Raw genomic sequence first — 57671 nt, forward strand, 5'->3', positions numbered from 1 at the left:
CAATCGCGCGCGGGCAGCAGCATTCGACACAGCATCACGCCCAGCGCACCTGAGCCACACCAGAAAACGGCGCTGGTCATAAACGCCAGTTCCTGCATCAGCACGCTGCTGCTGAAAAAATGCAGGCGGATCAGCAGCAGACAAAGCGGCGTGGCCAGCAGTGCCCCCAGTAACGCTACGCCGAGCGGCCAGCGCCTGACGTTCAGCGCCGCTATCGCACCAGGTAACGTAAACATCAGCAGCCCCAGACGTGACTGGGTATGCGAAACATTTTCCATCTCCATTTCATATCTGACCGCCAGAAAGACGATACAGTAAAGCGTAAAGCAGGTTACCACGCCCGCCCAGGAGATATCTCTAAACACGTTAAGCCCCTCTTTCGCCAATTTATGTCGTAATCTCACCGGAAATACACCGGCTGTTTTTTCTGTCATGAAGAGTCCACGAACCGTTAAATATTCACGGCTTTTATCTGGCTGAAAAAGATCGAAGCGTTTAAAATGGCGACCGTTTTGTCAGGTGCTGGACGACAGTACCTGAATAATCTGAACAGGGCCGCTGCTCTGCTGGCAGTAAGGCAAAGTTAGCGCATAACCCCATTTATTTCAATACGTTAGTGGTAAACAAGAAGTTAAACCGTGAATATAAACGTCGCAAATTTGTTAAGTGGAAATGACATCCTGTTATTATTTGTTGTGCTGGCGCTGGGACTCTGTCTGGGGAAATTACGCTTAGGCTCTGTCCAACTGGGTAATTCCATTGGCGTTTTAGTCGTTTCACTTCTGCTCGGCCAGCAGCACTTTGGCATTAATACTGATGCGCTAAATTTAGGTTTTATGTTATTTATTTTTTGCGTTGGCGTGGAGGCCGGGCCCAACTTTTTTTCCATCTTCTTCCGCGACGGTAAAAATTATCTGATGCTGGCGACCGTTATGGTCAGCAGCGCAGTTATCATTGCGCTTGGCCTGGGGAAATTGTTCAAGTGGGATATCGGCCTGACGGCAGGCATGCTGGCGGGCTCTATGACTTCCACCCCGGTTCTGGTCGGCGCCGGGGATACGCTCCGGCAAACGCTGCAACCCGGCGAGGCGCTCAATCAGGCGCAGAACAATCTCAGCCTCGGCTATGCGCTTACCTACCTGGTGGGGCTGGTCAGCCTGATTTTCGGGGCCCGCTATCTGCCTAAGCTACAGCATCAGGATCTGCCTACCAGCGCTCAGCAAATCGCCCGTGAACGCGGACTCGATCCGGACAGCCAGCGCAAAGTCTATCTGCCGGTGATCCGCGCCTATCGCGTGGGTCCCGAGCTGGTGGCCTGGACAGACGGTAAGAACCTGCGCGAACTGGGGATTTATCGCCAGACCGGCTGCTACATTGAACGTATCCGCCGCAACGGTATTCTGGCAAATCCGGACGGCGATGCGGTGCTCCAGCAGGGCGACGAGATATCGCTGGTGGGCTATCCGGATGCGCATTCGCGTCTCGATCCCAGCTTTCGTAACGGCAAAGAGGTTTTTGACCGTGACCTGCTGGATATGCGCATTATTAATGAAGAGATCGTGGTCAAAAATAATAACGCAGTAAATAAACGCCTCAGTCAGTTAAAGCTGACCGATCACGGCTGTTTCCTGAACAGGGTTATCCGCAGCCAGATTGAAATGCCGATTGATGACAGTATTATTTTGAATAAAGGCGACGTTCTGCAAATAAGTGGCGAAGCCCGTCGCGTTAAATCGGTCGCCGATAAGATCGGATTTATCTCAATTCATAGTCAGGTTACCGATCTCCTCGCTTTCTGCGCCTTTTTTATTATCGGGTTAATGATAGGCATGGTCACCTTCCAGTTCAGCACCTTTAGTTTTGGCATTGGAAATGCGGCAGGTTTATTATTTTCCGGCATTCTTCTCGGTTTTCTCCGCGCTAATCATCCCACTTTTGGTTATATCCCCCAGGGCGCGCTGACGATGGTAAAAGAGTTTGGCCTGATGGTTTTTATGGCAGGCGTAGGTCTTAGTGCAGGTAGCGGCTTGTCACATGGTCTGGGCGACACGGGCTTAATGATGCTGATAGCCGGCCTGATGGTAAGTCTGCTGCCGGTGGTGATCAGCTTTCTGTTTGGTGCCTGGGTATTAAAAATGAACCGTGCGCTGCTGTTCGGCGCCATCATGGGTGCGCGCACCTGCGCCCCGGCGATGGAGATCATCAGCGATACCGCACGCAGTAATATTCCTGCGCTGGGTTACGCTGGCACCTACGCCATCGCTAACGTTTTGCTGACCCTTGCCGGGACGCTTATCGTTATAATCTGGCCGATGATCCCGCTTTAAGAAAATATTTAGGGGTCCGTAAGAACTTTTAATTCTGCGCGCAGTCATAATTAATGCCACTGCTTTTCTTTGAAATTCCCAAATTGCGGAGCCCGTTAATCTGATGATTAGCGGGTTTTTTTCATTCTGGGCCTTTTTCACCCCCGTTTTCGCTTTTTTCTCCTTGTTTTTCACTCTTTCTCCGGTCCGGTTCCCGGCTATTTTTTATCGAACCTTAACAGAAGTACAACCAGCAGCCCGATCAGGAATATGCCTGTTTACCTTCCTGACGCCCACTTTTATCTTATGCCGCTGACGTTGTTACTGGCTGGTGGGCTGTTTTCTCACCGCGTCCGGCGTCAGCCAGAAAGCGGGCGGCGCAAAAGCTTGCCGCGTCACTGGCCCCATTTTACTTTTGGATGCTTTTTGCATCTGCTTAACAAGGCGAGGAAATAAAGATGATTGAAGCGTTAAACCGGACACTTTTTCTCTGGATCAACGCCACGCCAACATCGCCAGACTGGTTAATCGCGCTGGCAACCTTTATCGCCCGGGATCTGATTCTTATCGGCCCACTGGCTATCCTTGCTTTATGGCTTTGGGGGGCGGACCATCAGCTCAAGGCGCAGCGGCGGCTGGCGCTGAAAACCGCCATTGCGCTGGCCTACGCCCTGACGATTTCCTGGTGTCTGGGTAATCTGTTTCCCCACGAGCGCCCCTTTGTCGCCGGTATCGGGCATCAGTTTCTGCCGCACGCCCCCAGTGAATCCTATCCAAGCAACCACGGCACCATCATCTTTACTTTTGCCATTGCCTTCCTGTGCTGGCACCGCGTCTGGTCAGGGGTCTTACTGATGCTGATTGCCACGACGATTGCCTGGTCGCGTATTTATCTGGGCGTGCACTGGCCGATTGATATGCTTGGCGGACTGCTGGTCAGCATGCTCTCCTGTCTCTTTGCCCAGATCGCGTGGCATTACTGCGGCAGACGCCTGATGGATAACTGTTCCGCGCTTTACCGCTTACTGTTCGCCTTTCCTATTCGCAAAGGTTGGGTACGTCACTAACCGCATCAAAATAGAGTTCAGGGTGGTTAATTCCACCCTTTATTTATTTCCTGCCTTCACCTCCTTCGTTGCGCAATAAAGATAAAAAACGCATAAAATTTAATAGTGGCTTGCGCAAGCGGTGATTAAATAACCAGCTGCGCCAGCCTTTATTTTATAAATTATTGATTTAAATCAATTAAAACCTTACGCCTGATTAAAATACCACCACTTTTGCTGCATATTAATAGTGATAAAAAGCCATTATTTCAGTGAAAAAAACCACACAAACGCGCAATCTATGGAACAAAAATCCATCTGGTATTTTTTATGCAGAGCATATATCTAAAAATAATCTGATAATTGTGACTAAGATCGCCAGAATCCCCGCATTATCCGCTTTCATCTTTGCTTTCTTTTGATAAAGTGTCGGCCTTCCCGATCAGAGCCGTTAATTAAATTACGCCGGTAAAGCCGCGCCTGTTTATTTCTCTGCGCAATTTACTTCACTGTTTTCATATCGGAGAGCATCATGGAATCATCCAAAACGGCAACGTTTGAACTGGCTGCTGCCACGGACGCAGAAACATGGCGTAAAAGCGACACTATGTGGATGCTGGGGCTTTATGGCACCGCCATCGGCGCGGGCGTCCTTTTTCTGCCAATAAACGCCGGCATTGGCGGGCTGATCCCGCTACTTGTTATGGCGCTGCTCGCGTTTCCCATGACCTACTTTTCCCATCGCGGACTGTGTCGCTTTGTGCTTTCCGGCAAAAAGCGGGGAGAAGATATTACCGGCGTTGTAGAGGAGCACTTTGGCGCCGGCGCCGGGAAGCTGCTCACCCTGCTCTACTTCTTTGCCATCTACCCCATCCTGCTGGTTTATAGCGTGGCGATCACCAACACGGTCGAAAGCTTTATGACCCACCAGCTGCATCTTAACGCGCCGCCGAGAGCGCTGCTGTCGCTGATTCTGATTGTCGGCCTGATGGCTATCGTGCGCTTTGGCAAGGAGATGATCGTCAAAACCATGAGCGTGCTGGTCTATCCGTTTGTTCTGGTACTGATGGCGCTGGCCCTGTTCCTGATCCCCCACTGGAACAGCACCATTTTTCAGAATGTCAGCCTGGCTGGGAGTGGCAAAGGGTTATGGATGACGCTGTGGCTGGCGATCCCGGTGATGGTTTTTTCTTTCAACCACTCGCCGGTTATCTCCGCCTTTGCGGTGGCGAAGCGTGAAGAGTATGGGGAAGCGGCGGAGAAAAAATGCTCGCGCATTCTGGCCCGCAGTCATCTGATGATGGTCTGCACGGTGATGTTTTTTGTTTTCAGCTGCGTGCTGAGCCTGTCGCCGGAAAATCTCGCCGAGGCCAAGGCGCAGAACATCTCAATCCTTTCCTATCTGGCTAATCACTTTAATACGCCGCTGATGGCCTGGCTCGCCCCGGTTATTGCGATGGTGGCGATTACCAAATCTTTTCTGGGTCACTACCTTGGCGCGCGTGAAGGCTTTAACGGTCTGATGGTGAAGTCACTCGGCAAGCGCGGCAAGTCGCTGTCTGAGCAGAAATTAAACCGCATTACAGCGCTGTTTATGCTGGTCACAACCTGGCTGGTCGCCACCCTCAACCCGAGCATTCTGGGTATGATTGAGACGCTTGGTGGTCCGGTCATCGCCATTCTGCTGTTCCTGATGCCGATGTACGCCATTAACAAAGTGCCGGCGATGCGTCAGTACAGCGGCAGTCTCAGTAATCTGTTCGTGGTATTAACGGGCCTGGTAGCCATTTCGGCCATCGTCTGGGATCTGATTTAAAGACCACAAGGGGCAGTCTGCGCTGCCCCTTGTTCGCTCACGCCGTCAGGCGAACCACTTGCCGAACCAGCCCGTCATTTTCATCATCACGAAATCCCAGACCCTGCTGAAAATGCCGCCTTCGCTGACCTCCTCCATCACCACCAGCGGATGCTGCTCAATGGTTTTGCCATCAAGCTGAAAATCAATCACGCCGACCTGCTGATTTTTCTTCAGCGGCGCCTTCAACTGCGGCTGAGATAAGGTAAAGCTGGCCTTAATATTTTTAATCTGGCCTTTAGGAACCGTAATCGCCACGTCGCTTGCCACGCCTAATTTGACCTCTTTTTTATCACCGTACCAGACGCGCTGGGTGACAAAAGGGGCATCCGCTTTAACCGGCGTAAAGGTTTCGAAGAAGCGGAAGCCCCACGTCAGCAGCTTTTCACTCTCGCGAAAGCGGATACCGTCAGTGGCCGCGCCCAGTACCACGGAAATCAGACGCTGATCGCCATCCACGGCGGAGGCGACAAGATTATTGCCCGCCCCCGCCGTATGCCCGGTTTTGATGCCGTCAACCTTGAGGTTGGTACTCCATAACAGGCGGTTACGGTTGTACTGATGAATGCGGTTAAACGTGAACTCTTTCTCTTTGTGCAGCGCGTACTCTTCCGGCACATCGCGGATCAGCGCCTGGCCAATCAGCGCCATATCCCGTGCGGTACTGTACTGCCCTTCAGAATCCAGACCGTGAACGGTTTTAAAATGCGTGTTTTTCAGCCCCAGCGCCTGTACATAGTTGTTCATCAGATCGACAAAGGCATCCTGGCTTCCGGCAACGTAATCAGCAAGCGCAATACTGGCGTCATTGCCGGACTGGATAATAATGCCCTTATTCAGCTCCGATACAGGAATGCGATCGCCCGGTTTAAGAAACATCAGAGAGGAGCCTTGCAGCACAGGGTTTCCGGTTGCCCAGGCGTCATTACCGATGGTGACCAGGTCATCAACGGAAATTTTCCCCGATTTGATTGCCTGGCCGATAACGTAGCTGGACATCATTTTGGTCAGGCTCGCGGGATCGAGACGCTGATCCGCCTGGGATTCAGCCAGCACTTTGCCACTGTTGTAGTCGATCAGGATCCAGGCCTTCGCTTCAATTTGCGGCGGGGAAGGCGCGTCTACCGCTCTGGCGGGCGTGAGGGTGACCAGCAGAAGCGTAGCGGAGAATGAGAGCGCCCAGGCGCTGAGTGAGTGGCGTATTTTCTTCATGGCAAGACCCAGGTATCCATCTGAAAGATAATAATTTTGCAGCGCAAGAGGCACAATTCCGCTTACGCTATCGCTTCTGTGTCCGGAATTAAACTGCTGCTCCGTAAAGTTTTCTAGAGTTTATTAGAAAAACCCTGGCGAGAACGTGCGGCACTCCTTAACACGCCGATAAAGCCAGGTGAAATTCCGATTTTTCGCACCGGGATCCGCAGCGTCATATATTTCGATTAGGCTGTTAAAAACCCGCTTCAGGAGTAACGATGATGGATTTAGCGCTGTTCGATCTTGATGAAACGCTGATTTGTGAAGACAGCACCGCTTTGTGGTTACGCTGGCTCGCCTCTCAGGGTTATGCGCCGGCAACGCTCATTGCCACAGGGCAGACGCTGATGGCGCAGTATCGCCAGGGTACGCTGACGATGGAGGAGTATATGACCGCCACGCTTTCCCCCATCGCCGGCAGAGGCACGCTGACCGTGTCAGGCTGGGTCAGACGGTTTATCCAGCGGGATATCCTGCCGCGTGTCTATCCTTCAGCAAGGGAGAGGATGATGTGGCACCAGCAGCGCGGCGATCGGGTGATGGTGGTCTCCACCAGCGGTGAGCATCTTGTGATACCGATTGCGGAACAACTCGGCGCACACGGCGCGCTGGCTATTGGCGTGGAGATCGTCGGCGACCGTTACAGCGGTCACTCTTACGGCACGATAAGCTGTCATGAAGGAAAAATTACCCCGCTGAATGACTGGCTGACGGTACAGAACGATGATGCCTATGAGCGGACATGGGCCTACAGTGACTCTATCCACGATTTGCCGATGCTGGAGCAGGCCGATCATGCCTATGTCATTAACCCTGCCGGACCGCTGCACGCGCTGGCGCAGCAGCGCGGCTGGGAAGTTTGTCGCTGGGTCAAATAAGCCTGGGTTGGGCCGGTTACTCCGCCAGGCCCACCTTAAGCAATTTGCCGTCGCTTTCGTCAGTCAGCACATAGAGGTAACCATCAGGCCCCATCCTGACGTCGCGAATACGCTCACCGCGATCCTTGAGCAGGCGCGATTTTTCCGTGACCCGATCGCCATTGACGGTCAGATGAATAAGGCTTTTATCTTTCAGCGCGCCGATAAAAAGCGAGTTTTTCCATTGCGGAAAACGCGCGCTGTTATAGAACGCCATGCCGCTGAGCGCCGGAGAGACCTTCCACCAGAATACCGGCTGCTCTGTACCTGGCGCCTTGCTCCCTTGCGACCCGACGACTTTACCGCCGCCATAGGCCTCACCCCAGGTCGCCAGCGGCCAGCCATAGTTTTTACCTTTGCGCAGAATATTGACCTCATCGCCGCCGCGCGGGCCATGTTCATTTTCCCACATCTCCTGCGTCCAGGGGTTGAGCGCTATTCCCTGCGGATTCCGTACGCCTGAGGCCCAGATCTCCCCCCTTGCATCCGGCTTGTCGGTATAAGGATTATCAGCAGGAATGCTGCCGTCAGCGTTAAGACGGATCACTTTGCCCGCCAGCGAGGAGAGATCCTGCGCTGTTTCCGCCTGAAAGTTATCGCCGAAAGTAATGTAGAGCATGCCGTCGCGATCGAAGGCCATCCGTGAACCCAGGTTAGCGCCACCGGACAATTTAGGCATCTGACGAAGCACCGGTTTAAAGCCGCTAAGCTGCGTATTATCCTCACTCAGCGTTCCCACGCCGACCACTGCGCCTGCCCGTCCGCGCTCATCTGCTTCGGTATAGCTCAGCCAGACGCGGCGACTTTTGGGGAAATCGGGCGCAAGCACCACGTCCAGCAGCCCTCCCTGCCGCTGCGCCCAGACGTCAGGGACGCCGCTGATGGGCTTTGACAGCCCCTTGCCGGGTTGCCAGAGCCGGAGCTGACCAGGCCGTTCAGTAATCAACATTCCCTGATTATCGGGCAGGAAGGCAACGGCCCAGGGGTGATCCAGGCCTTTTTGTAATTCGGTCACGGTCAGTTTTTCGGCGGCGGCGACGCCCGCAGTAAAAAGCGAAATGCTAAGCAGACACGTTTGCAGAAGTCGGGACATGCTGTTTCTCCGGATAAAAAGAGGGCTGAAGTAACCTTAGCGAAGATGTTTTCTGCACGCGCCACCTTTACAAAAAATCAAAATGTGTAAGGGATTCAGCTAACTCGATCGTTTAAAAAAAGTACTGGATATTTAACCAGTCAACTGTATAATATTTCTACTGCCCGCTCGGGTGTCTTTTGAAAAGCTTGGGGGTAAACCTATGATGATTTCGACAGAAAACCTCAGCTCGCTGAATCAATCGGTCACGATGAGCAGCCGGGAAATCGCCAAATTAGCCGGTATTCCGCACGGCGAAGTCAAACGGCTGATCAAAACGCTGGAAACCACGCAGCGTCTTTCTCAACCGCTGACCATCGGCGTATATGAGCGCGAGGGCGAAGCGCGTCAGGAATATTGCCTGAACAAGCGCGATTCGCTGCTGGCGATGGCGCGCCTTGCGCCCGCGTTTATCGCTCAGGCGCTGGATAACTGGCAGGAGCGCGAAAGAGATACCCGCCTGCCCGACTTCACCAACCCGGCGGCGGCGGCGCGCGCCTGGGCAGAGCAGTTTGAACAGCGTCAGGCGGCCGAGCAGCAGCTTGCCCTTTTCGCCCCGAAGGCCGCCTTCTTTGACCGTTTTGTGCAGGTGGAGGAGTCGCTGGGCTTTCGCCAACTCTGCAAAATGCTGAAGGTAAAAGAGTCTGATTTCCGGCAGTTCCTGCTTGAGCGTAATATTATGTATCGCGCCAACCGGGCGCTGATGCCGCAGCAGCATCACATCGAGGCGGGCTATTTCACGGTACGTACCAGCGTGGGCGAAAACCTGCACGCCTTCTCACAGGCGCGCTTTACCGCTAAAGGCGTGAAGTGGATAACGAATCTGTGGGCGACGCACCTCGCCGCGCAAACCAAAGGCGCAGCGGCATAAACGCATTTCTCCGGCCATGGAACGGCCTGAAGCAACCTGTTTTTAATCTGTTGTCCCTGGCGGTACGCAGCTAGCGCGATTGTCTGCTGGTAGCGACGGTCAGCCCCTGAATGGAGGCGCAGAAAGCGCAGAGGTAGCCTGACGATGCGACGCCTATGAAAGCCCTGTGCTCAAACCGCTTATACGCGGGCTTTCCGGCGTCTGCTGCGCTGTTCAGCCATATTCAGCCTGATGCTTTTTCTTCCTGGCCAGATAGTCCTTGTCCTCCCGGATTTTGTCCCACTCCGCCTTGAAGATAGCCGCCGCTGCCGCCTTTTCCTCATTGAGTATCCGGGGCAGCTCCTCCCGGTTTTCATCATATTTCCGGCCGCCTTTATGGTTAGCGTAGCGCCTGGCGCGGGTGTAGCCCATCTGGATAAACTTGCGCGCCATATCCATGCCGACAAAATCGTCACTATCGCGATAGGCTTCAAACAGTTTCATGATTTCGGCTGCCGAAACTTTCGCTATCTCCTCCGTCTTAAACCGCCAGTGGGGAAGAATTTCACTCTTATAGGGCTCGACCATCAGAACGCCCTGCTCGCCCCGTCCGACCTGATAACGTTCAGGCTGTTTGCGAAAATCGATCTGTTTGAAATCCTGCTGATAATCGAATTCCTTCACCGGTTATCCTCCCGAGAAAATAATCAGTCTGGCACAGAATGAGAGAGGCTGCGCCTGCGGTCAGCAGGCGCAAAGGGCGGGAGGCAAATAATCAGCTTTTCAGTTTCGGATCGAGTGCGTCGCGCAGGCCGTCGCCCAGCAGATTAAATGCGAGCACGGTGAGGAAGATGGCCAGGCTCGGGAAAATCGCCACGTGCGGGGCCATCACCATATCTGCACGCGCCTCGTTCAGCATCGCGCCCCATTCCGGCGTTGGCGGCTGCGCCCCCAGACCGAGAAACGACAAACTGGCGGCGGTGATGATTGAGGTGCCGATGCGCATCGTAAAATAGACCACGATGGAGGAGAGCGTTCCCGGCAAAATGTGGCGCAGAATGATGGTCAAATCGGGTACGCCAATGCTGCGTGCCGATTCTATGTAGGTCATCTGCTTCAGCACCAGCGTATTTCCGCGCACCAGGCGGGCAAACGCAGGAATGCTGAAAATGGCTACCGCAATGATCACATTGGACATGCCGCTGCCCATAATCGCCACCACCGCAATCGCCAGCAGGATGCCCGGAAAAGCAAAAAGTACATCGCTGATGCGCATAATGATCCGATCCCACCATCCCTGATAATAGCCGGCCAGCAGGCCCAGCAGCGTGCCAATTGCCGCCCCAATTGCGACCGAAATAAAACCTGAAATCAGCGACAGACGCGTACCCAGCAGGACACGGCTGAAGATATCCCGGCCCAGCGAATCGACGCCAAACCAGTGCATGGCCGACGGCCCTTCGGTCAGCCTGTCGTAGTCAAAATAGTTTTCAGCATCGAACGGCGCCAGCCAGGGCGCAAGCACCGCCACGATAATCAGCAGCAGCACAAAAAGCCCCGAGATCATCGCCACTGGCTGACGGCGAAAACGCCGCCAGAACTCATGCCAGGGCGTGCGCACGCGATGGGGATTTACCGTTGGCATGGCGGCAAGCGCCGCGTTACGTCGCCAGTTTTTCATCGCGGGTCCTTATTTGTAGCGTATCGCCGGGTTGATTGCGGCATACAGCAGATCGACAATCAGATTAATGAGGATGAACTCCAGCGAAAAAAGCAGCACTTCCGCCTGCACGACCGGATAGTCACGCATCGCTACCGAATCCACCAGCAGACGCCCCAGCCCCGGCCAGTTGAACACCACCTCCACCACAATAGAGCCGCCCAGCAGAAAGCCGAATTGCAACCCCATCATGGTCACTACTGGGATCATTGCGTTGCGCAGCCCGTGCTTAACCACGACCAGCGATTCACGCACGCCCTTGGCTCTGGCGGTCCGCATATAATCTTCCTGCATCACCTCCACAAACGAGGCGCGGGTAAAGCGGGCCATGATTGCCGCGACCGCCGCGCCAAGCGTAACAGAGGGCAGAATATAGTGCTGCCAGCTGTCTGCCCCCACCGTCGGCAGCCAGCCCAGCTCAACGGAGAAGACCTGCATCAGCAGCATTCCAAGCGCGAATGAGGGAAATGAGATGCCCGATACCGCAAGCGTCATGCCCAGGCGATCGGGCCAGCGATTGCGCCAGACGGCTGAGACAATGCCAATAGCCATCCCGAAGATCACCGACCAGACCATGCTGCTCAGCGTCAGCCAGAGCGTGGGTAAAAACCGGGCAGCGATCTCTTCAGAAACCGGGCGTCGGGAGACCATCGAATAGCCGAAATCGCCCTGAAGCGCGTTGATGATATAGTGCCAGAACTGCTGAATCATCGGCTGGTCGAGGCCAAGCTGTTCACGCACCAGCGCCACCACAGTGGCATCCGCTTCCGGGCCGGCAATCAGACGCGCCGGATCGCCCGGCAGCATATGCACAAACAGAAACACCAGCACCGCGACAATCAGCAGCGTGGGGATCAGCCCCAGTAAACGTCGGATAAAGTAATTAAGCATGCGTTTTCCTGCGCTTCACACAGCCGCGCCTCCCGGGATGAGAGGCGCGAACCCTGGTGCGGCGTTACTTCAGGTCAGCTTCATCAAAGCTGAACGAGGTGTCCGGCATGACGTAGAAGCCCGTCAGGTTTTTGGTATTCGCCGAGACCAGTTTTTCCACCACCAGCGGCACCCAGGGACGATCCTGCCAGATGCGGTCCTGAGCATCTTTATACAGGGTGGCTTTTTTCTCGCCGTCGGTCGTGTTCAGCGCGTCGGCCAGATCTTTATCCACCTGCGGGTTGCTGTAGAAGGCGGTGTTAAAAATCGTTGGCGGCCAGGACTGCGTGGCAAACAGCGGCGTCAGCGCCCAGTTAGCTTCTCCCGTGGAGGCTGACCAGCCGGTATAGAACATGCGCACGCCGCTCTCTTTCTGGCCTTTTTCCTCCACTTCTGCCGCCCGCTGGCCCGCATCCATCGCGGTGACCTTCACCTTGATACCCACCTGAGCGAGCTGCTGCTGGGTGAACTGCAACACCTTCTGCGCGGTACTGTGATTATGGGATGACCAGAGCGTGGTCGTAAAGCCATCCGGATAACCGGCCTCCTTCAGCAGCTCACGCGCCTTCGCCGGGTTATATTCCGGAAGCGGGTAACTTTGCGAGTACTGAATTGCCGGCGGCACAATGCCGGTGGCCGGGGTGGCATAACCGGCGAAGGCCACTTTTACCAGCGCCTGCCGGTTAATTGCGTAGCTGAGGGCCTCACGCACCTTCACGTTATCAAAAGGCTTCTGCGTAACGTTAAGGCTGATGTAGCGCTGCATGATGGACGGCGAAGTCACCAGATCCAGCTTCGGATTTTTCTCCAGCAGCCTGGCCTGCTCGTAAGGAACCGGGAAAGCAAAATTAGCTTCACCCGTTTGCAGCATGGCGGCACGGGTATTGTTATCCACTACCGGGCGCCAGGTAATGGTATCGAGTTTGGGATAGCCCTTTTTCCAGTAGCCGGCAAATTTCTTCACCTTCACAAAATCCGTCTGGTTCCAGGTGTCCAGCTCATAGGGTCCGGTGCCGACCGGATGGAAGCCGATCTCTTTACCATACTTCTTCAGCGCGGTGGGCGAGATCATCGCCGCTGCGGGGCTGGCCAGCGTGTTAATAAACGCGGAAAACGGCTGCTTCAGGGTGATTTTTACCGTGGTGGGATCGAGGACTTCCGTAGTGGCAATCGACTTAAACAAATTATACCGCTTGAGATGATTGTCCGGATTGCTGGCGCGATCGAGATTGACCTTGACCGCCTCCGCATTGAAATCAGTGCCGTCCTGGAAGGCGATCCCGCTACGCAGCTTGATGGTGTAGGTCAGCCCGTCCGCACTCGCCTGATAGCTTTCCGCCAGCACGTTGGTAAGCTTCATCTCTTTATCAAAGCCGAACAGCCCCTGATAGAACGATTTCGCTACCGCCTGAGACAGCGTATCGTTGGCGTCATAGGGATCGAGCGTGGTGAAATTGGACCCGACAGCAATCACCGCATCTTTTGCTGCCCAGGCGGGAACGGCGACGAAGCTGCCCAGCAGCCCGGCGGTCAACAGTAACTTACGTTTGCCATGCATTCTCATTATGCCTTCCTCTCCTGTAAACCCTGTTTAGTGTTATGTAATGGTTCAGACGCCGCCGATAGCATGGCGGGCAACATAGTGTCCGGCGCCCACTTCTACCAGCTGAGCCACTTCGGGTTCTTCCCCCAGCGCCCGGATCGGGCTGGGTATTTCATCGACCAGCAGCGCCCTTTCCCGCCGGCGATGGCGGGGATCGGCGATGGGGACGGCTGACATCAGCTTGCGCGTATAGGCGTGCTGAGGATTTTCGAAAACCGCCTGCCGTGGGCCAATTTCAACAATCTGTCCAAGATACATCACTGCGACCCGGTGGCTGATCCGCTCCACCACCGCCATATCATGCGAAATAAACAGAAAGGCGATGCCAAACTCGCGCTGTAAATCCAGCATCAGATTAATGATTTGCGCCTGGATTGAGACATCCAGCGCCGAGACCGACTCGTCGGCAATGACCACTTTCGGATTCAGGGCGAGGGCGCGGGCAATACAGATACGCTGGCGCTGACCGCCGGAGAACTCATGCGGATAGCGACGGGCATGTTCGGGCAGCAGCCCAACCCGCTCCAGCAGCCAGTCAACGCGCGCCTGCGCCTCCCGACCCTTAGCAATGCCGTGCACCAGCAGCGGTTCCATAATGGAAAAGCCCACCGTCAGCCGGGGATCGAGCGAGGCGTAGGGATCCTGAAAAATAAACTGGATGTCGCGTCGTAAATGAGAGAGCGCGGCGCCCGAAAGGTTATCTATCCGCTGGCCGTTGAAGGTGATCGTGCCTCCCTGGCTCTCAACCAGCCGGAGCAGCGAACGACCGGTAGTGGATTTACCGCAGCCGGACTCCCCCACCAGCGCCAGCGTTTCGCCCGGCCGCAGATCGAAGCTGACTTTCTCCACGGCGTGAACCCGCCGGGTTACCCTGTTAAAAATGCCGCTGCGGATATCGAAGCGGGTCACCAGATCGCGGACCTGGAGAACCGGCGCGGCATCGGCCACCACGGTATTCTGTGGCTGCGCCGCTTCGTCGGTTTCCTGCTGTCCCGGCAGCGGGAAATGCGCCGGGAAGGGCTTGCCGGTCATCGCCCCCAGTTTTGGCACGGCGGCGAGCAGCGCCCGGGTATAGGCCTGCTGCGGCGCCTGAAAGATTTTTTCGACCGGGCCGGTTTCCACCACGTCGCCGCGATACATCACCTGAACGCGATCGGCCATTTCCGCCACCACGCCCATATCGTGGGTAATAAAAATCACCCCCATCTGCATCTCTTTTTGCAGTACCCGTATCAGCTGGAGGATCTGCGCCTGGATGGTTACGTCGAGCGCCGTCGTCGGCTCATCGGCAATCAGCAGAGCCGGACGGCAGGAGAGCGCCATCGCAATCATCACCCGCTGGCGCATCCCGCCGGAGAGCTGATGAGGAAAGCGCGACAGCACGTTTTTCGCTTCAGGAATGCGCACCAGATCCAGCATACGCTCCGCTTCTTTCAGCGCCTCGCGGTGGCTTTTGCCCTGATGCAGGCGGATCGATTCGGCAATCTGTTCACCGACCGGGAATACCGGATTCAGCGAGGTCATCGGCTCCTGAAATATCATTGCCATATCGGCGCCACGAATGCGCCTTAGCTGGGACGGCGCGGCGCTGGCAAGATCGACAAGCTGGTTATTCCGCCGCCTCAGCCACATTTCACCGCTGTCGATGCGCCCGCCGCCCTGCTCAACCAGCCGCATCAGCGCCAGGGAAGTGACCGACTTACCGGAGCCTGATTCCCCCACGATGGCGACCGTTTCGCCGCGCTGTACATCCAGCGACAGATTATTGACCGCCTGAACGATCTCCCCTTCCTGGCGGAAGCTGACGCTCAGGTTTCTGACCGCTAACACCTGCCCTTCAGGCAGTTCCGATTCTGTTATCGTCATCCGTCCGCCCGATCTTCGCGATAGATCCCCACGTTCGGCTCATCGCCCACGTAGCCATAGCCCCGGTACATGCCTTCACTGTTGAACGGCAGCGCCACATTGCCGTCACGGTCAACGGCAATCGCACCGCCGCTGCCGCCCAGCACGGGGATTTTTTCCATGATCACGCGATCGCTGGCCTCTTTTAACGACAGGCCGCGGTACTCCATCAGCGCGGCGATATCGTAAGCGGCCAGCGTTCGCATAAAGACTTCCCCGGTGCCGGTACAGGAGACGGCGACATTCGCGTTATTGGCATAGCAGCCCGCCCCGATAACCGGTGAGTCTCCCACCCGCCCAACCTGTTTGTTGGTCATTCCCCCGGTCGAGGTTGCCGCCGCGAGGTTTCCCGCGAGATCGAGCGCCACGGCACCCACGGTGCCAAATTTACGATCGGGATCGAGTGGATCGCCGGAAGCGTTTGCTTCACCATCATGATCGAGTACCGTCTGGTGTGTCCTGAGCGCCCGCTGAAGCTGCTCCCGGCGTTCCTCCGTCGAGAAGAAATCGGGTGAGACTTGCTCAAGGTCATGAGCGGCGGCAAAGGCTTCCGCGCCCGCACCCATAAAGAGGACGTGCGGGCTTTTTTCCAGTACTGCCAGCGCGGCCAGCACCGGATTGCGGATGCGGCTGACTCCCGCGACGGCCCCCGCCTCCAGCGTGCGGCCATCCATCACGCAGGCATCCAGTTCGTGCGTCTCCTGGTGGGTGAATACGGCACCCTTTCCCGCATTAAATAACGGGCATTCCTCAAGCAGACGCACCGCTTCAGTAACGGCAGCCAGCGCGCTCCCGCCTTCGGCGAGAATGGCCTGCCCCCGGGTGACGATCTCCGAAAGCGCCTGAATATAGTGCTGCTCTTTTTCCGGCTGCATGTTTGCGCGGGAGATTGCCCCTGCGCCACCGTGTATCGCGATGACTGCTCTGACCATAACCCTTTATCCCAAGTGGCAAATCAGCATGAAAAACACTGAGTTAGAATGAATTCAATCAGTTTAGACACGTTTTCGACTATAGGCAGGCTGTAAAGTGATGTAAAGCATAATGTTGGCAGGCTGACAGCCAGGGAAAAGTCTGAGTGGAGAGCCGCGTGGGGTTTTCGTGACCCAAAACCTGATTCGCGCCATAATAGCGCTATCTGATTTTAACGCCTGCCCCTTCATCCGGGCACGCCGGAGACTTTATGGAATCCTTCACCGCGGGACTTATTTCCCTCGACGACGCACTGGCGACAATGCTGATGCGCATTACCCCTGTTACAGAAACGGAAACGATCCCCATTACCGCCGCAGCGGGCCGGATAACGGCCTCATCCGTGATCTCTCCACTAAACGTTCCCCCTTTTGCCAATTCGGCTATGGATGGCTACGCCGTTCGCCTCGCGGATCTCCAAACCGGTCCGCTGGCGATAGCAGGCAAGGCATTTGCCGGTACGCCCTATCGCGGCGACTGGTCGCCTGGCAGCTGTATCCGCATTATGACCGGCGCGCCGGTGCCAGAAGGTACGGAAGCGGTCGTTATGCAGGAAGAAACGGAACAGGTGGGTGACAGGATCCGCATTACTGCCGCCGTAAACGCCGGGCAGAATATCCGTCTTGCCGGTGAAGATATTCAGCAGGGTGCTGGCGTGCTCGACGCGGGTATACGACTGGGCGCGGCGGAGCTGCCGCTGCTCGCCTCACTGGGCATCGCCAGTGTCGAAGTCCGGCGCAGGCTGAAAGTTGCCATCTTCTCGACCGGTGACGAGCTTCAGCCCGTCGGACAGCCGCTGGCAGAGGGGCAAATTTATGACACTAACCGCTTTGCGGTGCGGCTTATGCTGGACAAGCTGGGGTGTGAAACGATCGATCTGGGTATTATTCGCGACGATCCCACAGCGCTGCGTGCGGCTTTTGAACGGGCAGACAGCCAGGCCGATGTGGTGATCAGCAGCGGCGGGGTTTCCGTGGGCGAAGCGGATTACACTAAACAGATGCTGGAGTCGCTGGGCGAAGTTACCTTCTGGAAGCTGGCGATCAAGCCCGGTAAACCTTTTGCTTTTGGCCGGCTTAAGCAGAGCTGGTTCTGCGGTCTGCCGGGTAATCCGGTCTCCGCCGCGCTGACCTTCTATCAGCTGGTTCAGCCACTGCTGGCGAAGCTTGCCGGCGAGCCGGGCCCGGCGCTCCCTCCACGCCAGCGGGTAAAAGTCGCCGAAAAACTTAAAAAGTCGCCGGGAAGACTCGATTTTCAGCGAGGTATCCTGACGCGCAATGCGGAGGGCGAGCTTGAGGTACGCAGTACCGGCCCGCAGGGATCGCACGTTTTCAGCTCCTTCAGCCAGGGCAACTGTTTTATTGTGCTGGAGCGCGATCGCGGCAGCGTGGCACCGGGCGAATGGGTGGATGTGGAGCCCTTTAACGTGCTGCTGGAGGGGTAGTTATGCTGCCGGAACTCAGCGACGAAGAGATCCTGCGTTACAATCGCCAGATTGTGCTGCGGGGGTTTGACTTCGAAGGTCAGGAGCAGCTGAAAGCTTCCAGGGCGCTGATTGTGGGTCTTGGCGGACTGGGCTGCGCCGCCAGCCCCTATCTGGCGTCCGCCGGAACAGGCCATCTGACTCTGCTGGATTTTGACCAGGTATCCCTTTCCAATCTGCAACGCCAGACGCTGCACGGCGATGCCCAACTGGGCGTGCCAAAAGTGGAGTCTGCACGTCAGCGGCTGAGCGCCATCAATCCGCATATCACGCTTCAGGCAATCAACGCCCAGCTTGATGATGAAGCGCTCAGCGCCCTGGTCGCCGGGCATGATGTGGTGCTGGACTGTACGGATAATGTAGCCACTCGGGAACAGCTTAACCGCCTCTGTTTTGCGCATAAAACCCCGCTGGTTTCCGGGGCGGCTATCCGCATGGAGGGGCAGATTAGCGTCTTTAGCTGGCAGGAAGCGCAGCCCTGCTATCGCTGCATCAGCCGGCTTTTTGGCGATGCCACCTTAAGCTGCGTTGAGGCGGGCGTGATGGCCCCGCTGGTGGGGGTGATTGGGTCGCTACAGGCGATGGAGGCAATTCGTGTGCTGACGCACTATGGCAGCAGCGTGGCGGGCAAACTGCTGATCTATGACGCGATGACGCTCCAGTTCCGCGAAATGAAAGTGGGCAAAGATCCGGCCTGCGAGGTCTGCGGCCAGCCCGCCTGAACAGCAGCAGGCCGGGGCCCAACGCCTCTGCGTGAACGGCGCGCTTCAGCCTGAGGTAAAATAAGCGCGCCGTTCGCGTTTTTCGTCAGGCAACATCCTGGCTGTCAGGGTCATCTTCGTAAGCGAAAAATATAAAAAAGGGAGCGTTTCCGCTCCCTTTCCGTCAGGCGATACCTTTGCTGCGAAGGTAGTCTTCGTAGTTGCCGGTAAAGTCTTTAAGCTTGCCTGGCGTCATTTCGATCACGCGGGTGGCAAGTGAACTGACGAATTCGCGGTCATGCGAAACGAAAATCAGCGTACCTTCGTACATCTCCAGCGCCATATTCAGCGCTTCGATCGATTCCATATCGAGGTGGTTGGTCGGCTCATCCATAATCAGCACGTTCGGTTTTTCCATCATCAGCTTGCCGAACAGCATCCGTCCCTTTTCCCCACCGGAAAGCACTTTAGCGGGCTTTTTAATATCATCCTGGCTGAACAACAGGCGGCCAAGGATACTGCGAACCGCCTGCTCATCGTCGCCTTCCTGCTTCCACTGACTCATCCAGTCGAATACCGTCAGGTCATTAGCGAAATCATGGGCGTGATCCTGCGCGTAATAGCCGATGCGCGCGTTTTCAGACCACTTCACCGTGCCGTTATCGGGCTGCAGTTCGCCTACCAGCGTTTTCAGCAGCGTGGTTTTACCGATGCCGTTCGGGCCGAGAATAGCCAGCTTTTCGCCCACTTCCAGCAGCAGATCGAGGTTTTTAAACAGCGGACCCTGCTCGAAACCTTTGGTCACGGCTTCCAGCGCCAGCGCATTACGGAACAGTTTTTTATCCTGATCGAAGCGGATAAACGGGTTCTGACGGCTTGATGCTTTTACCTCTTCCAGCTTGATTTTATCTATCTGCTTAGCCCGCGAGGTTGCCTGGCGGGATTTTGAGGCGTTGGCGCTGAAGCGGCTGACGAAGGATTGCAGCTCGTTAATCTGCGCCTTTTTCTTGGCGTTATCGGAAAGCAGACGGTCGCGTGCCTGGGTCGCCGCCGTCATATACTCATCGTAGTTGCCCGGATAAACGCGCAGCTCGCCGTAGTCCAGATCGGCCATATGGGTGCAGACCATATTCAGGAAGTGACGGTCGTGCGAAATGATGATCATGGTGCTGTTACGTTCGTTCAGCACCTGCTCCAGCCAGCGAATAGTATCGATGTCCAGGTTGTTCGTTGGCTCATCGAGCAGCAGGATTTCCGGATTAGAGAAAAGTGCCTGCGCCAGCAGGACACGCAGCTTCCAGCCCGGCGCTACTTCGCTCATCGGGCCGTAGTGTTGCTCAAGCGGAATACCCACGCCCAGCAGCAGCTCACCGGCACGCGCTTCGGCAGTGTAGCCATCCATTTCGCCATATTTGACTTCGAGATCGGCTACTTTATAGCCATCATCTTCACTCATTTCAGGCAGTGCGTAGATGCGGTCACGCTCTTCCTTCACTTCCCACAGCTCGCCGTGGCCCATGATGACGGTATCCAGCACGGTATACTGCTCAAAGGCGAACTGATCCTGGCGCAGCTTACCGATACGTTCGTTCGGATCGAGAGAGACGTTGCCGGCGGACGGGACAAGATCGCCGCCCAGGATTTTCATAAAGGTGGACTTGCCGCTACCGTTAGCGCCGATCAGGCCGTAGCGGTTGCCGCCGCCAAATTTGACAGAGATGTTTTCGAACAGCGGCTTACTGCCAAACTGCATGGTGACGTTGCTGGAAACTAGCACAGGATTGCCTTTCGTTTGCGATGTGGGAGTGTGAATCAGCGCGCATTATGCCAAAAAAAAGGGGCGGCGAATACACCGCCACCCCTGCGTGCTTCAGAGAGTTTCCTCAGTGGCTTTTCACTTCTCGTTTCGCAGGCGGCATCTGAGGGGTTTTCACATCGCTGCTTAGCCAACCATGCAGGTAATGTTCAATCTGCTCCAGGCTGCGGTTACGGGTTTCCGGCACGCATTTGATGACAAAGAGCGCGCCAAACAGGCCGATAAACGCAAAGATAAAGAAAGCGCCAGACAGGCCGACCGAGGCCAGCAGCATCGGGAAGGCCAGCGAGATCATAAAATTGGCAATCCACATGGCGAATACCGCCCCGCCCATAAAGATCCCCCGCAGGCGGGTGGGAAATATTTCCGAGAGCAGCAGCCAGGTAACCGGCGACAGCGCGCCCTGCTGAAAGCTGAGGAACATCAGCATTCCCAGCAGCACCATATAGCCGCGCATCACGTCCGGCTGGCCGTTGATGGTTTCCGGCATCAGATAGCTGACGGCGCCGATAAACAGCAGGCAGGCGGTGCAGCCGAACTGACCGATCATGGTCATGGTCCTGCGCCCAATCCGCCCCAGTAGCCAGATGCCGACAAAGGTCATCAGAACGGAGATCGCGCCGTTGGCGATAGTGGCGAAAAGCGCCGTATCCGTACTCATGCCCACTGCCTTCAGCATGGTAGGCGCGTAATACATAATGGTGTTCACGCCGGAAAGCTGCTGGATCACCGCAATGCCGATACCGATTAAAAAGAGTTTGAACAGCCAGGGTTTTTTCAGCGCTTTCAGGCTGGGTTTCCCCTGATTTTCGTCCTCCGCCAGCGTTTCCTCAATTTCCGTCAGCTCCCATTCCACGTCTCCTTTCGCCCGGGTCCGTTCCAGCACGCGACGCGCTTCCGCCAGGCGGCCTTTCATGGCGTACCATCTTGGCGTGTCGGGCATAAACATCATGCCGAACCAGAGCGCCACGGCGGGAATAGTGGCAACCGCAAGCATCCAGCGCCAGGTATCATGTCCGCCCCACGCCGCGTTAAACCCCGCATTGGAGATATAGGCCAGCATCTGCCCGGAGACGATCATCAGCTCCTGAATGGTCACCAGCTGACCGCGCCGGTTGGCGGGAGCCATCTCAGCAATATAGACCGGCACGGTGGCCGCCGCGCCGCCGACCGCCACGCCAAGCACCAGGCGGAAGAAAATCATCCACTCCACGTCCGGCGCCATCGAGGTGCCGAGTGCGCCTATGGCAAAGATGACGGCAAGGGTGATGATGATTTTCTTACGCCCGGCCGCAGCGGCAAAATGGCCGGAGAGCAGCGCGCCAAAAGCGGCACCAAACAGCAGTGAGCTGGTGACCAGACCGGTCGTAAACGGCGTCAGATGCAGCTCATCGCCCATAAAGAGCAGCGCGCCTGAAATCACACCTGTGTCATAGCCAAACAGCAGGCCGCCCAGCGTCGCCACGGCCGCCACAACTTTTACGAAGGGCTCCGTGCGCGTCTGACTGTTCGGCCCCGAAGCCTTATTGGGGGTGAGATATTGTTCTTTTGCCATAACGTTCTGTGACCTCATTTCTTGCCTGGTGGAAGGAGATGGTCGGGGAATGAAACGTTTGCGCGACATTCACCTGCTATGGCAACCAATTTAGATCTTTTTTTTCATTTCATATAACTATGAAAATTAAATTTTGCGGCACAGATCGCACTCGCCTGTCATCTTTATGATGAGAGTCGCATTAAAACACGAGGTTGCTTGTTCATGATGGTAATTCCTGCTCTCAGCCAAAAGCGTTAACCATACCTTTTTCGGGTTAAATATTTCATTTAACCCTAATAACGTTATCACTATTCATTTCAGCTGGAGCTGCCGTTGTCGGGCTGGAGGGTGATACTGAGGTGAAAAAGGCCGTACCCGCCGGGCAAAAGGTTCTCTGCCCGGCGGGTACGGTTAACAGAAGAGATGCAGAAAGGGTTACCCCTGACGACCCGGACTTTCCGCCGGGCCAAAGACGGAAAATTCCGGCAGCGTCACGTTCTGATACGGCTCCCAGCCGCCGCCAAGCGCTTTGTAAAGCGCCACGAGATCCAGGCTGCTCTGCACCCTGGCTGTGGCGGCCTGCTGCTTCGCCTGAGCTAACTGACGCTGCGCGTCCAGCGCGTCAATGAATGAGGAGAGGCCTTTGCTATAGCTGTCATTCGCCAGATCGAACGCGTTCTGCATCGCCTCAACGGTCCGCTCAAGCTCCTCCGCCCTCTGCTGATCGGTACGGTAGCTGACCAGCGCGTTCTCAACATCCTGCAACGCAGTCAGTACGGTCTGCCGGTAGCTAAGCGCGGCGCTGGCCTGCTCCGCTCGGGCGAGCTTCACGCTGGAAACCAGCCTGCCGCCCTGAAACAGCGGGAGCGAAATAGCCGGGCCAAAGCTGTAGAAATGGCTGCTCCAGTTATCGAGATAGCTGATGTCGGTGTTACGCATGCCAAACTGCCCGGTCAACGACAGATCGGGGAAGAGCTGGGCTACAGAGACGCCTATACCCGCCGTTGCCGCATGAAGTTCGGCTTCTGCCGCCCGGATATCGGGCCGGCGACGCGCCAGGGTAGAAGGTAGCCCTACCGGCACCGCTTCCGGCAGCGGCGGCAGCGGCTTGCTGGTGATTAACTCCGCATCCAGCGCGCCGGGTGGCCTGCCGGTTAGCACCGCCAGCCCGTTCATCGCCTGACGGATCTGCGACTGATACTGCGGCAGTTGCGCCTTCAGCGAGCTGAGCTGGGCGCGGGCATTCTCCACGTCCAGCTGCGGAGAGAGCCCGTTACGCTGCCGGCTTTGGGTCAGTTCAAACGTCTGCTGGGCAACCTCGATTTGCGTGCTGAGCGTCTGAACGATTGACTGGCCACCGCGCAGTTGCAGATAGGTGCGCGCCACCTCCGCCTCCAGCGACACCAGCGCGTCATTACGATTTTCGATGGACTGCTGCTGTTGCGCGCCGGCCATTTCAACCTGACGGCGCACCTTACCCCACAAGTCCAGCTCCCATGAGGCGTCAAAGCTGCCCTGATAAAGCGTAACCGGCTGAGTTAAGCCGTTCAGCGCCGTGCGAAGTTCGGGATCGACGCTATCCGCCTGGTCATAGATGCCGTTCGCTTCCAGAGCGCCCTTCACGCCAAGCTGCTGCCGGTTCGCTGACAGATTGCCGTTCACCGATGGAAACCAGGCACCCCGCGCCTGATTAAGCTGCTGGCGCGAACCCGCAATACGCAGTACCGCCTGCTGGAGAGATAAGTTACCGGCAATCGCACGATCAATCAGGCTATTCAGCTCAGGGTCGTTGAAGGATCGCCACCAGTCAGGGTTAGTCTGCGCGGCCAGAGGGCGCGAGCCTTCCTGCGACGCCATAGCGTTAAAAGCGGCCGGCGTGGACGGCACCGGTTTCTGATAGTCCGGTCCGACCGAACAGGCCGACAGGGCGAGCGTCACAGCCAGCGCCAGGCCGGACCGCGAACCTATAAATAACGGCGAAACGTTCATGTCAGTGTGCTCCAGCACTGCCCTCGCTCTTAATAGGCGCAAGCAGTAAACAAAAAGGAATCAGAATCAGCGCAACGATGCTCAGCCCCATAAAAACGTCGATATAAGCGAGAATGCGCGCCTGAGCGATCATCTCTCTGTAGAGTTGACCGGTGGCGATAGTGACCGGATCGCCGACCATGGTGGTGAAGTCTTTCACCGACTGCGCCCAGCGCTCCACGGTCAGATTAAAGGGCTCATTCAGCGGCGACATGTTATGCACCATATGCGCGCTGTGCACCTGCTCCCGTTCGGTAATCATCGCCGTAGAAAGGGATATGCCGATCGACCCCGCCACGTTGCGACACATGGTGAACAGCGCCGAGGCGTCGGCGTTCAGCCGCTGTGGAATGGTGACAAAGGCGATGGTGGTGAGCGGCACAAACAGAAAGCCCAGTCCGATCGTTTGCGCGCTGCGCATCATTACCAGCGTGGCGAAATCGACGTCCGGCGTCAGCGTCGACGAGTAAATAAACGAGACGAACAGGCAGGTAAAGCCGAAAGCGATAATCCAGCGAGTCTGCACAACCGGCATCAGCTTGAGCACCAGCGGGATAGAGAGCACGATCAGGATCGCACCGGGCGAAAGCACCAGCCCTGACCAGGTGGCGGTATAGCCTAAATCCTGCTGTGCCAGCTGGGGAATGACGACCGAACTGCCGTAGAGAATAGCGGCCATTCCCGCCATCAGCACGCTGGCGACGGCAAAGTTGCGGTCCTTCAGGCAGTGCAGATCGACCACGGGCTTCTTCGCATACAGCAGCCAGTATACGGCGCCCACCAGGCCGATGGCGGTCAGGATCGCGAAGGTGACGATAAAGCTGGAGCTGAACCAGTCATCATCTTCACCCCGGTCGAGCATCACCTGCAGGCAGCCCAGCCCGAGCGTAATCAGGCTGATGCCAATATAGTCGATGCTCAGCTTATCCTTCGCCCACTTACGCTCCCACGGCGGATCTTCCAGCAGTTGATAAATCGCCAGCACGCTAAAAATGCCAACGGGAATATTGATGAAAAAGACCCAGCGCCAGCTGTAGTTATCGGTGATCCAGCCACCGAGCGTTGGGCCCAGCACCGGCGCGACGATAATCGCAATCGAGGAGAGGCCAAACGCCTTGCCGCGATCGGCAGGCTTAAAGTAATCAAGCAGCACGGACTGCTGTACCGGCTGAAGTCCGCCGCCGAAAAACCCCTGCAGCACCCTGAACAGGATGATTTGCCACAGCTCGGTGGCAATGCCGCAAAGAAAGGAGCAGACGGTAAACATTACGATGCAGATCAGGAAAAACTGCTTGCGGCCAAACACGCGGCTGAGAAAGGCGGAGATCGGCAGCACGATGCCGTTAGCAACCAGATAAGAGGTCAGAACCCAGGTGGATTCATCGTAGCTGGATGAGAGCGACCCCGCCACGTGCGGCAGCGCGACGTTAACAATAGTGGTGTCCAGGATCTCCATAAACACCGCCAGCGTCACCGTCATCGCGACCAGCCAGGGATTACTGGCCGGTTGCCAGCTCTGGCCTTGACTCATTTTACCGTGACCTTCGGCTCTACCGACAGCCCCAGCGGCAGCGCCTGATTGGGATCGAGCCCCTTATCAATCACGATTTTTACCGGCACACGCTGCACGATTTTCACGTAGTTACCGGTGGCATTCTCCGCCGGGAACGCCGAGAAGCGCGATCCGGATCCCATCTGGATGCTGTCAACATGCCCTTCCAGCTTCATATCCGGCCAGGCATCTACTGTGATTTCCACCTTGTCGCCAGGGTTCATATGCTCAAGCTGGGTTTCTTTGAAATTGGCGGTAATCCAGACATCGGGTGAAACCAGCGAGAAGAGTGCAGTGCCAGCCTGCACCAGCGTGCCCACCTGCACGTTACGCTTAGTCACAAAACCGTCGTAAGGCGCGAGGACCTGGGTATAGGAGAGATTCAGATTCGCCGTATTGAGCTGAGCCTGCGCCTGCTCTACCTGGCGCTGACGGGCTTCCACGTTCGTTTTCTGCTGTTGGATCTGTAGCTGGATCTGCGAAGCCACTTCCACCTGGGCTTTAGCGCTTGCCAGCCCGGCCCGGGCGCTGCGCAGCTGGGCGCTGGCGGCGTCGATGTTGCGTTGGGAAGTGGCGCGGGGATCGACGCCGCGCTGCCGTTTATAGTCCGCTTCGGCGTTAAGCAGGTTCGCTTCCGCTTTCGCCTGCTGGGCCAGCGCCTGATCTTTCTGCGCGGGATACTGCACTTTAGCCAGCTCAAGCGACGCCTGCGCCTGATGGAGCTGCGCCCGGGCCAGTCCAAGCTGCGCCTGCGCCTGGTCACGCTGGGCGAGACTGTCGCGCGGGTCGATCACCACCAGCAGATCGCCCTTCTTCACCCGCTGATTATCTTTTACCCGAAGTTCCGTCACATAGCCGGAAGCTTTAGGGGCGATCGTGACCGCATCCGCTTCCGTGAAGGCGTCATCCGTGGTTTCAATATTGCGGGTTGTGAGCCAGAACCAGAGTCCGACGATAATCATGACAACCACCACCACCGCCAGAATAATCAGCGGCTTCTTGCCGGGACGTTTACGTTCCGGCTGGTCCTCCCGATCATTCTCATTTTGCTGCGGGTCATCATGCTGATTGTCAGCCTGAGAATGCTGCTCATCCTCTGGCGAAGAAGTTGATTGATTAGCCATAGTTCTCATCAGTTTACGGCAGCCCGGGCCGGGCCGCAGAATTTACGCTGCTATAACAATAGGACGTAAACTGACAAATGCCAGCATTTCTTTACGAACCAGGATTAGCCCGATCCGGTGATTAAAAAGAGCCCCCAGCCAACCGCTGCCGCCCATAGCAGCATCGGCAGAGAGTAAAGATGGAAGTGCCACCAGATACGGCGATCTTTCGCCATCCGCAGCGCAATAATATTTGCCAGCGAACCGGGAAGCAGGCCGAAGCCGCCAATATTGACCGCCCAGGCCAGCAGCATATTCGCGGGCAGCGTGCTGAGCAGCAAAATGGTCGCAGGCACGTTGCTGATGAGCTGCGACAGGCCGACCGCCAGAAGATAATGGCTGCCTGGCGACATTTGCGTAATCTGCTGAGGTAAAGCGTGAAGTGCAGGTATCCGGGTCAGCAGAAATACATTCGTAAACATGGCGATAAACACCACCAGCAGAGACCAGTCAAGCTCAAGGAGAATACGGCGTGCCATGACAAGGAACACGGCAAAGATCGCCAACATTCCCCACAGCGCCCTGTCCATCTCCAGCGAAACCACAAAGAGCAGATAGAGCAGTACGCTGGCAATCAGTAACGGGCGTTGCCAGCCGCTGGTGTCGTGCTGGTCTGTCAGTTCAATACGGCGGCAGGAAAAACAGACACAGGTCAGCAGCAGCAGGCTGCTGACCAGCACCGCTGCCAGCGGCAACATCTGTCCGGTAAAGGCAGCAAAACCCAGATCGCCGTGCCGCCACAGCAGAATATTTTGCGGATTACCGATGGGCGTCAACAGCGAACCGGCGTTAACCGCCAGCGCTTCAAAAATAATCAGGCGTGACACCGGCAGCGCAGCATAGCGCCGAAGGGACAGGGTGAGCGGCACCAGGATAAACAGCGCCACATCATTGGTCAGAAAGGTGGAAAGCAGCGCCGCAGAGAAAGTCAGAAAGAGCGCCAGGCTCCGCTGGTGATGGAAGCGCCTTACCAGCCGGCGACCCAGCACGTTAAAATAGCCACTGGCCTCAATGCCTTTCGTCAACATCAGCAAACCGCACAGGGTGATGATGGTCGGCCAGTCAACCGCTGCGGGCAGCTCCCGCAGCGAAAAAGAGGAGAAGCCCGCCAGCAGCAGGCCCAGCAGGATTAACAGATGCAGGAAACGATCGTGCAGAAAAGGTCTGAACAGCTTTCCCATCAGGGCTCACCGCAAGCGTGAAAAGTTTACTGACGACTTTCGTAAAATTTCTGGAAAATAAGCAGCGTTTCATCGCTGACGTGGTGCTCAAGACCTTCTGCATCGCGACGCGCCGTATCGGGGCTGATTCCCAGCGCCAGCAGAAAGGTTTCCACAATGTAGTGTCGCTTGCGGCTCTCTTCGGCCAGCGCCTCGCCCTCCGGCGTTAGAAAGACACCGCGATAGGGAACCTGTTCAACCAGACCGCCGGTCGCAAGACGCTTAAGCATCTTCGCCACCGTTGGCTGGGAAACGCCCAGACGCGCTGCCATATCCACCTGGCGGGCCTCGCCAAATTCACGGATCAGATCGGAAATCAGCTCAACGTAATCATCAATCAGCTCGCGACGGTGTGCTTCACGTACCTGGCGAAAGCCTTCGACATGTTCTTCGATCTCTTTCAGTGGCGCAGGCACGGTACTTTTTGCGCGACGACTCATTAAGCTTCCTCTTTATTATCACTAACGCGTACTGCTGCTGCATCAGTCTCTGGGTGACTCATTGTAAACGAAGCACGACGAAGCACAAATTTTCGCGTAATAGCTCTGGCTACATAATATAGCCTGTGCTATACCTGATTATAATACGCGCGTTTTGTTCAATGAACACACCGAATGAACCGGCTGCTGATGCTGCCGTTGATTATCATCCTGGGTGGGCTGTGGGTGCTGCATCGCCAGCACGCTTATTGTTGCTGACGCCACTCATTACTGCGGGAGAATAACAGAATGAAAATTCCTCTACTGCTGAAGCTCTTCTGCCGCTCCCCGTTCACGCTGCGGCTGATGCTGCTTGAGATGCTGACGCAAAAAAAGCCGGCGCTGCTTTAATTCAGCCAAAAAAAATCCGCTCCCTGGGAGCGGATTTTTTCTCTCTGCCAGACTGGGCTGGCAGCGGCAGCTTAGAAGCTGTAACCTACGCCAGCAATCCAGGTGCCAACGTCAACGTTACGGATGCGGCTCTGCTCATAGCCAACGTCCAGTGCAACATGCTGCATTGGGTTGAACTGCAGGCCTGCACCGTAGGAAACACCCACGTCGCTGGAGTCAGCTTTATCACGAACGGTGGTGCCGTTCTGCTGGAATTTACCGTAGCCGATACCTACAACGCCGTAGATGCTCGCCCAGTCGTTCAGACGGTAAGCAGGACCACCGGTGAAGCCGTAGTACTGGCCTTTATTATAAACGCCCGCTTCGGTACTGTCCTTTTCGGTGTAAGTGAAAGAGCCGATCCAGCCCAGCGGATCGCTGCCGTTTTCATAACGATACTTCAGGTTGAAGCCGTTAGCTTTATTTGCCACGCCCTGCATATCGCTTTGAGCATAACCACCGGTAACTGTGCTTTGCGCCATTGCTGAACCAGCAGAAACTGCCAGTACACAAGCCAGAGCTGAAAGACATGCAATTTTTTTCATAACCACCTCAAATGTGAAAGTACTTCTCTCCTGACAACGCTGAAAATATAACAAACCTTAGCGAGAAACTCTGCCCTGATTTTGTTGTCCAAGACATTGTTTGGTGTAACAGAAGGTTAATGAAGTAATCTATGTCATTCATTTGTCTTATTTTTCATGAGTTCCCCTGCCTGCCTTTTAATAATGTAAAAAATTGTTCATTGAGATAATTCTTAATTCTTTCTGACGTTTCTTTACTTAACTGGCCCTGTTTCAGCACTTTTCGCGTTTTTTTTTAGGCAGAACTCTCCGTTTTATTTCGCACTCCAGTAAACTCACTGCCACTTATCCCCTAATGATGGATTACTAAGGCTGAACAGGATGTCTTCTTCTTCTAAATCTGCCATCTGGCTTCCCGTACTGGTCATTGTGATTGCCATGACCTCTATTCAGGGGGGTGCCGCCCTGGCAAAAACGCTCTTCCCTGTGGTTGGGGCACCAGGCATCACCGCTTTACGTCTGGGACTCGGCACGCTAATCCTCTGTATTATCTTCAAGCCCTGGCGGCTGCGCTTCAGCCGCCAGCAGATGCTGCCGCTGTTGCTTTATGGCCTGGCGCTTGGGGGGATGAACTATACCTTTTATCTGGCGCTGCGTACCGTGCCGCTGGGCGTCGCCGTTGCGCTGGAATTTACCGGTCCGCTGGCCCTGGCGCTGGCCAGCGCGCGCCGGCCGCCCGATTTCCTCTGGGTGCTGCTGGCGCTGCTGGGGCTGTGGCTGCTGCTGCCGCTGGGACAAAGCATTTCCGGCGTCGACCCAAAAGGGGCGATGCTCGCCGTACTGGCCGGAGCCTTCTGGGCCCTCTATATTCTTACCGGCAAGCGGGCCGGCGCAGAACACGGTCCCGCCACCGTCGCGATGGGATCGCTGATTGCCTCCGCGATCTTCGTTCCGCTCGGGCTGGCTTATGCCAGCAGCGGAATCTGGGATCTCTCCCTTATCCCGGTGGCATTGGCCGTCGCCGTACTCTCCAGCGCGCTGCCCTATTCACTTGAAATGGTGGCGCTTACCCGCCTGCCGGCTAAAAGTTTTGGCACTTTGATGAGTCTTGAACCGGCCATGGCTGCCCTCTCCGGAATGCTGTTTTTGGGTGAGGTGCTGACGCTGGTGCAGTGGCTTGGCCTGCTGGCGATCGTTCTGGCATCAGCTGGCGCAACCCTGACGCTGCGTCCGGTTAAGCCGAAAATGGCGCCCATTAGCGAACATTTGAATAAATAGTCATATTAAGTTTCGTCTTGCTGAAAACGGCGGACGAACTTTACCGTAATGTGCGAAATTTAATTAATAGCAGGACTGAGTAAGACAATAAGCCTTCGCTATGCTTTATGGAAATGCACTCAGATTTTTGCCCGCTGCGTTTATGCCAGCTAATAGTGCTTTTTTCGCTGCACAGTGCGCTACCGGGCCGCGCCAGTAAGGGAGAATATTAATCACTCTCATTCAGCTTTAATTATTTACTGGCAAACCAGCCGGTTATTTCATTAAGGCGCCTGCTATCTGACCAATAGGTAAGTTCTTAACGGCAAAGCTGAGATCTGGTGCTATACTTTATCCCGTACTTAATTAGGACAACCGACCATTAAGAGGATATTAATGATGAGTACCGCTAAACTGGTTAATACGAAATCTTCTGATCTGATTTACACCCGTAACGATGTGGCTGATGAAGATAAAAAAGCCACCATTGAGGTGTTGAATCGTCTGGTCACCGAATTTATTGATCTTTCTTTGATCACCAAGCAGGCGCACTGGAACATGCGTGGCGCTAACTTTATTGGTGTACATGAAATGCTGGACGGTTTCCGCACCATCATTACCGACCATCAGGATACGATTGCAGAACGCGTAGTGCAGCTGGGCGGCGTCGCACTGGGTACTACTCAGGTCGTTAATGACAGAACGCCACTGAAAAGCTATCCGCTTAACATTCACAGCGTACAGGATCACCTGAAGGCGCTGGCCGAGCGTTATTCTGTGGTGGCTAACGATACGCGTAAAGCAATCAATGAAGTGGAAGATGAAGATACGGCAGACATCTTTACTGCTGCATCCCGCGATCTGGATAAATTCCTGTGGTTCATCGAAGCCAATATTGAATAAGATCCTGCACCGCGTCTGACGCGGTCAGTCAGCATCAACCAGGGAGCAGATGAGCATTCATCTGCTCTTTTTACGTTGGAGGTTAAGATGGCAAGCGGATGGGCAAGTGATGACGCCGTACAGCAGCAGATAGACTCGACGATTGATGATGCGGTGAGCCGCGCCCGCAAGGCCGTCTATGAGGGCGTTAGCGCGGAGTATTGTGAAGAATGTGGTGAACCTGTACCCGAAGCCAGGCGCAAAGCTCTGCCGGGCGTGCAGTACTGCGTTCAGTGCCAGCAGAAGCGCGACCAGCAGCAGGCGGCGAATTCGCTTTATAACCGGCGCGGTAGCAAAGACAGCCAGCTTCGTTAATTTTCAATTTATTACTTAAAAATTCGATCTCATTAACATTTTTTTTATCCTCGCCGGCATCCTCTATTGTGTTTACTGTCAGATTTGCTAAAAAAACGTGTGCACCTTTATGGAACTACTGCACCAAATGAGCGCACCACAGTGGTGCCACACCTCTTAAAACCTACCGCCTGCGGATTAAAATTGACTTAAAGTGCTGTTTTTCTTACAGTCTGAAAAGCTGGCATAATATTTTCATATGGCTGCTGGCATTGATACCGGACAAAGCCGTTGTCCGACCGCAATAAGGATAAAATAATGAAGTCGATTGTTAAGTTTTCCCTGGCCGCACTGACGCTGGCGTTTGCCGTTTCAGCAACTGCCGCAGAAAAAAAACTGGTTGTTGCTACCGATACCGCCTTCGTTCCTTTTGAATTCAAGCAGGACGGTAAGTATGTTGGCTTTGATGTGGAACTCTGGGCAGCTATCGCGAAAGAGCTTAAGCTCGACTACACCCTGAAGCCGATGGACTTCAGCGGTATTATCCCTGCCCTGCAAACCCGTAACGTCGACGTGGCGCTGGCGGGCATTACGATCACTGACGAACGTAAAAACGCTATCGACTTCTCCGATGGCTACTATAAAAGCGGTCTGCAGGTCATGGTCAGAGCCAACAATGACGAAATCAAAAGCATTGACGATCTTGACGGTAAAGTTGTGGCGGTCAAAAGCGGCACCGGCTCTGTGAATTATGCAAAAGAGCACATCAAATCGAAAAACCTTCGCCAGTTCCCCAATATCGACAACGCCTATATGGAACTGGGCACCAATCGCGCTGACGCGGTTCTGCACGATACGCCTAACATCCTCTATTTTATTAACACTGCCGGCAAAGGCCAGTTCAAAGCGGTAGGCGACTCGCTGGAAGCCCAGCAGTACGGTATCGCCTTCCCGAAAGGCAGCAACGAACTGCGTGAAAAAGTGAACGGCGCGCTGAAAACGCTGCGTGAAAACGGCACTTACAACACCCTTTATAAAAAATGGTTCGGCACCGAGCCTAAATAATTCCTGTTCTGACTTTACGCGGGTGGTAGCTTTCGCCCGCGCTTTCATACCCGCCCGACGGGTTTTAATCCGGAGAAAAAATAATGCAGTTTGACTGGAGCGCCATCTGGCCATCTATCCCGGCCCTGCTTGAGGGCGCCCGACTGACCCTGTGGATTTCTATCCTTGGTCTTGCTGGCGGCCTGATTATCGGCCTGGTAGCCGGCTTCGCCCGCGCTTATGGCGGCTGGCTGTCGCGCAATATTGCGCTGGTATTTATCGAACTGATTCGCGGTACGCCGATTGTCGTTCAGGTGATGTTTATCTACTTCGCCCTGCCGATGGCGTTTAACGATCTGCGCATCGATCCCTTCAGCGCGGCGGTGGTCACTATTATGATCAACTCCGGCGCCTATATTGCAGAAATTACCCGTGGTGCTGTTCTTTCTATCCATAACGGCTTCCGTGAAGCGGGTCTGGCGCTGGGGCTTTCCCGTCGCGAAACGTTGCGCTACGTCATTATGCCGCTGGCGCTGCGCCGTATGCTGCCGCCGCTGGGCAATCAGTGGATCGTCAGCATTAAGGATACCTCCCTGTTTATCGTTATCGGCGTGGCCGAACTGACCCGTCAGGGGCAGGAAATTATTGCCGGAAACTTCCGCGCGCTGGAGATCTGGAGCGCCGTGGCCGTTATCTATCTGTTTATTACGCTGGTGCTGAGCTTTGTTCTGCGTCGCCTTGAAAGAAGGATGAAAATCCTGTGATTGAATTTAAAAACGTCTCCAAGCATTTCGGCCAGACCCAGGTTCTGCACAATATCGATCTCACTATCAAACAGGGTGAAGTAGTGGTGATTATCGGCCCTTCCGGGTCCGGTAAATCGACCCTGCTGCGCTGCATCAACAAGCTGGAAGAGATCACCAGCGGCGATCTGATCGTTGATGGCCTGAAGGTAAACGATCCTAAAGTGGACGAACGCCTGATCCGTCAGGAAGCGGGCATGGTGTTCCAGCAGTTTCATCTTTTTCCACAGATGAACGCGCTGGATAACGTCGCCTTTGGCCCCATCCGCGTACGCGGCACGGCAAAAGCGGAAGCGCACCGCCTGGCCCATGAACTGCTGGGAAAAGTCGGCCTTGCGGAACGTGCGCATCACTTCCCTTCTGAACTCTCCGGAGGACAGCAGCAGCGTGTTGCTATCGCCCGTGCGCTGGCGGTGAAGCCGAAAATGATGCTGTTTGATGAGCCGACGTCCGCACTGGATCCGGAACTGCGTCATGAAGTGCTGAAAGTGATGCAGGATCTGGCTGAAGAAGGAATGACGATGGTGATCGTGACGCATGAAGTCGGCTTCGCCAAAAAGGTCGCCTCACGCCTGATCTTTATTGATAAAGGGCGTATTGCCGAAGATGGGCACCCCGATGAACTGATCGATAATCCACCCAGCCCGCGTCTGCGCGAATTCCTTCAGCACGTCTCCTGATTGTCACAGGGCGAACCCCGGTTCGCCCTCTCCTCCCCGCCGGGTTCTCAAAAAAGCTTTCTATCCGCACGCCCGACTGTACTTCCAATTCGATGCTGAGACCGGCGTCGTAACGGGAGACGTTAATGCCAGGTATCGCTCCACCGGTGCTGGTCGAACAGCTCAGGCAGGCGTCTGAGTCGCCTGCAACTGCCGCTGAACCGATGCTGCCGCCTGACTAGCGATGGCTTATCTGGCGTTCGCGGGCCGGCTTTTCCATAAAGCTCCAGGCGATAAACCGGCTCTGCTTCTGTCCCTGCGCCATATTCACGGTGCGCACGGCGACAGCGCCAGCCTCTTCCAGCGCGCGCCACAGCTCCGGCAGGTTCTCTTTACGGGATACCAGCGAAGTGAACCAGACGCACTGGCGAGCAAACTGGCTGCTTTCGGCGATCATACGGCTGATAAAGGCTTTCTCACCGCCTTCGCACCAGAGTTCGTCCTGCTGACCACCAAAGTTCAGCGGCGCATGTTTGTCCAGGCCGAGATTACGCACCTTACGCTGGCTGCCCTGCCGTGCTTCGCTGGCGGAAGCGTGGAACGGTGGATTGCACATGACCGAGTGATATTGCTCATTTTTATGAATAACCCCCTGGAAAATAGCCTGAGGATCTTTCTGACGGCGCAGACGAACGCCACGATTCAGGCCGGGGTTGGCGGCAATAATGGCATTCGCCGCGCGCATCGCCTCTTCGTTAACTTCGCTGCCGGTAAAACGCCAGCCATATTCACGGTAGCCGATCAGCGGATAGATGCAGTTAGCGCCGCAGCCGATGTCGAGCAGCGTCAGATCGTGGGGAACGCGGGCGTGATTATCTTCCGCCAGCAGGTCAGCCAGATGGTGAATATAGTCGGCCCGGCCCGGGACGGGCGGACAGAGGAAGCCTTCCGGGATAGTCCACTGTTCAATCTGATAGAAGTGCTTCAGCAGCGCCTGATTAAGGGTCCTTACCGCCGCAGGATCGGCGAAATCGACGGACTCATCGCCATACTGATTGACCGCCACGCAGGCCGCCAGCGGCGGATGACTCTGAATGAGCGCGGGGAAGTCATAGCGTCCGCGATGGCGGTTACGCGGGTGAAGGGGGTGCTTTTCGGCGGTCTTTTTCATGGGCGGCTCTCTTGTCTGAAGGCGCGTAAGATACCTGCTGCGGTAAAAATCGTAAACAATTCCCGCCTTTTTTCCCATCACGCCAGGTTACTATAGGCAAATCAGCCACCTTTAAGGAGTTATGATGACGCGTTCCCGCCACTCTTACCAGCCCCGCCTGGGCCATGGATTGCCTCACGATCCGCTCAATGCCATTATCGGGCCCCGTCCGATTGGCTGGATCAGTTCACAAAGCGCCAGCGGCGAGCGAAACCTTGCGCCCTACAGCTTCTTTAACTGCTTTAACTATAAGCCGCCGGTTATCGGCTTCTCCAGCCAGGGCTGGAAGGACAGCGTGGCCAATATTGCCGAAACGCGGGAATTCGTCTGGAATCTGGCTACCCGGGAGCTGGCGGTGCCGATGAATGAGAGTTCAGCCTCGGTGCCGCACGGTGAGGATGAATTTGCGCTGGCGGGGTTAACGGCGATACCGGGCACCCAGGTCGCCGTGAGCATGGTGGCCGAAAGTCCGGTCAATTTTGAGTGCAGGCTGACACAGCTTATCCAGCTGGAGGACGCTGCGGGCGAAAAGCTTGAGCAGTGGATGGTGCTGGGCGAAGTGGTCGCTATCCACATTGATACCAACCTGCTGGAAGAGGGGATCTACCAGACGGCGAAAGCCCAGCCGATTCTGCGGGCTGGCGGACCGAGCGCCTATTACGCCATCAGCGACGATCTGCGCTTTGACCTGATGCGGCCGGATGCCAGAAAATCGTCCGGCTGACGCGCCCAGGTTTGCCAGGCTCCGAGATCGACTGCGGGTTTATCGCTGTAGCAGTGCGGTAACGAGCTTTTTCAGCATGGGCTGTAGCTTTGCCGCCTTATCCTGCCGCCAGTGAAACGGCGGCGCTTCATCCATATAGTTACACTGCGCCAGCTCCAGCTGGAGCGCATGCTGATCCTCTGCCGGCCTGCCGTAGGCGCGGGTGATATAGCCGCCCTTAAAGCGGCCATTCATCACCCAGCTGTAATCATGTTGCGCGGCGCAGGCTTCACTTAACGCCTGGGTAATTTTGTCGCTGCAGCTTGCCCCATCGTTGGTGCCCAGATTCAGGTCGGGCAGCCTGCCGTCAAATAAGCGCGGGATCGCCGAGGCGATAGAATGCGCATCAAACAGCAGCACATAGCCAAACTCCTGCTTAATACGCGCCAGCTCCTGCATAATTTTCAGATGATAAGGCTGCCAGATTGTCTTCAGATAGTGCTGCCGCAGCGATTCGTCCGGCGCCATGCCCGGTCTGAACGTCGGCGTGCCGTCAAAAAGCGTACCGGGAAAGAGTCCGGTTGTCGCCGTACTGTAAAGGGCCTCATCATCGGGAGGACGGTTCAGATCGATCACAAAGCGGGAATAGTGCCCCGTCAGCATGCTGGCCCCCATTTCCTGCGCAAACGCGTAGAGGCGGGGAATATGCCAGTCGGTATCCGGTAGCCCTTTCGCCGCCTCGCTAAGCCCTTTTTCCACCTCCGGCGTCAGGGCGGTCCCGGCATGAGGGATACTGACCAGCAGCGGCAGCGTACCTTGCGTAAAATGGTAGGGAGTCATCACCTTTCCTCTCCTCTGAAGATCACCTTGCAGGGCAGCTCGCCGCCCAGCCAGTAAGCCAGCTCCGCCGGACGCGCCAGCGGCCAGTGAACAAAATCGGCAAATTTGCCGGGTTCCAGCGACCCCTGCGTATCACCCAGCCCCAGCGCTTTCGCGCCGTTCAGCGTGACGCCCGCCAGCGCTTCTTCCGGGGTCATGCCAAATAATGTACAGCCCATATTCAGCATTAACCGTAGCGACAGCGCGGGCGAGGTGCCCGGATTGGCATCGCTCGCCAGCGCCATTGGCACCTTATAACGGCGAAACAGCTCAACAGGAGGGCGCTGCTTTTCGCGCAGCAGATAAAAAGCGCCCGGCAGCAGTACGGCGAGGGTGCCGCTCTGCGCCATAGCGGCCACGTCGCTTTCAGTGGCGTATTCAAGGTGATCGGCAGAAAGCGCGTTAAAGCGGGCCGCCAGCGTGCTGCCGCCCAGCGGGGAGAGCTGTTCCGCATGCAGCTTAACGGGCAGGCCAAGCCGCACTGCGGCCTCAAAGAGACGGGTCACCTGTTTTGGGGAGAACGCAAGATGTTCACAGAAGGCGTCCACGGCGTCGGCCAGCCCCTCAGCCGCCACCTGCGGCAGAAGATCGTTGCAGATCAGATCGATCCAGCCATCCGGGTTATCGCTGAACTCGGGCGGCGTGGCGTGCGCCGCCAGGCAGGTGGCACGGATCTCCACCGGCAGAGTGGTGGCCAGCTCGCGGATGGTCCGCAGCATGCGTAGCTCACTCTCCCGGTCAAGCCCATAGCCCGACTTGATCTCCACCGTGGTGACGCCCTCCGCCAGCAGCCGTTCCAGCCGGAAGCGCGCCCCCGACACCAGCTGCGTCAGGCTCGCCTGTCGGGTAGCCCGCACGGTAGAGAGAATACCACCGCCCTGCGCCGCAATCTCGCTGTAGCTTGCGCCGTTCAGGCGCTGCTCGAACTCCGCGCTGCGATCGCCGCCGAAGACCAGATGCGTATGGCAGTCCACCAGCCCGGGCGTGACAATGCCGCCGCCCAGGTCATGCCGCCGTTCAGCCCGGAGATGGCCCGCTTCTGCGTAAGGGCCAACCCAGACAATTTTATCGCCGCGGACAGCAATAACGCCGTCCCGGATCAGGTTGTACCGCCCTGCCCGCATGGTAACAAGATCGGCCCCAGACCACAGGCTGTCGCAGCAAAGTTCTCCGTGCATCGCCCCTCCCGGCTTTACTGTTGCACTGTTAGTATGTATATGTATATACAACCACACTGCCGGGGAAGCAACCTTCATGGCTCGCTATTTTGCGCCGCGTCTCCTGATGGAGGAGCAGTGGCAAGAGAATGTAATAATTGACGTTGATAACCACGGATTTATCCGTGCGCTGACGCCGGGCGGCGTTACGGAAGGCGCAGAACGTCTGGCCGGTGCCGTTATCCCCGCCATGGCTAATCTCCATTCCCACGCCTTTCAGCGGGCGATGGCCGGGCTGGCGGAGGTGGCTGGCGATCCGCAGGACAGCTTCTGGACCTGGCGTGAGATGATGTACCGGATGGTGCAGCGCCTCACGCCTGAGCAGGTCGGCGCGATCGCTGCGTACCTCTATGTCGATATGCTGAAAGGAGGCTATACCCAGGTCGCAGAGTTTCACTATCTGCATCACGATCCTGACGGACAACCCTATCCGGACGATGCCATGCTCACCGTGCTGATTGAGGCGGCAGAACTCGCAGGTATTGGGCAGACGTTGCTGCCGGTTCTTTACAGCTACGCCGGTTTTGGCGAACAGCCACCGCAGGCGGGCCAGAGACGCTTTATTCAGCACAGTGACGACTATCTCCGCCAGCAGCAGCGGCTGCTCCGGCTGCTTGAAGGCAGGCCGCTGCATAACCAGGGTCTCTGTTTTCACTCTTTACGCGCCGTCAGCGAAGCACAGATGCGCGATGTACTGGCCGTAAGCCCCGACGGGCTGCCGGTACATATCCATATTGCCGAGCAGGAAAAAGAGGTCGCTGACTGTCTGGCCTGGCGTGGCGAGCGCCCGGTAGAGTGGCTGTTGAACCGCTTTGAGGTCGGCCCGCGCTGGTGCCTGATCCACGCCACCCATCTCAGCGAAACGGAGATTTCACGCCTGGCCGCCAGCCGCGCAGTGGCCGGCCTTTGTCCGACCACGGAAGCGAACCTGGGTGACGGCATCTTTCCGGCCACCGCCTATATCGCTCAGGGTGGGCGCTGGGGGATAGGATCGGACAGCCACGTTTCGCTTGATGTGGTGGAAGAGCTTCGCCTGCTGGAGTATGGGCAGCGCCTGCGCGATCGCAGGCGTAACCGTATCGTCACACAGCAGCACGCTTCGGTAGGTACAGTGCTCTATCATCAGGCTCTGGAGGGCGGCGCGCAGGCGTGCGGCGTCAAAATGGGCCGGATTGCGGTGGGCTACCGGGCTGACTGGCTGGTACTCACTGACGATGCTCTGCTGGGTGGGACGCCATCAGCCTCCCTGCTCAACCGCTGGCTGTTTGCCGGGCATCGCGGCCAGATCGAAGATGTGTTTGTGGCGGGTAACAAGGTGATCTCTGCGGGAAGACACGCGGCTCAGGCAGAGATCGATGCGGCTTTTCATCATGTCATTGCGGCGCTGCAATGATCCACTTTTTCAACAGCAGTACGTTACCCCGTACCCTCTGGCGCAACGGCGGCGGCGAAACGCAGGAAATTATCAGCTTCCCGCCTGGCGGCAAAACGTTCAGCTGGCGCCTGAGCATCGCCACGCTCGCCCGCGATGGGGCCTTCTCCCTGTTTCCGGGTGTGGACCGGATTATCACCCTGCTGGAGGGTGACGGCGTAACACTGACTGCCAGAGAGAAATACAGTCAGTCACTGCGGCACGGCTGCCCTTTCGCCTTTGCCGGAGAAGATGAGGTTTTTGCGCGCCTGGCAGGCGGAGGCAGTAGTGGTTTTAATATTATGACGCGGCGGGCAACGCACCAGGCCTCCACCTCCTGCTGCCGTGAATCTTTTGCTTTTTCTACCCGGGAGGCCGGTGTGCTCTGTGTACTGACGGGGAAATGGCTGCTGGGAGATAGCGTTCTGCTAAAGGGTCAGGGCGTCTGGTGGGAAAGTGGCGCGACGCTGCGCCTGACGGCCTGCGGCGATGCCCTGCTTCTGTATGGCGAAATCAGGGCAAAGCCGCAGGATGTGGAACCTGAGTAAGTAAAGGAGGCCCTTCCGGTCAGCCATGCCCCTTAAAACGCCCCAGCAGCTTATAGCGCGAGCCGGGATAGAGCAGCTTTGCCCAGGTAACGATTTTCGTTCCGCTCCAGGTCTGGCGGCGGATCAGCAGACAGGGCTCGTTCGCGTCCAGCGACAGGTAGCCACACTGCTGGCGATCCGGCAGAACCGCCTCAACAATATGCTCTCCCGCCGTCAGCGGCGCGACCCGCATCAGGTAAATATAGGGCGTCTGGTGCTGATAATCCTGGCTGAGATAATCCACCGCGACCTGCGGATTAACCAGGCGATCTTCCAGCTGCACCGGCAGATCGTTTTCATAATGCACAATCACCGAATGAAAAACCGGATGTCCTGAAGGAAGCCCCAGTACCGAAGCCTGCTCTGGATCGGCCTTAATTTCCGCCAGCGTGATGATTTTACAACTGTGGCGATGACCGCGCTGCGCGATCTCGTCCGCAATGTTATGCACCTCAAGCATCGCCGTGTAGCCTTTATTTTCGGCCACAAAGGTCCCTACGCCCTGCATACGTAACAGGTAGCCTTCGCTGGTCAGCTCCCGCAGCGCACGGTTTATGGTCATACGACTGACCCCAAGCTCATTCACCAGTTCACTTTCCGACGGCACCCGCTGGTTAGGCTTCCAGATGCCTTCAGCAATCTGGCTGACGATCGCCTGCTTAACGCGCTGATAGATAGGCGCTGGCCGATCGCTCATCGCGGCCGAGAGTTGCGAAACGGCAGTCCGGTCAGCCATACATTTTTCCTTTAGCTTTATGAAAGCGGCCAGTTTACGGACTGCCCGCACAGATGTATAGACATCCCTGACGGGGATGACGCAAGTAGCTCGTTTCGGAAATTATCTTAATACAATGATTAGGAAGTATTTTTCTATACCACCCTGTCATTTAAGACAGGAAACCGACTGGCCCGGCACAATTTTCGTGATCCGCGCTGCAAGCGCGGCTAATTGTATAGACAAGCATATACACTTCTGCTTGACTGCAAAATAGCATCTTGTTGTCCACGGCGCTTGCCGCATCAGTTTTGCCCGTTAAGGAATGCTGCCCCCAACCTTGTCTATACAGGAGTGTACTATGCCAGTAGCCCCACACTGTTGCCACCTTATCCCCGGGAAGGTTTCGCTGGCGACGCTGAAGCTTATCTATGGCGGCAACATCAAGCTTACGCTGGACGAGCGGGCCCGCAGCAGCGTACTGAAAGCGCGGGAAACCGTGGTGGCGATCGTTAACGCCGGGAAGGTGACCTACGGGATTAACACCGGCTTCGGCAAACTGGCGCAGACCACTATTCCGGCGCAGCGCCTGGCGGAGTTGCAGCGTAATCTGGTGCTTTCTCACAGCGTGGGGATTGGCGATCTGCTGCCGGATAACGTGGTTCGCGTGATTATGGCGACTAAAATCATCAGCCTTGCCCGCGGCCATTCCGGTGTGAGAATGGCGCTGATCGATGGCCTGATAACGCTGTTTAATGCGGGCGTCATGCCCTGTATCCCTGAGAAAGGGTCCGTTGGCGCATCCGGTGATTTAGCCCCGCTGGCCCATCTCTCACTGATGCTGCTGGGCGAAGGCCAGGTACGGGTTAAGGGCGAACTGATGCCTGCGACAGAAGGGTTGGCGCTGGCTGGCCTTACGCCCTTTGTGCTGGCGCCAAAAGAGGGGCTGGCACTGCTTAACGGGACTCAGGTTTCCACCGCGCTGGCGCTGCGCGGACTGTTCGAGGGCGAACGCGTTTTTGCCGCCGGGCTGGTGGCCGGGGCGCTGTCGCTGGAGGCGATTAAAGGCTCAGTCAAACCTTATGACCCCCGCATTCATGAAGCGCGCGGGCAGCCGGGTCAGATCGCCGTCGCCGCCGCCGTCGCTTCACTGCTGGAAGGCAGTGAGATCCTCTCCTCCCATGCCGACTGCGGGCGCGTTCAAGACCCTTATTCCATCCGCTGCGTGCCGCAGGTGATGGGCGCCTGCCTGGATAACCTCAATCATGCCGCCCGCGTGCTGCAAACGGAAGCCAATGCCGCCTCCGATAATCCGCTGGTTTTCAGCGAGAGCGGCGACGTTATCTCCGGCGGCAATTTCCACGCCGAGCCGGTCGCCTTCGCCGCCGACATTATTGCCCTGGCCATTGCCGAAATCGGTGCCATATCGGAGCGCCGCATGGCCCTGCTACTCGATTCCGGGCTTTCCGGCCTGCCGCCCTTCCTGGTCAATGATGGCGGGGTAAATTCCGGCTTTATGATCGCTCAGGTGACGGCCGCAGCGCTCGCTTCAGAAAATAAATCGCTGGCGCATCCCGGCAGCGTCGACAGTCTGCCCACCTCAGCCAACCAGGAAGATCACGTCTCCATGGCGACCTATGCGGCGCGGCGGCTCGGCGCGATGTGTTTCAACACGGCGGCGGTGGTAGGCATTGAAGCGATGGCCGCCGCTCAGGGCATCGACTTTCATCGCCCGCTACAGAGCTCGCCTCTTCTTGAGAAGGAGCTTGCCGCCCTGCGTCAGCGCGTCGCCTTTCTGGATAAGGATCGCCTGCTCGCGCCAGATATCGAAGAGATGCGCCTGTGGGCATGCCGCGATGAGTGGCCCGCCGCCGTCGCGGCGCTGCTGCCGGGTACCGCACGTTAATTCCCTGACGTTAAGGACTTCATCATGAATGACCCTGAGAACAACGCCCTGCCCCGTGAAGTTCGTGCGCCCCACGGCAGCGAGCTGCACTGTGCCAACTGGCTGATTGAGGCGGCGTATCGCATGATCCAGAACAACCTTGATCCAGATGTGGCCGAGCGTCCTGAGGATCTGGTGGTTTACGGCGGCATCGGTAAGGCCGCGCGCAACTGGGCCTGCTTTGAAGCGATCCTGCGCGCGCTCAGAGCATTGCAGCCGGATGAGACGCTGCTGGTCCAGTCCGGCAAGCCGGTGGGGGTGTTTCGTACCCATGCGGAGGCCCCGCGCGTGCTGATTGCTAACTCTAACCTCGTGCCGCACTGGGCGACATGGGATCACTTTCACGAGCTTGATCGGGCCGGGCTGATGATGTACGGCCAGATGACCGCCGGATCCTGGATATATATTGGTGCGCAGGGCATTGTACAGGGCACTTTTGAAACCTTTGCCGAAGCGGGTCGCCAGCACTATCAAGGCGACCTCAGCGGCAAATGGATACTGACCGCCGGGCTGGGTGGCATGGGCGGCGCACAGCCGCTGGCGGGAGTGCTGGCCGGCGCCTCCGTGCTGGCGATTGAGTGCCAGGAATCGCGCATCGATTTCCGGCTCCGCACCCGCTATCTCGATGAAAAAGCCCTTACCCTTGACGACGCGCTGGCGAAGATTGACCGGGCCTGCAAAGAAAAACGTGCCATTTCGGTAGGCCTGCTGGGCAACGCGGCGGAGATCCTGCCGGAACTGGTGAAACGGGCGAAGGCGGGCGGCATGAAACCGGATATCGTCACCGACCAGACCTCGGCGCACGATCCCATTAACGGCTATCTCCCGGCGGGATGGAGCCTCGCTCGCTGGGAAGCGGCGCGCCAAAGCGAGCCAAAAGCGGTGGAACAGGCGGCCAGAGCCTCAATGGCCGTACACGTTCAGGCGATGCTCGACTTCTGCCATATGGGCGTACCGACCGTGGATTACGGCAATAATATTCGCCAGGTTGCGCTGGATGAAGGCGTAACCAACGCCTTTGACTTCCCCGGCTTCGTCCCCGCCTATATCCGTCCCCTGTTCTGCGAAGGCAAAGGCCCGTTCCGCTGGGTGGCGCTCTCCGGCGATCCTGAGGATATTTATAAAACCGATGCGCGCCTGAAATCGCTGTTTCCGGATAATAAAAACCTGCACCGCTGGCTGGAGATGGCCCGCGAGCGTATCGCCTTCCAGGGGTTGCCCGCCCGCATCTGCTGGCTGGGGCTGGGGGAACGCCACCTCGCGGGGCTCGCTTTTAACGAGATGGTCCGTAACGGCGAGCTGAAGGCGCCGGTCGTGATTGGCCGCGATCACCTGGACTGCGGTTCCGTCGCTTCCCCTAACCGCGAAACGGAGGCGATGAAAGATGGCTCAGATGCCGTTTCCGACTGGCCGCTGCTCAACGCGCTGCTCAATACCGCAGGCGGTGCCACCTGGGTCAGCCTGCACCACGGCGGCGGCGTGGGGATGGGCTTCTCACAGCATGCCGGCATGGTGATTGTTTGTGACGGCACGCCGGAAGCGGATAAACGTCTGGCGCGCGTCCTGTGGAACGATCCGGCGACGGGTGTGATGCGCCATGCTGATGCGGGTTACGAACAGGCCCAGGCCTGTGCGGTCAGACACGGGCTGAATCTGCCGATGGCGCCCTGACCGTACCGGTCAGCGCGGCGTTAATCCTTCAGTGTAAAGACTGAGTGCGGTCGGTCGCCCCGCTTCAACGGGGCGGCCATCACCTGAGCTACGCGGCGGAATCTCTCCGCTCATCCCCTTTCAGCCTCCCTTTATGCTACCTTTAGCCAGTCAGTTATCGGGAATGACCCGGCAGAGAGAGGACGTTATGACAATCCCCGCATCACTGATAGAAGAAGCCACTGGCTGGCGACGGGCGCTGCACGCCCAGCCCGAACTCGGCTATTGTGAAGTGAAAACCGCCGCCTGGGTGGCGGACCAGCTGCGTTCATTCGGGCTGACGGTGCATACCGGCCTGGCGGATACCGGCGTGGTCGGCACGCTCGAAAATGGCCCCGGCCCCACGCTGGGCTTTCGCGCCGACATGGATGCGCTGCCGGTGACCGAACGGGGAACGCCCGCATGGCGCTCCAGCACGCCGGGCGTCATGCACGCCTGCGGTCACGATGGTCATACCGCGATGCTGCTGGCGGCGGCAAAGCACCTCAGCGCGACCCGCCACTTCAGCGGCACTCTCCATTTTGTCTTCCAGCCCGCCGAGGAGAATCTTGGCGGCGCAAGAAGAATGGTGGCCGAAGGCCTGTTCCGGCGCTTCCCGATGGATGCCATTTACGGCCTGCACAACTGGCCCGGGCTGCCGCTGGGCCATCTGGCGATCAACAGCGGGCCGATGATGGCCTCGCTGGACGCGTTCGAAATCACCCTGAGGGGCAGAAGCTGCCACGCCGCCATGCCGGAAAACGGCGCCGATCCGATTGTCGCGGCGGCACAGCTTATTCTGGCGCTGCAAACCATCCCGGCGCGGCGTCTCTCACCGCTGGCTTCCGCCGTGGTCAGTATTACCCAGATCAACGGCGGCGAGGCGATCAACGTTATTCCTGAAAATGTGGTGCTGCGCGGTACGCTGCGCTGCCTGCAGGCGGACGTGCGCCAGAAGGTGCGTGCCATGATCGATGAGTTCGTCACCACCTTCACCGCGCCGCTGGGGATTGAGGGAAAAATTGCCTATCTGACCGAGTATCCGGTGACCCATAACCCCGTCGCCGAGGCGCAGAAAGTGCGGGATTGCGCGCTGGCTATCCTGCCTGAGGCGCAGGTTCACTGGAATGTTGCCCCCTCGATGGCCTCGGAGGACTTTGCCTGCATGCTGGAAGCCTGCCCTGGCGCTTACTTCTGGATAGGTGCCGATGGCGCCACGCCCTCAGCGCCGCTGCATAACGCAAGCTACGACTTTAACGATGAGATCATCCCTGAGGGCGTGAGGTTCTGGTGCGAGCTTGCGGAGCGCTTACTGCCCGTGCCGTCTGGGCGATAACGGGCGTCAAAGTTCGCCGGTGACGGCGGCAGAAAGCGTTGTTCCGTGCGTGGGCACCGCTTTCTGCCGGTTCAGTAGCCCGCTTTTTCGAGCTGCTCCAGCGCGTTCTGCATATCCATCGCCCGACCCGTCGCCACAAAGCAGCAGGCTATTTGCAGCCTCAGCGCCTGCGGCACCGAAACTTCTTTATTCAGGCAGCGTCTTGTCCAGGCGGCGGTCGTCTCCGCCTCTTTCCCCTGCGGCAGCTCGTCGCGCCCAATCCCGCTCTCTTCCTGTCGCGCCAGCAGCACTTCCGGCGCATCACCGGCAATCAGCGTCAGTGACGGGCAGCGCTGAGGATTGGCATAAACCTCACCTTCCGTACCGTTAAGCAGCAAGCCCCGGCCGCCAATAGCCTGAAAGAATTTCCCCACTCGCGGAATGTATTCCGGATGGGAAACGCTGGAAAGGCGCAGTGCAGCGTCTTCCCCAAAGGGCGTGGCCAGCTTGGCCAGCGTATGGGCGCTGTTGCGTACGCCCATTTGCCAGCGCAGCGAAAGCTGTCTTGCCAGCGGCGGGCAGAGCGTAGTGACGCTCATAAAGACCAGTTCGCCTTTCTCCAGTTTCGCCTGCGCTTCTCCGGCATACTTTACCGGTTCAATCCCCAGCGCGGCGAACACCGCTTCGCTGGTGACGCGGGTCGGGTCGTCACTGACCCCGTGCACCACAACCGGAAAGCCAAGCGCTGCGAGCAGCATCGCCAGCAGCGGCGTCAGGTTGCCCTGCCTGCGGGCACCGTTATAGCTTGGGATAACGATCGGCATCGGCAGACTGGCGGGCGGCGACAGACGCATCACCCTCTCCTGCATCGCCCCGTAAAATCCCAGCATCTCCTCTTCGCCTTCGCCCTTAATGCGCAGCGCGATAAGAATCGCGCCCAGTTCGAGGTCGGCCACCTCGCCCGCCAGTATGCGGCGATAAAGCTCGTTAGCGGTATTGAGATCGAGATCGCGTGCATGGTTCTTACCGCGGCCAACTTCTTTAATGATCTTGTTATATTCCATGCTTCTGCTCTTTTCAGTAGTTAGCGACGACGGCGGACGGGCGGCTTTTTGCCACCCAGCGCCGGGCTGGGTTTCGGCAGTTCCCCTTCCGGCATCGCCGGCTGCGCGATGGGAAATACCGGCAGCGCCCCAAGCAGACGCGAGCCGTAGCTCTTGCTCAGTAAGCGTCGGTCATAGATAACGATTTCGCCAAAGCACTCATGGCTGCGGATCAGCCTGCCTACCTGCTGGATCAGGTTAAACGAGGCGCTCGGCAGGCTCTGGACCTCAAAAGGATAGCGTTTCAGGCTTTTCAGCCACTCCCCCTCTGTCAAAATAACCGGACTGTCTACCGGGGGGAAGGCGATTTTATGAATATGGACCTGGGAGAGCAGATCGCCTTTTAAGTCCAGCCCCTCCGCAAAGGACTGCAGACCGACCAGAATACTGGTTTCTCCCTGCTCCACCCGCTTGCGGTGCAGCGCCACCAGCGCCGGACGCGGTTTGTCACCCTGCACCAGCATCATCAGGCGCAGTTCGGGCAGATAAGATAAAAAGTGCTGCATTGCCCGGCCGCTGGCAAACAGCACCAGCAGGCCTTTATGCTTCGCTTCTTTAATCTGGTGCCGGAAAAAGTGCGCCATTTCCGCCAGGTGCGCCACCTCATTGGCCAGCATCGGCTCATAGCGCATCTGGGGAATAATCAGCCTGCCCTGTTCAACATGATTGAACGGCGAGTCGAGCGCCACAAAGCGATCGCCCACTTTATCTGTCAGGCCGGACATCTCCTGCAGCCGCTGGAAGCTGCTCAGCGAACGCAGCGTGGCTGAGGTCAGCACCACATGCGGGATTTTACGCCAGAGCAGCTTTTCCAGCTGTTCGCTGACGCGGATCCCGGCGCAGTGAAACAGCAGATGCGGGTTGCCTTCGCGGCTCTCCCTCGTCACCCACTTTGATACCGGCGCGCCCGACGCCTGTTCCAGCGCCGCCAGCCGCCAGAGCTTGGTGCTCGCTTCGAACCAGCCAAGCGACCGGTTCATCTGGATCAGGGCGCGGTGCAGACGCACCACGTCAAACTGCCCCGTTTTTTCGCTGAGGTCGTTCAGCAGCGCCTCCGCCAGTCCACGCAGGCCGTCGCTGAGCTTAAACAGCCGCGCGCAGAGGGTAAGGATCTCCTCCGGCAGTCGTCCCATCTCAAAGCGATACTCGCCCTCCTGGCTCTCCGGAGGCAGTAGCTGGATGAGGATCTGAGACAGCTGCTGGAGCTGTTCGCGGACTTCTTCACAATGCGCTTTCAGCCGATCGGGCTGGCTCAGGCCCGGCGGCCTTTTCGGGCGAAACTGCGCCAGACACTGCTCCACCAGACGACAGAAAAGATCGAGCTGGAGGGTGCTCCAGCCGGGGGTGATATCGCCGCTCATCTCCAGCGCATCACGGGCCACGTCCGGCAGATGATGGCCTTCATCCAGCACCAGCAGCAGGCTTTTCGGCGGCGGCAGCACCGACTCGGTTTCCAGTGCCGCCATCACCAGCGCATGGTTTGCCACCACGACATCCGCTTCTTCAATTTCACGGCGGGCGACGTAGAACGGGCACTCGCGAAACCAGTGACAGTTGCTGCCGAGGCAGTTCGCCTTATCGGTGCTCAGGCGCTGCCACAGCGACTCTTCAATCGATTCGTCGCAGTGGTCGCGCAGTCCGTCCCACTGATGGCGGTTAAGGTTTTTTTCCAGCACCGTACAGAGCGCCCGCTCATCCTTGCTGGCGGTCATCGCATCGTCAAGAAACAGCAGCAGATCGCCCTGCTTCTCTTCATCGGTAGCCAGCGCCGACAGGTTGCGCGGGCAGACGTAGCGCCGGCGTCCGAAGGCGGCGGTAAAGCGCAAATCGGGGATGATTTTTTTTAGCAGCGGTAAATCTTTGCTGTAGATCTGATCCTGAAGCGCCACGTTCGCGGTGCTGACCACCAGCGGCTTCTCTTGCCCCCGGCTGACGGCGATGCCGGGGATCAGGTAGGAGAGCGTTTTGCCCACGCCGGTGGGGGCCTCAATCGCCAGATGGCGGCCCTCATCGCCCGCCAGCGTTTTCGCCACTTCGGCGATCATCTGCCGCTGCGGGGCTCGGGGAATAAAGTCGGGAATTTGCTGCTGGAGGGCTTTATACCACTCCGCAATTTGCGCTTTTAACGCGGCAGTTAGCGCCATGACAACCACTTTTGACCAGAAGAGCCTGTATTTTTACACAGTATGGCTTCCGCGTCAGCCTCAGGGATCAATCTTGCTCTGCCTGGCCTGCAGCTGGCGCAGCCTGGTCAGTCTCTGACTCGCTGACTTGCTGACCGCGCAGAGGCTGTCATTCGCCCTTCATTAGCCTGATTCTGCCGTCCCGTCGGCGATCTGCTTCTGCTGCCCCAGCCTGCCGACAAACGGCAGTCGCAGCGCCGGGGAGAGAATATCCACGCCGAGATTCAGGCCGAGCAGATTGATTTCCACGCCCTCTTCGGCGCCCAGCGTCAGGCCAAGCACGCCGAGCACGGTAACCTGAAGGCCCCTGCCGGAAGGAGGCAGACCGACCGGATGCGCAAGCGAGCGGAAATCTTTGCCGATGGCGTTGGCGGGCAGATCCAGCCTCAGCTCAGGCACTTCCCGGCCGATGTGGGCCAGGAAGGTATTACTGTTTGGCCCCGGCCAGACCCGATAAGTATGCGGCCAGGGATAGCTCTCTATCGCGGCCTCGATGTGGGGGATCATCGCCTCCGCCGCCGCGCCGCGATGATCGACGATGGGCACGGGCTGCGCGCCAAACCAGTAACCATCCGGCAGGGCATAATTATGGCGTACCACATTACTGCTGCCCCAGCTGACAACCTCATAGCGCTGAAACCGCGTTTCTCCCGCTTTTTTAAAGATAATCCATGGATGCACGGCAAAGAGTCCCCGCCAGCCAAACGTCGGTGCCGTATAGACCTGCACGATAGCGGTCTCTTTGAACTGTAACGGGCTGGGAGCCACGCCCGCTGAGTCGCGGCGGGCCGTTGCCCAGTCTTGTCCGGTAATTTTTGCCCCGCTGTGGGTCGCTTTCAGGTAGCTCTGTCCGAAGGAGAGCAGCATGATGCAGAGAAAGCCAAGGCCAATCATTTTTGCAAAAAACATAGCGTCAGGTCGTCCACCCGCAGAGTTGGGTAAAAGGGTTGGCGGAAAGGGTAATAAGCAAGCAGAGCCGGGGCTCCGTCGCTGGGAAAGTGACCAGACTCACATTACGCAAATTGGGCCGGTCATTCAATCCCCGCTGAAGGAATGAATGACCGCAGCAGCGGCCAGGATGGATGGGCTGACCGGAGACGGCTGCGCTTCGCCATGATAACGCTAAATTAATTTGTACATCAGCGTCGTTGCATCATAAGCCCCGCCGGTGGACTGAGCGTAGCCGGGTATTTGCCCGCCTGTCTGCCAGTCAAGTGACCGGTAAAGCTGCTCCGCCACATCGCCCGTTCGCGTATCCAGCACCAGCAGCGTCAGGCCCATCAGCTTTGCCATCTGCTCCGCCCGCAGCATCATTTCACGCGCAATCCCCTGTCGTCTGGCCGCCGGATGCACCAGCAGCTTGGCGATCTCGGCACGATGACTGCCGTTAGGCATAACGCCAGGCTGGAGTATCACCGTCGCGACGATCTTCTCCTGCTGACGTGCCACCAGCAGCCGCCTGCCGCCGCTGGCGATGTCCGCGATCGCACCCTGCCAGAACCGTGTTACCGGCGCAGGATCCTGACTGATAAAGCCGATACTCGCTCCCTGTGCGACGCAGGCGCAAATCACCTCAGCCAGTGCCGCCTGTTCGGCTGCTGCCTGTTCCGCGCTTAATTCTTCATAGCTGATTGAACTATTCATCGACACACCACCAGAGCATAGTGCGCACCTGCTTCATCCGGTGCGTGAAAGGATGTTGGGCCAGAGAGATGAAAGCGCAGGCATTCACCCGCTTCCAGCCGCCACTGCCTCTGACTCATGCTGAAAATTAACGGCCCGCTCAGCACCCAGATATGCTGCTCCATTCCCTCAACAGGGGGCGCATGATATTCAATCAGCGCGCCGCCACGCAGCCTGCCTTCAATGATCTCCCCTTTAAACTGGCTGGCGGGGGGCGAGACGCCGCGTCGTTCATAGCCGCTTTCACGATCGTGCCAGACAGGCTGTTCCGCCAGACGCAAATATTCCGGTCCCTGCTCCTCCACTTCACTGAGCAGCCGCGACATGGTTAACCCATAGGCGATGCAAAGACGGTTCATCAGCGACGCGGTAGGGCTGCTCTCATTCCGCTCTATTCTTGAAAGGGATGCCCGGCTGATGCCGGTCATCTCCGCCAGGTTCTCCAGCGACCAGCCTTTTTCCAGGCGTAATTCATAAAGCCGCCGGGCCAGACGCGCTTCTGTTGAGGTTAATGTCACGGGTTATTCTCATATAAGGGAATTTATCTCTCTTTTGAGATATACCCGTTTTAGTGTCCGCGATCAAGTTGTACAGTTAAATAATAGTTGTACAGTAATGCAGAGTTCGCTACGGTGGGCAAACACCGGAAGGTAATGTAATGAGGGAACGAGGAGATGAATGGCATTGTACAGTATTGGTGACGTCGCCGAGCGTTGCGGCATTAACCCCGTCACGCTTCGCGCCTGGCAGCGCCGCTACGGCCTGATCAAGCCGCAGCGGACAGAAGGAGGACATCGTCAGTTTGACGATGACGATATCCTGCGCATTGAGGAGATTAAGCGCTGGGTAGAGAGCGGCGTACCGGTGGGGAAAGTAAAGGCGTTGCTGGAAGGCGGGAGCGTCAATATTCACGACGGCTGGACCGCCCTTCAGGAAGAGATGATGACCCTCCTCCGCCAGGTTAAACCCTCAAGACTGCGGACCAAAATTGCCACTATTGGCCGTGAACATCCGGCCGATGCGCTCATTGACCATATTTTTGTGCCTATCAGACAGCGTCTGGGGCTCGATCAGAACACCGCGCGGGTGATGTGCAGCCTGCTGGACGGTGCGATTATCGATTATGTCGCCTTTTGCCTGGCAGGCTCGCGCAAAAAAGCCGGTAAGGATGCGCTAATCCTCGGCTGGGAAACGGAAGACCGGACCCGTCTCTGGATGGAAGCCTGGCGTCTCTCGCAGCAGGGCTGGCGGATGGACGTGCTGGCAGAACCTTTAGCTATGCCCCGCCCCGAACTTTTTCCGGGCCAGCAGCTCTTTGTCTTCACCGGCAAGCCGCTCAGCCGCCGGCAGCAGGAACTGATGACGCACTGGCAGGAACAGGGCTATCTCATCACTCATCAGCAGAACTGAGGGGCCGGCAGCCAGCTCCGGGAATAATAAGGGCAGGTGCCCCCTGGCCCGTTACGCCAGCCGGCTAAAGAAGCAATAAAAAGCGGGCAAAGGCTTAACCCGCCCGGGAGAAAAACGGTATACTTTCCCCTCTCTCGGCTTCAGACAAACGGGCAACGGCATGAACCTGCAAAAAATTGGCGTGATCTTTATCTTTCTGCTGATGGCGCTCGGCGGCATTGGCGGCGTGATGCTGACCGGCTACACCATTCTTATCCGTTCTTAAACTGCCGCAGCAGGCGCTCAAACAGGCGATCCGTGACGATCGCCAGCAGCGCCACCAGGCAGGCTCCCTGAATCACATAGGCAGTATTAAATCCGCTCAGGCCGATAATTACCGGCGACCCCAGCGTTTTTGCCCCCACGGTAGACGCAATGGCGGCCGTACCGATGTTAATAATGACCGAGGTGCGGATGCCGGTCAGGATCACCGGCGCGGCGAGCGGCAGCTCCACCTTGCAGAGCCTCTGCCAGGCGCTCATGCCCACCCCTTCTGCGATCTCTCTGGCACTGGCAGGCACCTCCGCTATCCCGGCCAGCGTTCCCTGCAGAACAGGCAGCAGCCCGTAGAGCAGAAGCGCAACGATGGCGGGCTTCTCGCCGAACCCCATGACCGGCACCGCAACGGCTAACACCGCCACGGGGGGAAAGGTTTGTCCGGCCGCCACCAGCGTTTCCACCAGTGAGCGAAACTCTCGCCCCGCCGGTCGCGTCACCAGAATGCCCGCCCCCATCCCAATCAGGATGGCAAACAGGCTCGATATCGCCACCAGCTTGATATGCGCCAGCGCCAGCTGCACAAAACTCTCCTGCTGATAGAGCGGCCTGTCCAGCTGAGGGAACCAGCTGGCGAACAGCGGCCCGCTGTAGGGCATAGCCAGCAGCAGCGCGACAAACGCCAGAATCAGCCACAGCAGGGGATCGCGTACCAGCCGCATTACAGTGTCCCCCGCTGCCGCAGAAGATCGGCAAAATGCAGCACGCCCAGCGGCTGCCGTTTACCGTCGATGACCGCCAGCCGATCGGTTTTACGGGCAATAAATATCGACAGCGCTTCCCGCAGCGACATGCTTTCCGGGATCGCCTCCTCCTCCAGCCACTCCCCGCGCCGCGCCGCCTGACCGGCATTCCCCAGCGACAGCAGCCTGATGCCGAGTTCACCCCGGCCAAAGAAATCCCGCACAAAATCATTCTGCGGCTGCGTCAGCATCTCCACCGGCGTGCCCTGCTGGATCACTTTACCGCCATCCATCAGAACCAGCCGGTCGGCCAGCGTCAGGGCTTCATCAATATCATGCGTAACCAGCACGATTGTCCGGCCTGAAAGCTTATGTATCCGCACAATTTCCTGCTGAAGCGCGCCGCGCGTAACCGGGTCCAGCGCGCCAAACGGCTCATCCATCAGCAGCACTTCCGGATCGGCCGCCAGCGCCCTCGCCACGCCCACGCGCTGCTGCTGACCGCCGGAGAGCTGATGGGGATAGCGATGACGAAAGCGTTCATCGAGATTCAATAACGCCAGCAGCTCGCTGACGCGTTCCGCAATGCGCGGCTTCGGCCAGTTAAGCAGGGCGGGCACGGTGGCGATATTTTTTTCCACCGTCCAGTGGGGAAAAAGGCCAATCGACTGAATGGCGTACCCCATCCTGCGCCGCAGATCCTGAGGATTGAAGCGGCGGATCTCTTCACCGGCAAACTGAATGCTGCCCTCATCATGCTCGATGAGGCGGTTAATCATTTTCAGGGTGGTTGATTTCCCGGAGCCTGAGGTACCAATCAGCACCGTGAACTCCCCTTCGGCAATATTGAGCGTCAGATTGCTGACGGCAGGCTTACCCGCAAAATGTTTACTGACTCCGTTAAAATTAATCATCGGCGCTTCGCCTCAGCCACTGAAATAAGAAATTTGAACAGCGCATCGATCGTCACCGCCAGGGCAATGACCGGAATGACGCCCAGCAGCACCAAATCCAGCGCGCTGCTCAGCAGCCCCTGAAAGATAATGGCACCAAACCCGCCAGCGCCAATCAGCGCCGCAATCACCGCCATGCCGACGGTTTGCACCGAGACCACCCGCAGGCCCGCAAGCAGCACCGGCAGCGCCAGCGGCACTTCGGCATGCCAGAAGATCTGACGCGGCGTCATCCCCATGCCCTGCGCGGTTTCAATCACCTCTTTTGGCACCTGCTGAAGCCCGGCAACCACGCTGCGTACCAGCGGCAGAAGCGCATAGAGCACCAGAGCGATCAGGGCAGGCGCCATGCCAATCCCGCTGATCCCAAGACCGGAAAGAAAAGGAAAGGCTTTCGCGAGCCCGGCCAGCGGCGCGATCAGCAGGGCAAACAGCGCGACGGAGGGAATGGTCTGAATGACATTGAGAACGGCAAACACCGGCGACTGCGCGGCGCTTTTGCGGTAACAAAACCAGCCCAGCGGAATGCCGATCAGCAGCGTCGGCAACAGCGTTGCCAGCAGCAGCAGCAGATGCCGCGACAGCGCCCGGTCGAATACCTCGTGGCGGTTAACATACTCTTTTAACAGCGCCAGTCCGTCGAGCTGCCCATTAAGCAGGATAAAGATGACCGGCAGCCAGATCTGCCCGTTAAGCAGCAGTCGCCATAAGGGTCGCGGAGTCAGGCGGGAAATGGCATCCGCTGCCGCCAGCAGACAGAGCGCAGTTGAGAGCCAGAAGCCGCTGCCAAAGGAGGTGCGGGCCAGCGCGCTGCCCTGGAGCGACAGCCCGTCTGCCAGGCTACCGCTCAGCGCCACCAGCACGACCAGCAGCAGTTCGCTGATGCCCAGCGTCAGCACAAGCGACCGGGCAGAGACGGGCAGGAAAACGAGCAGGAACAGCAGAGGGACAGGCAGCAGCAGCAGCCAGCCGGTCCCCTGCAGCAGGCCGGACAGCGGCAGCGGCTGGCCGGAAACGAGGCGATTCGGGGCGTAATTAAGAAAAGGAAGCGCCGCCAGCGAAACGGCCAGCAGAATAACCAGCAGCAGCAGCACACGGTTATGAATAGTCAGAGGCAAAATTTTTCCGCCATGGCAACGGGCCGGCGCACCGGCCCTGAATCACTCCAGCAGGTTCTTCTGCTGCAAATAGTCTGCGGCCACTTTTTTAGCATCCTGGCCTTCAACGGCAATTTTCGCGTTTAGCTGCTGCAGCGTTTCCGCATCCAGCGAGGCAAATACCGGCTTCAGCCAGTCACCAATATCGGGATAGGCCTGCAATACCGCTTCGCGGATCACCGGCACTGGCGCATAGATTGGCTGCACCCCCTTTGGATCGCTCAGCGTTTTCAGTCCCAGCGCCGCAACGGGCCCGTCGGTGCCGTAGGCCATCGCGGCGTTAACGCCCGAGGTCTGCTGCGCCGCCGCCTTCAGCGTGACGGCCGTATCGCCGCCGGCCAGCGTCAGCAGCTGATCCTGCTTCAGGGTAAAGCCGTAGGCTTTCTGAAACGCGGGCAGCGCGTCCGGCCGCTCGATAAACTCCGCCGAAGCCGCCAGTTTGAACGTGCCGCCTTTTTTCAGCCAGGCGCTGAGATCCGCCAGCGATGATAAGTTGTTTTCCTGCGCCAGATCGCCGCGTACGGCAATGGTCCAGGTATTATTGGCGGGCGCGGGCGTCAGCCAGATCAGCTTATTTTTTTCCCGGTCGAGCTTTTTCACTTTCTCATAGCCAGCCTGCGCGTTTTTCCAGGCGGCATCCTGCTCGTCGTTAAAGAAAAACGCCCCGTTGCCGGTATATTCAGGGTAGATATCAAGCTCCCCGGCGGTAATGGCACCGCGTACCACCTGCGTATTGCCCAACTGCACTTTGTTGATGGTTTTCACGCCGTGCTTATCCAGCACCTGCAAAATAATATTGCCCAGCAGCGAGCCTTCGGTATCGATTTTCGACCCCACCTTAACCGGTTCCGCCGCGCCTGCGGCCTGGGCCAGACTCAGCAAAACGGTCAGCGCCAGCGCGCCGCTAATTCCTGATATTTTTGCCATTTTTAGGTTCCTTCTCATCATGATAGTTACAAGCGTAGCTTATTAACCCGGCGGGTAAAACCGGCAAAGAAAAAAACGCCGCCTGTGACATCGCCTCAGGCGAAAGCGGAAAACTGACGCATCGAAAAAACAGTTTGGTTGTAACTTATAACCAGCTGGAATTTAACTCTGCGCCCGGCAGCGGTATTCTCAGCGATTATTTCACTAAAAACAGACCCTCCGATCATGACAGACTTCACCTCTCCGGCGCACGTCGCCACCGCAGGCAGCGCCCCGCTGGGCGAGCCCGTGACGCTGCGTCAGGCTGCCGATGTTTCCCGACTCGTGAATACCAGTACCCAGGCGCGCAGCAATGCCCGCATCGTGATTGGCATCGCGCTGGGCGGCGTCTTTCTGGACGCTTACGATCTGGGGGCGCTGGCCTTTGGCATGAAGGATGTGACCCGCGAGTTCGGGCTCTCTCCCGCCGGGGCCGGCATGGTGGCCTCGTCAATCGCCTTTGGCGCGATTGTGGGTGCGCTTATCGGCGGTTATCTGACGGATAAAATCGGGCGCTACCGGGTCTTTATGGCCGATATGTTTTTCTTTGTGGTGGCTGCGCTCGCCTGCGCCTTCGCACCCAATGAATATGTGCTGACGGCGGCACGCTTTGTTATGGGGCTTGGCGTCGGTATCGATCTGCCGGTGGCGATGGCGTTTCTGGCGGAGTTTTCCAAACTGAAGGGGCGCGGCAATAAGGCGGCCAGCATTGCGATGTGGTGCCCCACCTGGTATGCGGCAATCTCTATCTCCTATCTGCTGGTGCTGTTCTTCTATGCCGTCCTGCCGGATGAACACGCGGGCTGGCTGTGGCGCATTATTCTCGGCTTCGGCGCGGTACCTGCGCTGCTGATTATCGCCATTCGCAGCCGCTATATGAGCGAGTCGCCGGTCTGGGCCGCGAATCAGGGGGATCTGGCTGGCGCCGCCGCCATTCTTCGCAGCTCTTACGGCATTAATGCCCAGGTTGCGAAGGATGCTGACCTGTCACCGGCTAAACCCGTCCGCCGCGCCAGCTGGCGCAACTATGGCGAACTGCTGAAAGGGATCTACCTGCGCCGCACCCTGCTGGCGACCGTAATCGCTGTCGCCTCCGCCTTTGCCTATAACGCCGTGGCCTTCGGCCTGCCGGTTATCCTCTCCAGCTTTCTCGCGCAGTCGATGC

The 57671-nt window shown here is 57.4% G+C and carries 52 protein-coding genes (2 of these 52 running past the window's edge); 22 read left to right on the forward strand and 30 right to left on the reverse strand.

The annotated features are described in order from the left end of the window. Positions 1–365, reverse strand: partial view of an inner membrane protein YbjM gene (gene ybjM, locus AAH446_RS04760; RefSeq protein ID WP_342905542.1) — the 5' portion only. Its footprint begins 1 nt before the window's first position; the window shows 365 of its 366 coding nt (coding positions 1–365); it begins with the start codon at positions 363–365; the stop codon is cut by the window's left edge — 2 of its three bases fall inside, at positions 1–2. A gap of 273 nt (positions 366–638) precedes the next feature. Between ybjM and AAH446_RS04765 the strand changes: the two genes are divergently transcribed. The 3 genes from AAH446_RS04765 (at position 639) to AAH446_RS04775 (ending at position 5168) form a co-directional block, all read left to right on the forward strand. Continuing rightward, positions 639–2327 (forward strand): aspartate:alanine antiporter, encoded by a 1689-nt coding sequence (locus AAH446_RS04765; protein ID WP_342905543.1) that lies wholly within the window; start codon positions 639–641, stop codon positions 2325–2327. Positions 2328–2767: 440 nt separating this feature from the next. Then, positions 2768–3373 (forward strand): undecaprenyl-diphosphate phosphatase, encoded by a 606-nt coding sequence (ybjG, locus tag AAH446_RS04770; protein ID WP_342905820.1) that lies wholly within the window; start codon positions 2768–2770, stop codon positions 3371–3373. 511 nt (positions 3374–3884) lie between these two features. Then, complete coding sequence (locus AAH446_RS04775; protein WP_342905544.1) at positions 3885–5168, forward strand: HAAAP family serine/threonine permease; 1284 nt, start codon at positions 3885–3887, stop codon at positions 5166–5168. Positions 5169–5213: 45 nt separating this feature from the next. On the opposite strand, the gene AAH446_RS04780 is transcribed toward AAH446_RS04775, so the two are convergent. Next, on the reverse strand, positions 5214–6419 hold the full coding sequence (locus tag AAH446_RS04780; protein WP_342905545.1) for a serine hydrolase: 1206 nt from the start codon (positions 6417–6419) through the stop codon (positions 5214–5216). 263 nt (positions 6420–6682) lie between these two features. Between AAH446_RS04780 and AAH446_RS04785 the strand changes: the two genes are divergently transcribed. Beyond that, entirely contained in the window at positions 6683–7339 is a 657-nt protein-coding gene (locus AAH446_RS04785) for an HAD family hydrolase (protein ID WP_342905821.1), read from the forward strand. Positions 7340–7355: 16 nt separating this feature from the next. On the opposite strand, the gene AAH446_RS04790 is transcribed toward AAH446_RS04785, so the two are convergent. Beyond that, entirely contained in the window at positions 7356–8471 is a 1116-nt protein-coding gene (locus tag AAH446_RS04790; RefSeq protein ID WP_342905546.1) for a PQQ-dependent sugar dehydrogenase, read from the reverse strand. A gap of 202 nt (positions 8472–8673) precedes the next feature. On the opposite strand from AAH446_RS04790, the gene AAH446_RS04795 reads away from it, so the two are divergent. Continuing rightward, the gene (locus tag AAH446_RS04795; protein WP_342905547.1) at positions 8674–9381 is read left to right on the forward strand and encodes a phage antirepressor KilAC domain-containing protein; all 708 of its coding nucleotides are present in this window, start codon (positions 8674–8676) and stop codon (positions 9379–9381) included. A gap of 213 nt (positions 9382–9594) precedes the next feature. Here the strand turns inward: AAH446_RS04795 and AAH446_RS04800 are convergent, their stop codons facing one another. The 6 genes from AAH446_RS04800 to AAH446_RS04825 all read right to left on the reverse strand — a co-directional run bounded on the left by AAH446_RS04800 (position 9595) and on the right by AAH446_RS04825 (position 16450). Next, positions 9595–10044 (reverse strand): DUF4385 domain-containing protein, encoded by a 450-nt coding sequence (locus AAH446_RS04800; protein ID WP_342905548.1) that lies wholly within the window; start codon positions 10042–10044, stop codon positions 9595–9597. 91 nt (positions 10045–10135) lie between these two features. Further along, positions 10136–11041 (reverse strand): glutathione ABC transporter permease GsiD, encoded by a 906-nt coding sequence (gene gsiD, locus AAH446_RS04805; protein ID WP_342905549.1) that lies wholly within the window; start codon positions 11039–11041, stop codon positions 10136–10138. 9 nt (positions 11042–11050) lie between these two features. Further along, complete coding sequence (gene gsiC, locus AAH446_RS04810; protein WP_342905550.1) at positions 11051–11971, reverse strand: glutathione ABC transporter permease GsiC; 921 nt, start codon at positions 11969–11971, stop codon at positions 11051–11053. A 64-nt stretch (positions 11972–12035) separates the two neighbouring features. Further along, positions 12036–13574, reverse strand: coding sequence for a glutathione ABC transporter substrate-binding protein GsiB (gene gsiB, locus AAH446_RS04815; RefSeq protein WP_463322768.1), 1539 nt, complete (start codon positions 13572–13574; stop codon positions 12036–12038). Positions 13575–13619: 45 nt separating this feature from the next. Then, a complete protein-coding gene (gene gsiA, locus AAH446_RS04820; RefSeq protein WP_342905551.1) occupies positions 13620–15479 on the reverse strand; it encodes a glutathione ABC transporter ATP-binding protein GsiA in 1860 nt (619 codons plus the stop codon). Further along, a complete protein-coding gene (locus AAH446_RS04825) occupies positions 15476–16450 on the reverse strand; it encodes an isoaspartyl peptidase/L-asparaginase (RefSeq protein ID WP_342905552.1) in 975 nt (324 codons plus the stop codon). The genes gsiA and AAH446_RS04825 overlap by 4 nt, the downstream gene beginning before the upstream one ends. 251 nt (positions 16451–16701) lie before the next feature. Here AAH446_RS04825 and moeA point away from each other — a divergent pair, with 251 nt between their 5' ends. Both moeA and moeB read left to right on the forward strand, forming a co-directional pair. Next, the gene (gene moeA, locus AAH446_RS04830) at positions 16702–17934 is read left to right on the forward strand and encodes a molybdopterin molybdotransferase MoeA (RefSeq protein ID WP_342905553.1); all 1233 of its coding nucleotides are present in this window, start codon (positions 16702–16704) and stop codon (positions 17932–17934) included. Positions 17935–17936: 2 nt separating this feature from the next. Next, positions 17937–18695: a molybdopterin-synthase adenylyltransferase MoeB gene (gene moeB / locus AAH446_RS04835; protein ID WP_342905554.1), complete on the forward strand. Its 759-nt coding sequence runs from the start codon at positions 17937–17939 to the stop codon at positions 18693–18695. A gap of 163 nt (positions 18696–18858) precedes the next feature. Here moeB and AAH446_RS04840 read toward each other — a convergent pair whose 3' ends face one another. The 8 genes from AAH446_RS04840 to ompX form a co-directional block, all read right to left on the reverse strand. Then, complete coding sequence (locus AAH446_RS04840; protein WP_342905555.1) at positions 18859–20451, reverse strand: ABC-F family ATPase; 1593 nt, start codon at positions 20449–20451, stop codon at positions 18859–18861. Between the two features lie 106 nt (positions 20452–20557). Next, positions 20558–22045, reverse strand: a complete 1488-nt coding sequence (locus AAH446_RS04845; RefSeq protein ID WP_342905556.1) for a sugar porter family MFS transporter — start codon at positions 22043–22045, stop codon at positions 20558–20560. Between the two features lie 417 nt (positions 22046–22462). Next, positions 22463–24016, reverse strand: a complete 1554-nt coding sequence (locus AAH446_RS04850) for an efflux transporter outer membrane subunit (protein WP_342905557.1) — start codon at positions 24014–24016, stop codon at positions 22463–22465. 1 nt (position 24017) lies between these two features. Beyond that, positions 24018–25586: a DHA2 family efflux MFS transporter permease subunit gene (locus AAH446_RS04855; RefSeq protein ID WP_342905558.1), complete on the reverse strand. Its 1569-nt coding sequence runs from the start codon at positions 25584–25586 to the stop codon at positions 24018–24020. Next, positions 25583–26731 (reverse strand): HlyD family secretion protein, encoded by a 1149-nt coding sequence (locus tag AAH446_RS04860; protein WP_342905559.1) that lies wholly within the window; start codon positions 26729–26731, stop codon positions 25583–25585. Before AAH446_RS04860 ends, AAH446_RS04855 begins: the two co-directional genes overlap by 4 nt. Before the next feature lie 104 nt (positions 26732–26835). Next, positions 26836–27951, reverse strand: coding sequence for an SLC13 family permease (locus AAH446_RS04865; RefSeq protein ID WP_342905560.1), 1116 nt, complete (start codon positions 27949–27951; stop codon positions 26836–26838). A 26-nt stretch (positions 27952–27977) separates the two neighbouring features. After that, positions 27978–28430 (reverse strand): manganese-binding transcriptional regulator MntR, encoded by a 453-nt coding sequence (mntR, locus tag AAH446_RS04870; protein WP_342905561.1) that lies wholly within the window; start codon positions 28428–28430, stop codon positions 27978–27980. 461 nt (positions 28431–28891) lie between these two features. Then, complete coding sequence (gene ompX / locus AAH446_RS04875) at positions 28892–29404, reverse strand: outer membrane protein OmpX (protein ID WP_342905562.1); 513 nt, start codon at positions 29402–29404, stop codon at positions 28892–28894. A gap of 360 nt (positions 29405–29764) precedes the next feature. Here ompX and rhtA point away from each other — a divergent pair, with 360 nt between their 5' ends. The 6 genes from rhtA (at position 29765) to glnQ (ending at position 34403) form a co-directional block, all read left to right on the forward strand. Then, positions 29765–30661: a threonine/homoserine exporter RhtA gene (gene rhtA, locus AAH446_RS04880; RefSeq protein ID WP_342905563.1), complete on the forward strand. Its 897-nt coding sequence runs from the start codon at positions 29765–29767 to the stop codon at positions 30659–30661. A gap of 378 nt (positions 30662–31039) precedes the next feature. Beyond that, entirely contained in the window at positions 31040–31543 is a 504-nt protein-coding gene (dps, locus tag AAH446_RS04885) for a DNA starvation/stationary phase protection protein Dps (protein WP_342905823.1), read from the forward strand. An 87-nt stretch (positions 31544–31630) separates the two neighbouring features. Then, positions 31631–31897: a DksA/TraR family C4-type zinc finger protein gene (locus AAH446_RS04890; RefSeq protein WP_342905564.1), complete on the forward strand. Its 267-nt coding sequence runs from the start codon at positions 31631–31633 to the stop codon at positions 31895–31897. Positions 31898–32194: 297 nt separating this feature from the next. Next, positions 32195–32941 carry a glutamine ABC transporter substrate-binding protein GlnH gene (gene glnH / locus AAH446_RS04895; protein WP_342905565.1) on the forward strand — a complete coding sequence of 249 codons (747 nt, stop codon included), beginning with the start codon at positions 32195–32197 and terminating at the stop codon, positions 32939–32941. Between the two features lie 83 nt (positions 32942–33024). Further along, positions 33025–33684 (forward strand): glutamine ABC transporter permease GlnP, encoded by a 660-nt coding sequence (gene glnP, locus AAH446_RS04900; protein WP_024967545.1) that lies wholly within the window; start codon positions 33025–33027, stop codon positions 33682–33684. After that, entirely contained in the window at positions 33681–34403 is a 723-nt protein-coding gene (glnQ, locus tag AAH446_RS04905; RefSeq protein ID WP_342905566.1) for a glutamine ABC transporter ATP-binding protein GlnQ, read from the forward strand. Before glnP ends, glnQ begins: the two co-directional genes overlap by 4 nt. A gap of 217 nt (positions 34404–34620) precedes the next feature. On the opposite strand, the gene rlmF is transcribed toward glnQ, so the two are convergent. Beyond that, positions 34621–35553, reverse strand: a complete 933-nt coding sequence (gene rlmF, locus AAH446_RS04910; RefSeq protein ID WP_342905567.1) for a 23S rRNA (adenine(1618)-N(6))-methyltransferase RlmF — start codon at positions 35551–35553, stop codon at positions 34621–34623. 124 nt (positions 35554–35677) lie between these two features. Here rlmF and AAH446_RS04915 point away from each other — a divergent pair, with 124 nt between their 5' ends. Further along, positions 35678–36316, forward strand: a complete 639-nt coding sequence (locus AAH446_RS04915; protein WP_342905824.1) for a flavin reductase family protein — start codon at positions 35678–35680, stop codon at positions 36314–36316. A 39-nt stretch (positions 36317–36355) separates the two neighbouring features. Here the strand turns inward: AAH446_RS04915 and hutG are convergent, their stop codons facing one another. Together hutG and hutI are read right to left on the reverse strand one after the other, a co-directional pair. Further along, positions 36356–37135: an N-formylglutamate deformylase gene (gene hutG / locus AAH446_RS04920; protein ID WP_342905568.1), complete on the reverse strand. Its 780-nt coding sequence runs from the start codon at positions 37133–37135 to the stop codon at positions 36356–36358. Continuing rightward, positions 37135–38352 (reverse strand): imidazolonepropionase, encoded by a 1218-nt coding sequence (hutI, locus tag AAH446_RS04925; RefSeq protein ID WP_342905569.1) that lies wholly within the window; start codon positions 38350–38352, stop codon positions 37135–37137. Before hutI ends, hutG begins: the two co-directional genes overlap by 1 nt. A 76-nt stretch (positions 38353–38428) precedes the next feature. On the opposite strand from hutI, the gene AAH446_RS04930 reads away from it, so the two are divergent. Next, the gene (locus tag AAH446_RS04930) at positions 38429–39784 is read left to right on the forward strand and encodes a formimidoylglutamate deiminase (protein WP_342905570.1); all 1356 of its coding nucleotides are present in this window, start codon (positions 38429–38431) and stop codon (positions 39782–39784) included. Further along, positions 39781–40350 (forward strand): HutD/Ves family protein, encoded by a 570-nt coding sequence (locus tag AAH446_RS04935; protein ID WP_342905571.1) that lies wholly within the window; start codon positions 39781–39783, stop codon positions 40348–40350. Before AAH446_RS04930 ends, AAH446_RS04935 begins: the two co-directional genes overlap by 4 nt. Before the next feature lie 19 nt (positions 40351–40369). Here AAH446_RS04935 and hutC read toward each other — a convergent pair whose 3' ends face one another. After that, positions 40370–41125 (reverse strand): histidine utilization repressor, encoded by a 756-nt coding sequence (hutC, locus tag AAH446_RS04940; RefSeq protein ID WP_342905572.1) that lies wholly within the window; start codon positions 41123–41125, stop codon positions 40370–40372. Positions 41126–41465: 340 nt separating this feature from the next. Here hutC and hutH point away from each other — a divergent pair, with 340 nt between their 5' ends. The 3 genes from hutH to AAH446_RS04955 all read left to right on the forward strand — a co-directional run bounded on the left by hutH (position 41466) and on the right by AAH446_RS04955 (position 46074). After that, positions 41466–43010, forward strand: coding sequence for a histidine ammonia-lyase (hutH, locus tag AAH446_RS04945; protein ID WP_342905573.1), 1545 nt, complete (start codon positions 41466–41468; stop codon positions 43008–43010). A gap of 24 nt (positions 43011–43034) precedes the next feature. Then, a complete protein-coding gene (hutU, locus tag AAH446_RS04950; RefSeq protein WP_342905574.1) occupies positions 43035–44720 on the forward strand; it encodes a urocanate hydratase in 1686 nt (561 codons plus the stop codon). Positions 44721–44907: 187 nt separating this feature from the next. Next, the gene (locus AAH446_RS04955) at positions 44908–46074 is read left to right on the forward strand and encodes a M20 aminoacylase family protein (protein WP_342905575.1); all 1167 of its coding nucleotides are present in this window, start codon (positions 44908–44910) and stop codon (positions 46072–46074) included. Between the two features lie 71 nt (positions 46075–46145). Here AAH446_RS04955 and ybiB read toward each other — a convergent pair whose 3' ends face one another. The 5 genes from ybiB to AAH446_RS04980 all read right to left on the reverse strand — a co-directional run bounded on the left by ybiB (position 46146) and on the right by AAH446_RS04980 (position 51540). Beyond that, on the reverse strand, positions 46146–47117 hold the full coding sequence (gene ybiB / locus AAH446_RS04960) for a DNA-binding protein YbiB (protein ID WP_342905576.1): 972 nt from the start codon (positions 47115–47117) through the stop codon (positions 46146–46148). Between the two features lie 20 nt (positions 47118–47137). Continuing rightward, positions 47138–49300: an ATP-dependent DNA helicase DinG gene (dinG, locus tag AAH446_RS04965; RefSeq protein ID WP_342905577.1), complete on the reverse strand. Its 2163-nt coding sequence runs from the start codon at positions 49298–49300 to the stop codon at positions 47138–47140. A 162-nt stretch (positions 49301–49462) separates the two neighbouring features. After that, positions 49463–50248 (reverse strand): DUF3750 domain-containing protein, encoded by a 786-nt coding sequence (locus AAH446_RS04970; protein WP_342905578.1) that lies wholly within the window; start codon positions 50246–50248, stop codon positions 49463–49465. A gap of 213 nt (positions 50249–50461) precedes the next feature. Beyond that, on the reverse strand, positions 50462–50983 hold the full coding sequence (locus AAH446_RS04975) for a GNAT family N-acetyltransferase (protein ID WP_342905579.1): 522 nt from the start codon (positions 50981–50983) through the stop codon (positions 50462–50464). Further along, positions 50980–51540, reverse strand: coding sequence for a helix-turn-helix domain-containing protein (locus AAH446_RS04980; protein ID WP_342905580.1), 561 nt, complete (start codon positions 51538–51540; stop codon positions 50980–50982). Before AAH446_RS04980 ends, AAH446_RS04975 begins: the two co-directional genes overlap by 4 nt. A gap of 160 nt (positions 51541–51700) precedes the next feature. Between AAH446_RS04980 and AAH446_RS04985 the strand changes: the two genes are divergently transcribed. Beyond that, on the forward strand, positions 51701–52432 hold the full coding sequence (locus AAH446_RS04985; protein ID WP_342905581.1) for a MerR family transcriptional regulator: 732 nt from the start codon (positions 51701–51703) through the stop codon (positions 52430–52432). A 160-nt stretch (positions 52433–52592) separates the two neighbouring features. Then, the gene (locus AAH446_RS04990; protein ID WP_024967534.1) at positions 52593–52697 is read left to right on the forward strand and encodes a protein YohO; all 105 of its coding nucleotides are present in this window, start codon (positions 52593–52595) and stop codon (positions 52695–52697) included. Here AAH446_RS04990 and AAH446_RS04995 read toward each other — a convergent pair. From AAH446_RS04995 to osmF, 4 genes are read right to left on the reverse strand one after another with little or no spacing between them, the layout of a single operon-like run. Continuing rightward, on the reverse strand, positions 52684–53409 hold the full coding sequence (locus AAH446_RS04995; protein WP_342905582.1) for an ABC transporter permease: 726 nt from the start codon (positions 53407–53409) through the stop codon (positions 52684–52686). The genes AAH446_RS04990 and AAH446_RS04995 overlap by 14 nt on opposite strands. Continuing rightward, entirely contained in the window at positions 53409–54344 is a 936-nt protein-coding gene (locus AAH446_RS05000; RefSeq protein ID WP_342905583.1) for an ABC transporter ATP-binding protein, read from the reverse strand. The genes AAH446_RS04995 and AAH446_RS05000 overlap by 1 nt, the downstream gene beginning before the upstream one ends. Continuing rightward, positions 54341–55501: an ABC transporter permease gene (locus AAH446_RS05005; protein WP_342905584.1), complete on the reverse strand. Its 1161-nt coding sequence runs from the start codon at positions 55499–55501 to the stop codon at positions 54341–54343. The genes AAH446_RS05000 and AAH446_RS05005 overlap by 4 nt, the downstream gene beginning before the upstream one ends. A gap of 42 nt (positions 55502–55543) precedes the next feature. Continuing rightward, positions 55544–56467 carry a glycine betaine ABC transporter substrate-binding protein OsmF gene (gene osmF, locus AAH446_RS05010; protein ID WP_463322769.1) on the reverse strand — a complete coding sequence of 308 codons (924 nt, stop codon included), beginning with the start codon at positions 56465–56467 and terminating at the stop codon, positions 55544–55546. A 225-nt stretch (positions 56468–56692) separates the two neighbouring features. Between osmF and AAH446_RS05015 the strand changes: the two genes are divergently transcribed. After that, positions 56693–57671, forward strand: the 5' portion of a protein-coding gene (locus tag AAH446_RS05015) for an MFS transporter (RefSeq protein ID WP_342905585.1). Its footprint extends 488 nt past the window's final position; 979 of the gene's 1467 nt are visible here — the first part of the coding sequence; its start codon is at positions 56693–56695; the stop codon falls past the right edge of the window.

Origin of the sequence: Erwinia psychrophila (assembly GCF_039023475.1) — a bacterium.
Classification (GTDB): Bacteria; Pseudomonadota; Gammaproteobacteria; order Enterobacterales; family Enterobacteriaceae; genus Erwinia.

What these genes read in the sequence shown, in the direction of transcription:
- AAH446_RS04775 (WP_342905544.1), top strand. Translation starts at nt 3,885, where the DNA reads ATGGAATCATCCAAAACGGCAACGTTTGAACTGGCTGCTGCCACGGAC.
- AAH446_RS04780 (WP_342905545.1), bottom strand. Translation starts at nt 6,419, where the DNA reads ATGAAGAAAATACGCCACTCACTCAGCGCCTGGGCGCTCTCATTCTCC.
- AAH446_RS04785 (WP_342905821.1), top strand. Translation starts at nt 6,683, where the DNA reads ATGGATTTAGCGCTGTTCGATCTTGATGAAACGCTGATTTGTGAAGAC.
- AAH446_RS04790 (WP_342905546.1), bottom strand. Translation starts at nt 8,471, where the DNA reads ATGTCCCGACTTCTGCAAACGTGTCTGCTTAGCATTTCGCTTTTTACT.
- AAH446_RS04795 (WP_342905547.1), top strand. Translation starts at nt 8,674, where the DNA reads ATGATGATTTCGACAGAAAACCTCAGCTCGCTGAATCAATCGGTCACG.
- gsiD (WP_342905549.1), bottom strand. Translation starts at nt 11,041, where the DNA reads ATGAAAAACTGGCGACGTAACGCGGCGCTTGCCGCCATGCCAACGGTA.
- gsiC (WP_342905550.1), bottom strand. Translation starts at nt 11,971, where the DNA reads ATGCTTAATTACTTTATCCGACGTTTACTGGGGCTGATCCCCACGCTG.
- gsiB (WP_463322768.1), bottom strand. Translation starts at nt 13,574, where the DNA reads ATGAGAATGCATGGCAAACGTAAGTTACTGTTGACCGCCGGGCTGCTG.
- gsiA (WP_342905551.1), bottom strand. Translation starts at nt 15,479, where the DNA reads ATGACGATAACAGAATCGGAACTGCCTGAAGGGCAGGTGTTAGCGGTC.
- AAH446_RS04825 (WP_342905552.1), bottom strand. Translation starts at nt 16,450, where the DNA reads ATGGTCAGAGCAGTCATCGCGATACACGGTGGCGCAGGGGCAATCTCC.
- moeA (WP_342905553.1), top strand. Translation starts at nt 16,702, where the DNA reads ATGGAATCCTTCACCGCGGGACTTATTTCCCTCGACGACGCACTGGCG.
- moeB (WP_342905554.1), top strand. Translation starts at nt 17,937, where the DNA reads ATGCTGCCGGAACTCAGCGACGAAGAGATCCTGCGTTACAATCGCCAG.
- AAH446_RS04845 (WP_342905556.1), bottom strand. Translation starts at nt 22,045, where the DNA reads ATGGCAAAAGAACAATATCTCACCCCCAATAAGGCTTCGGGGCCGAAC.
- AAH446_RS04850 (WP_342905557.1), bottom strand. Translation starts at nt 24,016, where the DNA reads ATGAACGTTTCGCCGTTATTTATAGGTTCGCGGTCCGGCCTGGCGCTG.
- AAH446_RS04855 (WP_342905558.1), bottom strand. Translation starts at nt 25,586, where the DNA reads ATGAGTCAAGGCCAGAGCTGGCAACCGGCCAGTAATCCCTGGCTGGTC.
- AAH446_RS04860 (WP_342905559.1), bottom strand. Translation starts at nt 26,731, where the DNA reads ATGGCTAATCAATCAACTTCTTCGCCAGAGGATGAGCAGCATTCTCAG.
- AAH446_RS04865 (WP_342905560.1), bottom strand. Translation starts at nt 27,951, where the DNA reads ATGGGAAAGCTGTTCAGACCTTTTCTGCACGATCGTTTCCTGCATCTG.
- mntR (WP_342905561.1), bottom strand. Translation starts at nt 28,430, where the DNA reads ATGAGTCGTCGCGCAAAAAGTACCGTGCCTGCGCCACTGAAAGAGATC.
- ompX (WP_342905562.1), bottom strand. Translation starts at nt 29,404, where the DNA reads ATGAAAAAAATTGCATGTCTTTCAGCTCTGGCTTGTGTACTGGCAGTT.
- rhtA (WP_342905563.1), top strand. Translation starts at nt 29,765, where the DNA reads ATGTCTTCTTCTTCTAAATCTGCCATCTGGCTTCCCGTACTGGTCATT.
- dps (WP_342905823.1), top strand. Translation starts at nt 31,040, where the DNA reads ATGAGTACCGCTAAACTGGTTAATACGAAATCTTCTGATCTGATTTAC.
- AAH446_RS04890 (WP_342905564.1), top strand. Translation starts at nt 31,631, where the DNA reads ATGGCAAGCGGATGGGCAAGTGATGACGCCGTACAGCAGCAGATAGAC.
- glnH (WP_342905565.1), top strand. Translation starts at nt 32,195, where the DNA reads ATGAAGTCGATTGTTAAGTTTTCCCTGGCCGCACTGACGCTGGCGTTT.
- glnP (WP_024967545.1), top strand. Translation starts at nt 33,025, where the DNA reads ATGCAGTTTGACTGGAGCGCCATCTGGCCATCTATCCCGGCCCTGCTT.
- rlmF (WP_342905567.1), bottom strand. Translation starts at nt 35,553, where the DNA reads ATGAAAAAGACCGCCGAAAAGCACCCCCTTCACCCGCGTAACCGCCAT.
- AAH446_RS04915 (WP_342905824.1), top strand. Translation starts at nt 35,678, where the DNA reads ATGACGCGTTCCCGCCACTCTTACCAGCCCCGCCTGGGCCATGGATTG.
- hutG (WP_342905568.1), bottom strand. Translation starts at nt 37,135, where the DNA reads ATGACTCCCTACCATTTTACGCAAGGTACGCTGCCGCTGCTGGTCAGT.
- hutI (WP_342905569.1), bottom strand. Translation starts at nt 38,352, where the DNA reads ATGCACGGAGAACTTTGCTGCGACAGCCTGTGGTCTGGGGCCGATCTT.
- AAH446_RS04930 (WP_342905570.1), top strand. Translation starts at nt 38,429, where the DNA reads ATGGCTCGCTATTTTGCGCCGCGTCTCCTGATGGAGGAGCAGTGGCAA.
- AAH446_RS04935 (WP_342905571.1), top strand. Translation starts at nt 39,781, where the DNA reads ATGATCCACTTTTTCAACAGCAGTACGTTACCCCGTACCCTCTGGCGC.
- hutC (WP_342905572.1), bottom strand. Translation starts at nt 41,125, where the DNA reads ATGGCTGACCGGACTGCCGTTTCGCAACTCTCGGCCGCGATGAGCGAT.
- hutH (WP_342905573.1), top strand. Translation starts at nt 41,466, where the DNA reads ATGCCAGTAGCCCCACACTGTTGCCACCTTATCCCCGGGAAGGTTTCG.
- hutU (WP_342905574.1), top strand. Translation starts at nt 43,035, where the DNA reads ATGAATGACCCTGAGAACAACGCCCTGCCCCGTGAAGTTCGTGCGCCC.
- AAH446_RS04955 (WP_342905575.1), top strand. Translation starts at nt 44,908, where the DNA reads ATGACAATCCCCGCATCACTGATAGAAGAAGCCACTGGCTGGCGACGG.
- ybiB (WP_342905576.1), bottom strand. Translation starts at nt 47,117, where the DNA reads ATGGAATATAACAAGATCATTAAAGAAGTTGGCCGCGGTAAGAACCAT.
- dinG (WP_342905577.1), bottom strand. Translation starts at nt 49,300, where the DNA reads ATGGCGCTAACTGCCGCGTTAAAAGCGCAAATTGCGGAGTGGTATAAA.
- AAH446_RS04970 (WP_342905578.1), bottom strand. Translation starts at nt 50,248, where the DNA reads ATGTTTTTTGCAAAAATGATTGGCCTTGGCTTTCTCTGCATCATGCTG.
- AAH446_RS04975 (WP_342905579.1), bottom strand. Translation starts at nt 50,983, where the DNA reads ATGAATAGTTCAATCAGCTATGAAGAATTAAGCGCGGAACAGGCAGCA.
- AAH446_RS04985 (WP_342905581.1), top strand. Translation starts at nt 51,701, where the DNA reads ATGGCATTGTACAGTATTGGTGACGTCGCCGAGCGTTGCGGCATTAAC.
- AAH446_RS04990 (WP_024967534.1), top strand. Translation starts at nt 52,593, where the DNA reads ATGAACCTGCAAAAAATTGGCGTGATCTTTATCTTTCTGCTGATGGCG.
- AAH446_RS04995 (WP_342905582.1), bottom strand. Translation starts at nt 53,409, where the DNA reads ATGCGGCTGGTACGCGATCCCCTGCTGTGGCTGATTCTGGCGTTTGTC.
- AAH446_RS05000 (WP_342905583.1), bottom strand. Translation starts at nt 54,344, where the DNA reads ATGATTAATTTTAACGGAGTCAGTAAACATTTTGCGGGTAAGCCTGCC.
- osmF (WP_463322769.1), bottom strand. Translation starts at nt 56,467, where the DNA reads ATGGCAAAAATATCAGGAATTAGCGGCGCGCTGGCGCTGACCGTTTTG.